The organism is Sphingomonas carotinifaciens, from assembly GCF_009789535.1.
GTDB classification, from domain to species: Bacteria; Pseudomonadota; Alphaproteobacteria; order Sphingomonadales; family Sphingomonadaceae; genus Sphingomonas; species Sphingomonas carotinifaciens.
In genome coordinates this window covers 230,438-288,108 of the sequence record NZ_WSUT01000001.1, presented here as the reverse complement: position 1 = coordinate 288,108, position 57,671 = coordinate 230,438, and the positions used below count along the sequence as shown (strand labels likewise).

Annotated in this window: 44 protein-coding genes and 1 riboswitch (2 of these 45 running past the window's edge); of the genes, 18 read left to right on the top strand and 26 right to left on the bottom strand. The window is 68.1% G+C overall.

Going from position 1 to position 57,671, the window contains the following annotated elements; all coding sequences use genetic code 11:
* The 4 genes from GQR91_RS01190 to GQR91_RS01175 all read right to left on the bottom strand — a co-directional run.
* Positions 1–1,189: the 5' portion of an L-serine ammonia-lyase gene (locus tag GQR91_RS01190; RefSeq protein WP_149682544.1), read on the bottom strand. Its footprint begins 206 nt before the window's first position; the window shows 1,189 of its 1,395 coding nt (coding positions 1–1,189); the start codon lies at positions 1,187–1,189; its stop codon lies beyond the left edge, outside the window.
* A 113-nt stretch (positions 1,190–1,302) separates the two neighbouring features.
* Positions 1,303–1,391, bottom strand: a riboswitch (glycine riboswitch).
* A gap of 29 nt (positions 1,392–1,420) precedes the next feature.
* Positions 1,421–3,877, bottom strand: coding sequence for a glycosyl hydrolase 115 family protein (locus GQR91_RS01185; protein WP_149682545.1), 2,457 nt, complete (start codon positions 3,875–3,877; stop codon positions 1,421–1,423).
* Positions 3,864–5,111, bottom strand: a complete 1,248-nt coding sequence (locus GQR91_RS01180) for a glycosyl hydrolase 53 family protein (RefSeq protein ID WP_235904042.1) — start codon at positions 5,109–5,111, stop codon at positions 3,864–3,866. Before GQR91_RS01180 ends, GQR91_RS01185 begins: the two co-directional genes overlap by 14 nt.
* Positions 5,108–8,077, bottom strand: coding sequence for a TonB-dependent receptor (locus GQR91_RS01175; RefSeq protein WP_235904043.1), 2,970 nt, complete (start codon positions 8,075–8,077; stop codon positions 5,108–5,110). Before GQR91_RS01175 ends, GQR91_RS01180 begins: the two co-directional genes overlap by 4 nt.
* Positions 8,078–8,290: 213 nt before the next feature.
* Here GQR91_RS01175 and GQR91_RS01170 point away from each other — a divergent pair, with 213 nt between their 5' ends.
* The 6 genes from GQR91_RS01170 (at position 8,291) to GQR91_RS01145 (ending at position 13,328) form a co-directional block, all read left to right on the top strand.
* Positions 8,291–9,979 carry a GH39 family glycosyl hydrolase gene (locus GQR91_RS01170; protein ID WP_149682546.1) on the top strand — a complete coding sequence of 563 codons (1,689 nt, stop codon included), beginning with the start codon at positions 8,291–8,293 and terminating at the stop codon, positions 9,977–9,979.
* A 61-nt stretch (positions 9,980–10,040) separates the two neighbouring features.
* Entirely contained in the window at positions 10,041–10,874 is an 834-nt protein-coding gene (locus GQR91_RS01165) for an ATP-grasp domain-containing protein (protein WP_149682547.1), read from the top strand.
* Positions 10,871–11,122, top strand: a complete 252-nt coding sequence (locus GQR91_RS01160) for an ATP-grasp fold amidoligase family protein (RefSeq protein ID WP_149682548.1) — start codon at positions 10,871–10,873, stop codon at positions 11,120–11,122. The genes GQR91_RS01165 and GQR91_RS01160 overlap by 4 nt, the downstream gene beginning before the upstream one ends.
* Before the next feature lie 12 nt (positions 11,123–11,134).
* Positions 11,135–11,905, top strand: coding sequence for a histidine phosphatase family protein (locus GQR91_RS01155; RefSeq protein WP_149682549.1), 771 nt, complete (start codon positions 11,135–11,137; stop codon positions 11,903–11,905).
* On the top strand, positions 11,902–12,786 hold the full coding sequence (locus GQR91_RS01150; RefSeq protein ID WP_235904044.1) for an NAD(P)H-hydrate dehydratase: 885 nt from the start codon (positions 11,902–11,904) through the stop codon (positions 12,784–12,786). The genes GQR91_RS01155 and GQR91_RS01150 overlap by 4 nt, the downstream gene beginning before the upstream one ends.
* Before the next feature lie 119 nt (positions 12,787–12,905).
* Positions 12,906–13,328 carry an NUDIX domain-containing protein gene (locus GQR91_RS01145; RefSeq protein ID WP_235904045.1) on the top strand — a complete coding sequence of 141 codons (423 nt, stop codon included), beginning with the start codon at positions 12,906–12,908 and terminating at the stop codon, positions 13,326–13,328.
* A 32-nt stretch (positions 13,329–13,360) separates the two neighbouring features.
* On the opposite strand, the gene GQR91_RS01140 is transcribed toward GQR91_RS01145, so the two are convergent.
* The 6 genes from GQR91_RS01140 to GQR91_RS01115 all read right to left on the bottom strand — a co-directional run bounded on the left by GQR91_RS01140 (position 13,361) and on the right by GQR91_RS01115 (position 19,071).
* Positions 13,361–14,077, bottom strand: a complete 717-nt coding sequence (locus GQR91_RS01140; RefSeq protein ID WP_235904046.1) for a hypothetical protein — start codon at positions 14,075–14,077, stop codon at positions 13,361–13,363.
* Between the two features lie 18 nt (positions 14,078–14,095).
* Complete coding sequence (locus GQR91_RS01135) at positions 14,096–14,803, bottom strand: hypothetical protein (protein ID WP_235904047.1); 708 nt, start codon at positions 14,801–14,803, stop codon at positions 14,096–14,098.
* Complete coding sequence (locus GQR91_RS01130) at positions 14,800–16,056, bottom strand: glycosyltransferase family 4 protein (RefSeq protein WP_235904048.1); 1,257 nt, start codon at positions 16,054–16,056, stop codon at positions 14,800–14,802. The genes GQR91_RS01135 and GQR91_RS01130 overlap by 4 nt, the downstream gene beginning before the upstream one ends.
* Before the next feature lie 53 nt (positions 16,057–16,109).
* On the bottom strand, positions 16,110–17,261 hold the full coding sequence (locus GQR91_RS01125) for a sensor histidine kinase (RefSeq protein ID WP_149682551.1): 1,152 nt from the start codon (positions 17,259–17,261) through the stop codon (positions 16,110–16,112).
* A 2-nt stretch (positions 17,262–17,263) separates the two neighbouring features.
* Positions 17,264–17,950: a response regulator transcription factor gene (locus GQR91_RS01120; RefSeq protein ID WP_149682552.1), complete on the bottom strand. Its 687-nt coding sequence runs from the start codon at positions 17,948–17,950 to the stop codon at positions 17,264–17,266.
* A gap of 110 nt (positions 17,951–18,060) precedes the next feature.
* Positions 18,061–19,071: an SDR family oxidoreductase gene (locus GQR91_RS01115; protein WP_160146780.1), complete on the bottom strand. Its 1,011-nt coding sequence runs from the start codon at positions 19,069–19,071 to the stop codon at positions 18,061–18,063.
* Positions 19,072–19,343: 272 nt separating this feature from the next.
* On the opposite strand from GQR91_RS01115, the gene GQR91_RS01110 reads away from it, so the two are divergent.
* The 6 genes from GQR91_RS01110 (at position 19,344) to GQR91_RS01085 (ending at position 25,049) form a co-directional block, all read left to right on the top strand.
* Positions 19,344–19,898: a Csu type fimbrial protein gene (locus tag GQR91_RS01110; RefSeq protein ID WP_160146781.1), complete on the top strand. Its 555-nt coding sequence runs from the start codon at positions 19,344–19,346 to the stop codon at positions 19,896–19,898.
* Complete coding sequence (locus GQR91_RS01105) at positions 19,895–20,401, top strand: spore coat protein U domain-containing protein (protein WP_160146782.1); 507 nt, start codon at positions 19,895–19,897, stop codon at positions 20,399–20,401. The genes GQR91_RS01110 and GQR91_RS01105 overlap by 4 nt, the downstream gene beginning before the upstream one ends.
* Positions 20,402–20,429: 28 nt before the next feature.
* The gene (locus GQR91_RS01100) at positions 20,430–21,143 is read left to right on the top strand and encodes a fimbrial biogenesis chaperone (RefSeq protein WP_160146783.1); all 714 of its coding nucleotides are present in this window, start codon (positions 20,430–20,432) and stop codon (positions 21,141–21,143) included.
* 27 nt (positions 21,144–21,170) lie between these two features.
* Positions 21,171–23,411, top strand: a complete 2,241-nt coding sequence (locus GQR91_RS01095; RefSeq protein ID WP_164727718.1) for a fimbria/pilus outer membrane usher protein — start codon at positions 21,171–21,173, stop codon at positions 23,409–23,411.
* A complete protein-coding gene (locus GQR91_RS01090) occupies positions 23,402–24,361 on the top strand; it encodes a Csu type fimbrial protein (RefSeq protein ID WP_149682558.1) in 960 nt (319 codons plus the stop codon). The genes GQR91_RS01095 and GQR91_RS01090 overlap by 10 nt, the downstream gene beginning before the upstream one ends.
* 172 nt (positions 24,362–24,533) lie before the next feature.
* Complete coding sequence (locus GQR91_RS01085) at positions 24,534–25,049, top strand: GAF domain-containing protein (protein WP_149682559.1); 516 nt, start codon at positions 24,534–24,536, stop codon at positions 25,047–25,049.
* Here the strand turns inward: GQR91_RS01085 and GQR91_RS01080 are convergent.
* The 7 genes from GQR91_RS01080 to GQR91_RS01050 all read right to left on the bottom strand — a co-directional run bounded on the left by GQR91_RS01080 (position 24,997) and on the right by GQR91_RS01050 (position 32,759).
* Positions 24,997–25,887 (bottom strand): glycoside hydrolase family 16 protein, encoded by an 891-nt coding sequence (locus GQR91_RS01080; RefSeq protein WP_211368531.1) that lies wholly within the window; start codon positions 25,885–25,887, stop codon positions 24,997–24,999. The genes GQR91_RS01085 and GQR91_RS01080 overlap by 53 nt on opposite strands.
* 59 nt (positions 25,888–25,946) lie before the next feature.
* Positions 25,947–27,737 carry a thiamine pyrophosphate-requiring protein gene (locus GQR91_RS01075; protein WP_149682560.1) on the bottom strand — a complete coding sequence of 597 codons (1,791 nt, stop codon included), beginning with the start codon at positions 27,735–27,737 and terminating at the stop codon, positions 25,947–25,949.
* A 103-nt stretch (positions 27,738–27,840) separates the two neighbouring features.
* Positions 27,841–28,470 (bottom strand): TadE/TadG family type IV pilus assembly protein, encoded by a 630-nt coding sequence (locus GQR91_RS01070; RefSeq protein ID WP_149682561.1) that lies wholly within the window; start codon positions 28,468–28,470, stop codon positions 27,841–27,843.
* Positions 28,461–29,036: a TadE/TadG family type IV pilus assembly protein gene (locus tag GQR91_RS01065; protein ID WP_149682562.1), complete on the bottom strand. Its 576-nt coding sequence runs from the start codon at positions 29,034–29,036 to the stop codon at positions 28,461–28,463. The genes GQR91_RS01070 and GQR91_RS01065 overlap by 10 nt, the downstream gene beginning before the upstream one ends.
* Complete coding sequence (locus tag GQR91_RS01060; protein WP_149682563.1) at positions 29,033–30,547, bottom strand: TadE/TadG family type IV pilus assembly protein; 1,515 nt, start codon at positions 30,545–30,547, stop codon at positions 29,033–29,035. Before GQR91_RS01060 ends, GQR91_RS01065 begins: the two co-directional genes overlap by 4 nt.
* A 124-nt stretch (positions 30,548–30,671) precedes the next feature.
* Positions 30,672–31,352: a PAS domain-containing protein gene (locus GQR91_RS01055; RefSeq protein WP_149682564.1), complete on the bottom strand. Its 681-nt coding sequence runs from the start codon at positions 31,350–31,352 to the stop codon at positions 30,672–30,674.
* A gap of 111 nt (positions 31,353–31,463) precedes the next feature.
* Positions 31,464–32,759, bottom strand: coding sequence for an Hsp70 family protein (locus GQR91_RS01050; protein ID WP_149682565.1), 1,296 nt, complete (start codon positions 32,757–32,759; stop codon positions 31,464–31,466).
* Positions 32,760–32,922: 163 nt separating this feature from the next.
* On the opposite strand from GQR91_RS01050, the gene GQR91_RS01045 reads away from it, so the two are divergent.
* Both GQR91_RS01045 and GQR91_RS01040 read left to right on the top strand, forming a co-directional pair.
* On the top strand, positions 32,923–34,716 hold the full coding sequence (locus GQR91_RS01045) for a DUF885 domain-containing protein (RefSeq protein WP_149682566.1): 1,794 nt from the start codon (positions 32,923–32,925) through the stop codon (positions 34,714–34,716).
* A 96-nt stretch (positions 34,717–34,812) separates the two neighbouring features.
* Entirely contained in the window at positions 34,813–37,170 is a 2,358-nt protein-coding gene (locus tag GQR91_RS01040) for an FdhF/YdeP family oxidoreductase (RefSeq protein WP_149682567.1), read from the top strand.
* A 2-nt stretch (positions 37,171–37,172) separates the two neighbouring features.
* Here GQR91_RS01040 and GQR91_RS01035 read toward each other — a convergent pair whose 3' ends face one another.
* Positions 37,173–38,297, bottom strand: a complete 1,125-nt coding sequence (locus GQR91_RS01035; protein WP_311732270.1) for a potassium channel family protein — start codon at positions 38,295–38,297, stop codon at positions 37,173–37,175.
* A 96-nt stretch (positions 38,298–38,393) separates the two neighbouring features.
* On the opposite strand from GQR91_RS01035, the gene GQR91_RS01030 reads away from it, so the two are divergent.
* Complete coding sequence (locus tag GQR91_RS01030) at positions 38,394–41,285, top strand: PAS domain-containing protein (protein WP_149682568.1); 2,892 nt, start codon at positions 38,394–38,396, stop codon at positions 41,283–41,285.
* 13 nt (positions 41,286–41,298) lie between these two features.
* On the opposite strand, the gene GQR91_RS01025 is transcribed toward GQR91_RS01030, so the two are convergent.
* On the bottom strand, positions 41,299–42,042 hold the full coding sequence (locus tag GQR91_RS01025; protein ID WP_149682569.1) for a glycosyltransferase family 2 protein: 744 nt from the start codon (positions 42,040–42,042) through the stop codon (positions 41,299–41,301).
* Positions 42,043–42,090: 48 nt separating this feature from the next.
* On the bottom strand, positions 42,091–44,988 hold the full coding sequence (locus GQR91_RS01020; RefSeq protein ID WP_249042474.1) for a TonB-dependent receptor plug domain-containing protein: 2,898 nt from the start codon (positions 44,986–44,988) through the stop codon (positions 42,091–42,093).
* 121 nt (positions 44,989–45,109) lie between these two features.
* Between GQR91_RS01020 and GQR91_RS01015 the strand changes: the two genes are divergently transcribed.
* From GQR91_RS01015 to GQR91_RS01005, 3 genes are read left to right on the top strand one after another with little or no spacing between them, the layout of a single operon-like run.
* The gene (locus GQR91_RS01015; RefSeq protein WP_149682570.1) at positions 45,110–46,387 is read left to right on the top strand and encodes an extracellular solute-binding protein; all 1,278 of its coding nucleotides are present in this window, start codon (positions 45,110–45,112) and stop codon (positions 46,385–46,387) included.
* The gene (locus GQR91_RS01010) at positions 46,384–47,265 is read left to right on the top strand and encodes a carbohydrate ABC transporter permease (RefSeq protein ID WP_149682571.1); all 882 of its coding nucleotides are present in this window, start codon (positions 46,384–46,386) and stop codon (positions 47,263–47,265) included. The genes GQR91_RS01015 and GQR91_RS01010 overlap by 4 nt, the downstream gene beginning before the upstream one ends.
* Entirely contained in the window at positions 47,265–48,116 is an 852-nt protein-coding gene (locus GQR91_RS01005) for a carbohydrate ABC transporter permease (protein ID WP_149682572.1), read from the top strand. Before GQR91_RS01010 ends, GQR91_RS01005 begins: the two co-directional genes overlap by 1 nt.
* 40 nt (positions 48,117–48,156) lie before the next feature.
* Here GQR91_RS01005 and GQR91_RS01000 read toward each other — a convergent pair whose 3' ends face one another.
* The 6 genes from GQR91_RS01000 to GQR91_RS00975 form a co-directional block, all read right to left on the bottom strand.
* Positions 48,157–49,002 (bottom strand): outer membrane protein, encoded by an 846-nt coding sequence (locus GQR91_RS01000; protein WP_235904050.1) that lies wholly within the window; start codon positions 49,000–49,002, stop codon positions 48,157–48,159.
* Between the two features lie 70 nt (positions 49,003–49,072).
* Positions 49,073–50,083: a ferritin-like domain-containing protein gene (locus tag GQR91_RS00995; protein WP_112383084.1), complete on the bottom strand. Its 1,011-nt coding sequence runs from the start codon at positions 50,081–50,083 to the stop codon at positions 49,073–49,075.
* A gap of 54 nt (positions 50,084–50,137) precedes the next feature.
* On the bottom strand, positions 50,138–51,121 hold the full coding sequence (locus tag GQR91_RS00990; RefSeq protein ID WP_149682573.1) for a ferritin-like domain-containing protein: 984 nt from the start codon (positions 51,119–51,121) through the stop codon (positions 50,138–50,140).
* A 627-nt stretch (positions 51,122–51,748) separates the two neighbouring features.
* Positions 51,749–54,301 carry a PAS domain S-box protein gene (locus tag GQR91_RS00985; RefSeq protein ID WP_211368530.1) on the bottom strand — a complete coding sequence of 851 codons (2,553 nt, stop codon included), beginning with the start codon at positions 54,299–54,301 and terminating at the stop codon, positions 51,749–51,751.
* Positions 54,302–54,352: 51 nt separating this feature from the next.
* Entirely contained in the window at positions 54,353–55,441 is a 1,089-nt protein-coding gene (locus tag GQR91_RS00980) for a PepSY-associated TM helix domain-containing protein (protein WP_149682574.1), read from the bottom strand.
* Positions 55,441–57,671 carry the 3' portion of a TonB-dependent receptor gene (locus tag GQR91_RS00975; RefSeq protein ID WP_235904051.1) on the bottom strand. It continues 1 nt past the right edge of the window, so only the last 2,231 of its 2,232 coding nucleotides appear in the window; its start codon straddles the right edge of the window (only 2 of its three bases are visible, at positions 57,670–57,671); it ends in the stop codon at positions 55,441–55,443. Before GQR91_RS00975 ends, GQR91_RS00980 begins: the two co-directional genes overlap by 1 nt.

The following is a 57,671-nucleotide window of genomic DNA, read 5'->3' as shown; positions in this document are numbered from 1 at the left end:
GTCCGCCGATCGGATCGCAGGTCAGGCCCAGATTATGCTCCATGCCGATCTCGGCGGCATTCTCGATCTGGCGGTTGCTGCCGCCCAGCACCGCGGCCAGCGCGCCCGCCGCCATCGAACAGGCGACGCCGACCTCGCCCTGGCACCCCATTTCGGCCGCGGAGATCGAGGCGCGCTTCTTGTACAACATGCCGATCGCGGCCGCCGTGAGCAGAAAGGTACGCGCGCCCTGCGGCGTCGCGCCCGGGATCAGCGTTTCATAGAAGCGCAATACCGCGGGCAGCACCCCGGCGGCGCCATTGGTCGGCGCGGTCACCACCCGGCCGCCCGCCGCATTCTCCTCGTTGACTGCCAGCGCCCACAGGCTCACCCACTCGAACACCTCTGCCGGATTGCTGCCCGGCCGCTCGCCCGTCAGGCTCTCCGCCAGCCTGTGCGCCCGCCGCCTGACCTTCAGCCCGCCCGGCAACACGCCCTCCTGCGCGATCCCGCGATCGATACACGCGCTCATCGCGCCGCGCACCGCATCCAGAAACGCATCCGTCTCGGCAGGCGACCGCCACGCCTCCTCGTTGGCGCGGACGATATCGGCGATGCCGAGCCCGGTGGCGTCGCCGATCGCCAGCAGGTCCAGCCCGGAGGCGAAGGGGTGGCGCACCGCGACGTTGGTGGCGGCGACCGGTGCACCCTTGCGCAGGATGGCGCCGCCCCCGATCGAGAAATAGGTTTCGGCATGAACGCGGCCATCGGCGCAGGTGGCGGTGAAGGTCATGCCGTTCGGGTGTTCGGGCAGGAAGGCGCGCGGGTGAAAGACGATGGCGTCGGCCGGAAAGGCGATGGCGTGCGTACCGCCCAGCATCACCTGCCCGCCCTCCGCTATGTCGCGCAGGATCGCGGGTGCGGCATCGGGATCGAGCCGTTCCGGCTCCCATCCGGCCAGTCCCAGGATGGTTGCGGTGTCGGTGGCGTGGCCGCGCCCGGTAAGCGCCAACGACCCGTACAGGTCGCAGGTGACGCGCACCGGCGCGCTTTCGAGGCCCAGCGCCCGCTGTGCGAAGTCGAACGCCGCGCGCATCGGCCCCACCGTGTGCGAGCTGGAGGGCCCGATGCCGATGGTGAACAATTCGGCGACGCTGATCGGTCGGTGGACGTCGCGGTCGAGCGGGGTGGTGACGGGATCGGTGTGCATGCGGTCCTTTTCGCCGGCAGGTGCCGGCCATTGCATGCCCCTTCTGTCCCTTGTGCCTGAGATCGCTATCCCGTCGGCGGACGCGGGGAAAACCGCATCACTCTCCAGATGTTATGCGCCGCGTGGTCCTTCTGCCTGAGAGTTTCCGGGGCGGTTGCTCCTTCGGCGCCGGGATCGCCCCGATCTCTCCCACATCGACCCCGCCGTGGTATCCGCCCGACCGTCGGTCGGTCAATCCACCGCGGCGATCCGCTGGAAGCGCATCCGGTCGACGATCAACCCCGCGGCCGGAAAGCGCAGGCTGATGCGGTGCGCACCCCCCGCCATGGGCGTGGGGAGCGCCAGGTCGATGCGGTTCGCAAGCACCGCCTGCGCCCAGGCGGGGTCGCCGGTGTTGCGCGGCGCGGCCAGCATGACGGGCGCGGCGCCGTCCAGCGCGACCGACAGCGCCAGGGGCGCACCATCCGTATCGGGATAGGTCGGCAGCAGATCGGCCGTCATCCGCCAGCGGCCGGGCGGCAGGGTGATGCGGTAGTCAAGGGTGACGCCGGCCTGGGCCGTGACGGCGGCGCCGTTTTGGCCCAGCCCGTCGATGCGGCGCCAGCCGATCGCCGGGCCGGTGGCATCCGCCGCTTCCAGGACGGGATCGGGTGGTGTGGCGGGGGCGACGGGGCCGGTGCGCCACGGTGTGGGCGCGGGCGGTACGGCGGGAAGGATGGGCGGGGTGAGCCGATAGCGTCGCCACTGGCCGTCGGCCGGCTCCGCCGCGATGATGTGGCGCCATTTGCCGCCGGCGACATCGTGATTGTAGCGCCGGGTGAGCGCGGCGATGGCGGTATCGGCCGCAACCGCGCGCGCCGCGGCGGCCAGGGCGGCGGCGGGGGCCGTATCGCGCAACCGGTCATGCGCCTCCGCCTCGAACACGCGGACATTGGCTAGCGCCGCGGCGGTGACCGGATAGTCGATCAGTTCGAAGAAGGCATCGCGGCGATCGGGCGCGACACGGGCGGCCAGCGCGAGGACGCGGGCGGCAAGCCGGGCGAAATCGGCGAGGCGCACCTCGACCTCGGCGGGCGCAAGCGGACTGGGGCGGGACAGTTCGCCGGGAAGCCACCATTGCAGATGTTCGGGACGGCGGATGAAGTTCAGCCGGTGATGCTCGGCCAGGATCGCGGCCGCCTCCGCACCCAGGCCGGTGCCGATGCTGCGCCCGGCCCAGTCCGCGACGACCGCGTCGATCGGGTGCGCGCGGGTGCCGGCCACGTCCCAGGCGAGGCGCAGGAAATAGTCGGTGGCCAGCTCGGCAGGCTTCAGATCGCCGACATTGGCGACCCACATGGTGCGCGCCCCCCGGTCCCAGGCGCGGCCCATCTCCTCCCGGATCAGCGCGGGCGGCGTGGTGGACAGCCAGAGATAGGAGAGGGGCGCACCCAGATAGGACAGGTGGTAATATACGCCGGAGCCACCCGGACGGCGCCGCTCCGCGGCATCGGGGAAGTGGCGGATATAGCCGAAATTGTCGTCCGGCCACATCAGCGTCACATCCTCGGGCACGGCCAGCCCGCCGCGATACAGGTCCAGTACCTCCTTGTACGGGGTGAAGACCTGTGGCGTGCGTAACGGATCGAGACCGCCATCGCGGCGCAGCAAGGCGCGCTGATCGGTGATGATGCGCTCCAGCAGGCGGCGACGCTCGCCATCGGTGCCGGGGCCGATCATGCCGCTGTCGTGGATGCCGCGCATCCCCAGCGTCCAGATGCTTTCGTAATCGCGGTGGCTGCGCACGCGCGCCCGCCAGTAATCGGCGACGGCGGCCGGGTGGCGCGCATAATCATAGCCATCGGCCGGGCCGGTCCATTCGCCGACATTGTTGCGCAGCATCGGCTCCGCATGGCTGGACCCTATGACGATCCCATAACGGTCGGCCAGCGCCGCGTTGCGGGGATCGGCGTTGAAGGGTCGCGTCACCTTGTGCATCGCCGGCCAGACCAGATTGGCCTTCAGCCGCAGCATCAGTTCGAACAGCCGCGCATAGGTTCGCGGGCCGATCGTGCCGTTCTCCGGCTCGTGCGTGCGCGCGGCCCAGGGCTCCAGCCCCCAATCCTCGTCGTTCAGGAAGATGCCGCGATAGCGGACGGACGGCGGGCCGAAGCGGACGGTGCCGGGCACCACCCGGATGTCGGCATGGTGTTCGGGCGGCACGTCGGCCCACCAGTGCCAGGGCGAGACGCCGATCGCCTGCGCCAGTTCATAGGCGCCGTAAGCGGTGCCGCGCCGGTCGCTGCCGGCGATGACCAGCGCCTGCGCCACGCCGGGGGCCGGATCGGCGACGGTGGCGATCACGAAGCTTTCCCACGCGCCGCGCAGGCGGGTGACGTCCAGGCGCCCGCGCCGGACGAGCCGGTCGATCCCGCGGTGACGCCCGAGCGTTCCCAGCCACAGCTGCACGCCGCTGTCGCCGGTGCGGCCGGACACCCGGGCCAGATCGCGGCGAAGGTCAGCCGCGGCGATGGCGACCACGGCATGGTCGCGCGGATCGGTGACGATACACGCCAGACCGCGCGCATCGGCAAGCGCCAGCCCGTCGCCGCCTGCCGCGAACCGAACCAGCGTCTGCGCGGATGTGGGGCCGGCGATCAGCAGCACCGCCAGCGCCGCGATCGCCAGGACCCGCCTAGCGAAGGCCATAATCGTGCGCGATCCGCCGATAGGTGTCGAGCAGTGCGTTGGCATGATAATCGCCGCCCACGCCCATCATGGGGTGCGGCGGGACGGGGGCTGGCGGTGCGGTGGCGATCAGGCCGCCCGGCGCCTCCGCACCGTTCAGCCCCTGTGCCAGCAGATCGGGCTTCGGCCCGCCGCCTGCGTTGCGCCCGTTGCGGTCGAACACCGCCTCCTGATGGCGGATCGGCTCCCAGATGAAGGTGCCCCAGCCCCGATTGCCGGGCAGCGCATGGACGAGATCGTTCAGGTAGCGTTTGCGGCTGGAATATTCCGCGACGAGCAGCCCCTTGTCGGGATAGCGGTCCAGAAACGCGTCAAAGGTGCGCTGCCAGTCGCCCTGCGCCAGTTGCTGGTAGCAGGAGAAGCCGATGACGTCGAAGTCCACCCCGCGTGCGACCAGCGCATCGGTCCATTCGCGCACCACCGGCCAGCGGCGACCGAGGTGGTTGTGCAGCTGGATGAACGCCCCCGGCTCGGCCGCGCGTGCGCCGGCGATCCCGGCGCGCAGGAACTGGGCCAGCCCGTCGAAACCGCCGATCGCGCCGACGTCGCGGTGATTGGCATCGGTGACGGGATTGCCCGTGGTCGCCGCCAGCCGGACGCGGCCTTGCGGCCAGAGCATGCCAAAGGTGATCTCGTTCCCGATCACGACCATGTCGACGGGCGCGCCACCTGCACGCATCGCCCGCAGCGTGTCGCGCGTATGCGCCTCCACCGCACGGGCCAGCGCGGCGGGACCGAACTGCGCCCAGGCAGCGGGTGGACGCTGATGCTCCGGGTCCGCCCAGCTGTCCGAATAATGGAAGCTGAGCGCCAGCCCCATGCCCGCGGCCTTGACGCGCGCGCCGAGCGTCACCGTCTGGCGGAGGCCACCCCAGGCCCGGTCCGGCGCCGCCGCGGAATAGCCTCGCGCCGGATCGACGAAGATGCGCAGCCGGATATAGTTGAACCCGGCATCGCGCAGGATCGCGATCGGGTCGCGCGACGCGGGGCCGTCAAAATAGCGTGCGCCCGCCGCCTCGTCCTCCGGCACCCAGGATATGTCGGCGCCCAGCATATAGGCGCCGGGCCGGGCGCCACCGGCGGGTGCGGTGGCGGGCGCGGCGGCGGGCAATCGCGCCGGCAGCGCCATGCCCGCCGCGAGCAGGCCCAGCGTCGCGCGTCGCGTCGGCCGGGCAGCAGGCGCCTGCCGCGTCACAGGCGGAAGGTGACGCCGACCGTCACGGTGCGGCCGATCCGCGTCTCGAACAACGTGTCCTGGCGCACGCTGTCGGTATAAAGGCGGTTCTGTTCGTCGGTGAGGTTCTGGGCCTCGACGATCAGCTTGATGCGGTCGGTGAGGTTGTAGGAGGCGGAGGCGTCGACGTAGAGGGTCGGGGCGTTGCCCTGAAGATCGCTGCCCGGCGAGGCGGGGATGCCGCGGATGAAGCGGTCGCGGTAGTTGGCGGTGCTGCGGATGCTGAAGCGGTCGTCCTCATAATAGAGGGTGCCGGAGGCGGTGTTCTTGGACAGGCCGACCAGGTCCGCGGTGGTGGTGACGGTAGGTACGCCGTTCACGCTGGCGAGGATGTAGCGGATCGTGGAGGTGACCCGGGTATAGTTGGCCAGGAAGCCGAAATTGCGCAGGAAGCCGGGCAGGAAGGTAAGCGGCACCTGCGCGTTCAGCTCCACGCCCTCCAGCGGGCCGCCGGGCGTGTTGAACGGCTGCGACACGGTGAAGAGCTCGTCGGGCGCGGTGTTCGAATTTTCCAGCAGGGCGTTGGGCAGCCCAAGCTGGTTGAACGGGATCTGGCTGTTGACGTTCTGGATGAAGCTTTTGATGTTCTTGCGGAAATAAGCGACGGACAGCAGCGATCCGGGACGGAAATACCATTCCACCGCCGCATCGAACGTGTCGGCGCGAATGGGGTCCAGGAACGGGTTGTTGATGTTGCCGACGCGGGTGATCGGGTTGACGCCGCTGGTCGGGGTCAGCAGCCCCAGTTCGGGCCGTGCCAGCACCTTGGCGGCGGACAGGCGGACCAGCAGGTTCTGCACCGGCTCCACCACGAAGTTCACCGAGGGCAGCCAGTCGTCATAGGCGTTGTAGGCGACCGCATATTGGCCGACCAGATTGGTCGGCGAGGTCACACCCGCGGGCGGGGCCACCGCGATGATGCCCGAGGCGCGCATGTCGGTCTTGACGTAGCGCACGCCGACATCGCCGCGAAGGCCGACGCCGTAGCGGTCGCCCAGGTCGAAGGTGCCCATGATATAGGCGCTCTTGATCTCCTCGCGCACGCGTGAGCGCCCGCCGCCGCATTCGACCCCGCAATAGCGCACCGCGTCGAAGCCGAAGGTCTGCGCCCATTTGTCGGGATCGATCGCCGCCCAACTGTCCGGCGCGCCATTGCCCCACAGGCCGCCGACGCCGGTGACCTGGCGGGTGATGCTGGCAAGGGTGGTGCCCGCGGGCAGCGCGCGCACCACCGTGTCGGCGTTGAACGGACGCAGGAAGGTGGAAAGGAAATCGCTTTCGCGGTACTGGCCGCCCGCCTTGATCGTCAGGTCGTCGCCCGCCTTCCAGGCGACGTTCACTTCGCCGGTCAGGTTCTTGGTGTCGTTCTTCGACGGCTTGCCCTGATAGCTGAAGCCGCCCAGCACGGTGCCGTCGGCCAGCGACGGCGCATAGGAATAGTTGTTGGGATCGGCGACGTCGAAGCCGAAGCCGATCGCCGGCGTCGACCCGTTGCGCGCATTCAGCGTGAAATTGTCGCTGTCGATCACGTCCATGAAGGTCTGGAGCCGCTTGCGCCCGTCCCAGATCGACTGGTTGAGGCCGACCAGTCCGCTGACCTCCAGCGTATCGGTCAGGCTGCGCTTGAAGTTGAGGTTCGCCTGCTTGAAGGTCGACACGAAATTGTCGACCAGCCCTTCGGAGCGGACGTCGACGCCGTCGAACGTGGCGTTGACCAGCGAGCCGTTGCCGTCGAACGCGATGTCGCGGACCGAGACCATCGGCTGGCCGTTATTGGCGATCGAGCGGCCGAACGAGATGCCGGCGATATAGTTGTCGCGCCGCGTGACCTCGAACCGCGAATAGAGCAGGTCGAGCGAGATGTCGGTGGCATCGTCGGGCTTGAACTGGAAGGTGACGGTGCCGCCGATGCGTTCCTGATCCTGTTCCGAGTTCAGATAGCGGGGCAGACGCGGCAGGAAGGCGCCGCTGCCCGGTGTATTGGGCAGGTCGGCGCGGCGCAGGTTCTGGATCGTCTGATAGGCGGCAACCGTGCTGGTGCGGGGATTGCCGGTGCTGCACAGGGTGGCGGTCGCCCCCTTGTTGCCGACCGCCGGGTTGACGGGGGCGAAGCCGACCGGCGAACAGAAGCCGCCATTGGTATTGGCCGACAGGATGTCGACGGCGGAATAGCCGACCTCGCGCAGATGCCGCTTCTGATAAGCGCCCGAGGCCAGGACGCCGAAGGTGCCATCGGCAAAGCTCTTGGACACGAGCAGCGAGGCGCGCGGATCGACCTTTTTCGACAATTCGTTGTAGATGCCGCGCGCCGTGGCGGTCAGCACGAAATCCTCGTTGTTGTCGAGCGGCTTGGGCGCGTTCAGATCAACGGTGGCACCCAGCGAGCCGTCTTCCACATCGGCGGACGGCGTTTTGCGCACCGACAGGGCCGAGAAGATTTCGGTCGGAAACACGTTGAAGTCGAAGCTGCGGCCGTTGTTGCCGGCGCCGTAGATGTCGGACGATCCGGTCTGTGCGGTACCCTCCATGCCGTTGATGCGCACGCGGGTGAAGGCGGCGCCGAGGCCACGGACCGAGATGTTGCGCCCTTCGCCGCCATCGCCGCGGGCAAGGGCGACACCCGGAATACGCTGCATCGATTCGGCGAGGTTTGAATCGGGGAACTTGCCGATGTCGTCGGCGACGATGCTGTCGACCGCGGCGGTTTCGCGCCGCTTCTGGTTCAGCGCGCTGTTCAGGGCGGCGCGGAAACCGGTGACGACGATGTCGGGTTCGGACACTTCCTCCGGCCGTTCGGTATCGTTGCCGGCCGGGGTCGGCACGGGGTTGGCGACCTGCGCGACGGCCGCAGCGGCGGTCAGTGCCCAGGTCGAAACTCCCAGCGACATGGTGACGCGAACCCAGTCGCGCGTCTGGAACTGCTTCATCGCATTCCTCTCCCTGATCGGAACCGCTTTGCGCTGTCCCATTATGTGATATGTTAAACCACAATATCATACAAATTAAGCCTTTGCTATATCGAAATTACTTCTCTCCTTTTGCATCGTTTTCCGCCGCCCCCGCGATTGTACCGCCCGGTCGCTTGGGTCATAGATGGCAGAAATCGGCATCAAAGGTGCCGGGCAGAGGGAGGGGCGTCCATGTCGATGATCCGTTGCGCGGCGGCTTTTGCGGCCGCCTGCCTGTCGCTGGCGCCACCGGCACCGGCATCGGCACAGAGCGCTGCCCGGCCTCGCCCGGTGGCGATTACGGTGGACGCCGACCGGGTGGAGGGCACCTTGCCCCCGGTGTGGCGCTTCTTCGGAGCGGACGAGCCGAATTACGCGACCATGAAGGATGGCCGCAAGCTGCTGGTGGAGCTGGGCAAGCTGCGCACCGGCGACGTGTTCTTCCGCGCGCACAACCTGCTCAACACCGGCGACGGCACCGCATCGTTCAAATGGGGCAGCACCAACGTCTATACCGAGACCAGGGATGGCAAGCCGGTATATGACTGGACCCATGTCGACCGGATCATCGACACCTATCTGGCGCGTGGGGTGCGCCCCTATCTCCAGATCGGCTTCATGCCGGAGGCGATGTCATCGGCACCGCCGGGCACCCCCTATCAGCATGGCTGGCGCCCCGGCTTCGATTACAAAAACATCATCTCGGGCTGGGCCTATCCGCCCAAGAGTTACGACAAGTGGCGCACGCTGGTCTATGAATGGACCCGCCACAATGTCGCGCGCTACGGCCGGGCCGAGGTGGAGCGCTGGTATTTCGAGGTATGGAACGAGGCGAACGGCTATTACTGGCAGGCGCCGCGCGAGGATTTCTACAAGCTGCACGATTATGCGGTGGACGGGGTGCGGCGCGCCTTGCCGACGGCGCGGGTCGGTGGGCCTGACTCGGCGGGGGCGGGCGGCCAGTTCATGGACGATTTCCTGCGCCATATGACGTCGGGCACCAATTACGCCACCGGCCGGATCGGCACGCCGACCGATTTCCTGGCCTTTCACGCCAAGGGGCAGCCCAGCTTCGTCAACGGCCATGTCCGCATGGGCATTTCCACCCATCTGAAGGAGGTCGACCGCGGGTTCGTGAAAGTCACCGCGATCCCGGCGCTCGCCGCGAAACCAGTGGTGATCGGCGAAAGCGATCCCGAGGGGTGCGCCGCCTGTCCGGGGCCAGAAAACGCCTATCGCAACGGTACCATGTATTCCAGCTACACCGCGGCCAGCTTCGCGCGCATCTGGGAACTGGCGGTACGGCGGCAGGTGAACCTGGACGGCGTATTGTCCTGGTCGTTCGAGTTCGAGGATCAGCCCTGGTTCGCCGGCTATCGCCAGCTCGCCTCCAACGGCGTCGCGCTGCCGGTGCTGAACGTCTTCCGCCTGTTCGCGCAGCTCGGGCCGGAGCGGCTGCATGCGGTGAGCGATGCACAGGTGCCGCTCGACCGGATCGTCGCAGAGGGCGTGCGCGGGGCGGCCGATATCGGGACCATCGCGACGCGGCTGGCGGACGGGCGCACCGCGGTGCTGGTATGGCATTATCATGACGACGATGTCGCCGGACCGCCGGCCGCGATCCGACTGACGGTGCGCGGGCGGCAGGGCGGGACGGCGACGATCCTGCGGGTGGACGACGCCCATGGCAACGCCTTTGCCGCGTGGAAGAGGATGGGCGCACCGCTGAATCCCGATGCGACGCAATATGCCGCGCTGGAGGCGGCATCGGTGATGCAGCCGCAACCAGTCGTGCTGAAAGCCGGGGCGAACGGCGCGGCGGTCGCCACCTTCGATTTGCCGCGCCAGGGCGTCGCCCTCGTCATGCTCGCGGAGCGCTGAGGCATCGGGAGACGACCGGGGGCACAAGGCGTTGTGGCATCCCCCGCCGAAGGACCCCGCATTGCGCCAGCTTCCGTTTCCCGCCACCGACGACGATCTTTCGGGGCCGGCATGGGAACGATTCCGACGGGACGCGCCGATGACGCGCGCGTTCAACCATCTGATCGCCGGCCCGCATTTCGCCCGCCGGTTCGGTCGGTGGCCGCTGTCTCCCGGCGATGCCGCCGCGACGATCAACGACGTGATCTTCGCACGGATGATCGAACCCGACTGGTCGGCGCTGCACCGCCGCTTCGTTGCCAAGGATCGCGCCAAGATCGAGGCGCAGCGGCTGGCCCCGGCCTTGCGCACGGCCGAAACGCTGGCGGTGATCCCCGTCGCCGAACTGCCGTCGCCCGAACATCTATGGGCGCGGTTGCAGCCCTTTGTCGGCCGCGACGCGATCGCCAAGCCCGGACATGCCAGCGGTGCGGCGACATTCTTGCGCCATGCTCCCTCCGAACGCGAGGTGCGCGCGCTTCACGACCTTGCCCGGCGCGACTACGCGACGATCCTGCGCGAGATGCAATATTGGCGCCTGCCCAAGACGATCATCGTCGAGGCGATGGTGCCGGCGAGGGCGAGCGGCCCGCCCGACGACTACAAGTTCCACTGCGTCCACGGCGAGCCGCTGCTCGCCCAGGTCGATCATGGCCGCTTCGGCGCGGCGTGGAGCCGGTTGTTGCGCCTGCCCGACTTTGCCCCCCTGGATGACGCGGACGGGCTGGTCGCACCTTCGGCGCGGCGTGGAGCCGGTTGTTGCGCCTGCCCGACTTTGCCCCCCTGGATGACGCGGACGGGCTGGTCGCACCCGCCGGTTTCCGGCTGGCCGCGCCGGAGCGGATCGCCGCGATGATCGATGCCGCGCGGGCCTTGTCCGCGCCCTTCGATTTCGTGCGGGTCGACCTGTATGACGGCGCCGACGGCATCTATTTCGGCGAGCTGACCTTTACCCCGGCCGCAGCGCTCGGCATCGCGCCCGCCGCCGCGGGTGTCGACCGGGTGAACCCCACGCATCGCTGGTACAGCGACACGCTGATGCAGGCGCTGGGCGCGAACCGCGAAGGAACGCCGGCGTCCGTCGCGCGCTTGTCCCATCCTTAGGGAGACGCGTGGATGTTGAAGGACTTGGAACCACGGAATGCACTGCATTGGCCCCGCCGGCTGTGGATCGTCCGGCACGGTGAGAGCGCCGGCAATGTCGCGCGCGATGCCGCGCAGGCCAGCGGTGCCGACCGCATCGAGTTGGCGGCGCGGGACGTGGATATCATGCTGTCGCCGCGCGGGGAGGAACAGGCGGCGGCGCTCGGCACAAGGTTCGCGCAGGCCGATCCCGACGACCGGCCGGACATCATCCTTGCCTCGCCCTATGTCCGCGCCTGCCATACCGCGCAATTGTTCCGCGATCATGGCGGCACCGACGAGGGTGCGCCGATCTGCGTCGACGAGCGGTTGCGCGAAAAGGAGTTCGGCATCCTCGACGGGCTGACCACCAGCGGCGTCGCCGCCGTTTATCCCGATCAGGCGGAGTTTCGCCGGTTGCTCGGCAAATTCTACCACCGGCCGCCCGGCGGGGAGAGCTGGTGCGACGTGGTGCTGCGCCTCCGCTCGCTGATGGATACGATCGCGCTGCACCATGCCGGGCGGCGGGTGATGATCGTCGCGCATCAGGTGGTCGTGCTGTGCCTGCGCTATGTGATCGAGAATATGTCCGAGGAGGAGATCCTGGCAATCGACCGGCAGGGTGACGTCGCCAACTGCTCCGTCACCGAATATCGCGCCGATCCGGGCGGCGGGCTGACGCTCGTCCGCTACAACGATGTGGTGAGCGACGATGCGGTGCCGGTGACGGCCGAGCCCGAGCGGACGGCGGGGGTGCGCGGATGAGCGACCGGATGACCCCGCTGGACAGCGCCTGGATTTCCGCCAATCCCGCCCCGGTCCACGGGCGGGGCACGACCAAGAACAGCCGCGGCAAGGTGCTGGCGATCGGGGGTTCGGCACGCGTGCCGGGCGCGCTGCGCCTGACCGGGGAGGCGGCACTGCGCGTCGGTGCGGGCAAGTTGCAGATGGCGACGATCGCCTCCGCCGCGACGATGCTGGGCCTGCTGGTGCCGGAGGCGGCCGCGATCGCTTTGCCTGAGGACGCGGACGGCGAAATCCATATCGATGCGGTCGACACGCTGGAGGCGGCGATCAACGGGTGCGACACGCTGGTCATCGGGCCCGGCATCGGCAGCCCGGAGGCGTCGTCGCGCATCCTGCGCATGGTGGCCGGCCAGCGGCGCGACGACATGATGCTGGTGGTCGATGCGATGGCGATCGGCTGCATCAAGGCCTTGCGCGCGGAGCTTGCCGGCTTTGCCGGGCAATGGGTGCTGACCCCGCATCACGGCGAGATGGCGGTGCTGACCGGGCGTGACGAAGATGCGGTGGCCGACGACCCGGCCGGCATCGCCGTCGAGGTCGCGGCGCATTATGGCGCGGTCGTCGCCCTGAAGGGCAGCGACACCGTGATCGCCGGGCCGGACGGAACGCTGCTCCATTATGGCGGGGGCGGCACCGGGTTGGCGACGGGCGGATCGGGCGACGTGCTGGCCGGGGCCATCGCCGGCCTGTTGTCGCGCGGCGCCCCGCCGCTGGAGGCGACGGGATGGGGCGTATGGCTGCACGGCCAGAGCGGCCGGCGGGTCGCCACCACCAGCGGCCCGATCGGATTCCTCGCGCGCGAGGTGCCGGCTGAGTTTCCCCGCCTGCTGCCACAATAGCGGGATGTGCCGCCCGCGATTGCCGCCATGCCTGATCGAGCCTGGTCTCGTTCCGACAGGAGAGCGCGATGGCATGGCACCACCGGGTCAGAGGCAGGGTTGCGCGGGCGGCGTGGCGAATGACAAAGCCGCGCACCATCGGCGTGCGGGTCCTGTTGCTGGACGAGCAGGATCGCGTGGCGCTGGTACGCCATAGCTACACCGATCTGTGGTATCTGCCGGGCGGTGGCGTGAAGAAGGGCGAAAGCACCAAGGCCGCCCTGCTCCGCGAGTTGCGCGAGGAGATCGCGGTGGAGAATGCCGTCATCGAGCGTGTTCTGGGCGTGTATCACAGCCGGCGGGAGCACAAGGACGACCACATCGTCATCTTCGTCGCGCGGATCGCTTCGAGCGCGGGCGGCACCCTGAAGCGCGCCGATCCGATGGAGATCGAGCAGGCGGAATGGTTCCCACTGGACGCCTTGCCCGCCACCCTCTCACCGGCGACCGGGCGCCGCATCGAGGAATATCGCGCCGGACGGTCAGGGGCGGGCGATTGGTAGCCGCCGCTGACGATCGATGCTCCGGCCTGCTCTCAACCCTCGCCTGACCGCGTCCCGGACCGGGCATCGGCGAGGCGGGGCCACATCTCCGCCCCGCAAGCACGCGCACGCCACCGCGCCTTCTTGTCCCAGCAGGTGACGTCCAGCCGCGGCAGGGTCGCCGCATCGCGGCCGATATAGCGGGGGAAATGCTGCTCGCCATAAGGGACGAGACTGTTGCGCAGCTCCTGCATGCGGTCCGCCGCGATGGTCGCCAGTCCCCCGCGGGCGGCGAACAGGGTGTCGCGTCCTACCGCGGCGGCGGTGCGGCAGAAGCCATATTGCGAGGATACCGTGGCGAAGCTGGAATAGGTCCGCGTGCCGAATTGGTCGAGCGCGGTCTGTCCGGCCTTTACCGTCTTGCTGGTGCGGGTGAAATAGCCGTTCAGCGTGCCCCATGCCGCTTTCAGTTCCTCGGCATGGTCCGCCAGAATGGCGTTGTAGGTGCCTTGCGTCAGCAGCGTCGGCTCGAACTGGCATTGCAGCGCCGCGACGTTCAGGGCGGCGCGCATCGTCCAGACCATGGCCGCCTTGCCCTCCGCGTCGGTGGCACCGGGCAGCGGTTGGGCGAGGCCGGCATTCGCGCCCGTCACGGCCGCGCCGCTGTAATCATAGCTTTTCAGAAAGAATTGCGCGGCGGCGGGCAGGGGTGCCGCCAGCATCGCCGTGCCCGCCAGTGCCGCCATCCAGATCGTCCGACCCGTCATCATCGTCCCCCGAACCATTCCCTACAATTGCCGCACCACGCGGGCGCCGACGCGCGGGTGCCAGGCGGTGCCGGTTTCGCGCACCGCGCCCATGCCGAACTGGATCTGGAACCGGTCGGTCACATCCTGTTGCAGTTGCGGCATGATGAGCGTCGAGCGGTCATGCCCGGCGCGGATATTCACCTCGACGCCCGCGGTCGTCGCATCGCTGATGTCGTAGAAGCTGGTATGGTTCACGATCAGGCCGCGCGCCTCCGCACCGGCCGCGCTGACCTCGCCCACGCCGATCATGCTGAGCGTGCTGAAGCGTGGCCCGAACCGGTTGCCGATCACATAGAGCAGCGAGCTTTCCCATTGCCCGCGCTCCCGGTTCCACAGCCCGAGATACTGGACGCCGTGGATGCCACGCCCGCCATTGATGGTGCCGAACGTGCCCTGCAGCCCCAGCTTGAAATCGGTGACGCGGCGATTGGTGAGCGGCAGTTCCAGTTCCACCGCAAAGCCGTCGGCCACCGCCAGCTCGATCTCCGGCGCCCATTCGACGCTGCGGTCCGGGCCGGACAGGCTGTGCTGCGCCAGCGTGTTGACCTCCAGCTCGCCGCGCCTGGCGCCGAGCGGCCGGACGAGATCGAACACCATCGGCTCGGCGATCTCGGGCGCCTCCTGCGCCTGTGCCGGTGCGATCGTCAGCACCGCTACGGCCGCGGCCGACCAGTATGCCCACCTCATGCGCGGTTCGCCGACAGGGCGGCACTGCGGTAGCCCGCGATCACCGCATCCAGCGTCGCCGGCCAGTCGAAGCTGCGCGTCGCGGCCAGCGCGGCGCCCGCCAGTGCGGCTGCGCGCCCGCGATCGGCGATCAGCGTGGCGGCCGCCTCGACATAGGCGACCGTATCGCGGGGCGACACCAGCAGCCCGGATTGCCCGTCGTCGATCAGCGCGCGGGTAGCCGCGACATCGGCGGCGACCACCGGCACGCCGGATGCCATCGCCTCCAGCGTGACGTTGCCGAACGCCTCGGTCAGGCTGGGGTTGACGAACAGGTCGGCACTCGCGACCGCGCGGCCCAGCGCCTCGCCGCCCAGATGGCCGGTCATCACCGCACCCTCCAGCCGGCGGGCGAAGCGGTCGCGCTCCGGCCCGTCGCCGATCACCAGCGGCCGAACGCGCAGGCCGCGAGCCCGCAGCCCGGCGATCACCGCCTCGTACATGGCAAGCCCCTTTTCGGCGACCAGCCGCCCGAAGAACAGCACCGCCACCTCATGCGGCGCAATCCCCATGCGCCGGCGCCAGCCATCGTCGCGCCATGCCGGGCTGAACTGGCGCGGATCGACCCCGCGGCTCCAGATGCGCATCGGGCTGGTAACGCCGCCCGCGCGCATCTCGTCGGCGATGCCGGCATTGGGCACCAGCACCATGTCGCAGCGATTGTAGAACCGGCGCAGCCACGCCTCCGCCGGGCGGCGCAGCAGGCCCAGCCCGTAATATTCGAAATAGGTCTCGAACCGGGTGTGCATGCTTGCCACCACCGGCACGCCCATCCGCCGGGCCAGCCGGATCGCGCCGGCATTGAGGCCGTCGGGCGCCGACACATGCACGATATCGGGCGCAAAGCCGCGCACGTCGGCGGCGGCTGCACCGGGCAGGCGCGGCGCGAGGCGATATTCCGGCCGCCCCGGAATGGCCAGCGAGGCGACCGGGACCAGGTCGCCCGCCGGCGCAAAGGCCGGCTCGGCGATGGCCGGCGAATAGACGCGTGCGCCGTGGCCACGCGACAGGACATGCCCGATCAGGCGGTTGAGCGCCCGGTTCGCGCCGTCACGCACGCAATTGTAGTTGCCGGAGAACAACGCGACGCGCAGCGCCGCATCGCCAACGGGCCGGGAAGAGGGACAGATCGCGCGCGCGGCGGGCCGGACGGGGGAGGGCGCCAGCCGCGCCAGCGCCGCTGCCCCTGGCAGAATAAGCGGAACACTCGACACGGGCAGCGCCCTAGACGCCCGACATGGAGGTTTGATGGAGGAACGGTGCGGGTTTAGATGACCGGCGGCGCGAGGTGCGGCAGGCGCAGCGTAAAGCGCGCGCCGGCGCCATCCGACCGGTTCTCCGCTGCGATGCTGCCGCCATGTGCCTGCGCGATCTTCTGCGCCAGGCTCAGGCCCAGCCCGCTGCCCGGCTTGCGCGCGTTCACCGCGGTATCGGCGCGCCAGAAGGGGACGAACAGTTGCGCGGCGTCATCGGCCGCGAAGCCGGGTCCTTCGTCCGCGACCGCGATCGCCACGCCATCGCGCATGTCGCCGATCGTGACATACACAGTCGTGCCGGCGGGCGCATGGCGTACCGCGTTGACGATCAGGTTGGTCAGCGCCTGGTTGATGCGCAGCGGATCGACCGCGACGGGTGGCGCCGCGCCCGTCACCCTGATCCGCACATCCCCTCCCGCCGCCATCGCCTCCAGGTCGGACGCGACCAGCCGCGCCGCCTCGGCAAGATCCACCGTCCGCCGCTCCAGCGCCAGCGGCTGTACCTCGGCATGGGCCAGGGTGCGCAACTCCTCGACGATGCGCGACAGCTTGTCGACATGGCGCAGCAGGCGCGGCGCCTCGTCCGCATCCACCGCGATGACCCCGTCGATCACACCGTGCAACCGACCGCGCAGCACGGTCAGCGGTGTGCGCATCTCGTGCGCGATCCCGGCGGTCAGGATGGTGCGCTCGCGCGCATAGGCGTCGAGCGATGCGGCCATCGCGTTGAAGCTGTCGACCAGATCGGCCACCTCGCCGGCCGCCGCGGCCGGGGTGATCCGCACATCCGGCCGGCCCGCCGCGACCTTTGCCGCCGCATCGGCGACCGCGGTGATTGGACGGCTGAGCCGCCGTGCGAAGACGAACGCGACCGCGCCGCCCGCCAGCGTCGAGATCGCCGCGGTGAGGGCAATGAAATACCAGTCGCGTGCGCCGATCTCGGTACGGCTGTAGCGGACGAACAACTGTCGAAACCGCGCCTGTGCGGCCGGGTCGTCGCGCAGCATCGCACCCAGTTCCAGCCAGCCCGATCGCGGCATTTCCGCACTCAGGTCGTAAAAGTCGAAATAGGTCAGCAGGAACGAGGCGCCGATGCCGATCGCCAGCGTCAGCACGGTCATGAACGCCGCGAGCAGCAGCATCCGGGTGGACAGCCGGTTCATCCCTATGACGACAGGCGATAGCCCAGCCCACGGACCGGTTCGATCAGCGCGGGCAGGCCCGCAGCCGCCAGCTTCGTGCGCAGCTTCGAGATGTGGGAGTCGATCACCCGGTCCAGCGCATCGCTGTCGGGCGACACCGCGTCGAGCAACTCGGTGCGGGTAAAGGCCCGGCGCGGCTGGCGGGCCATATGCGCCAGCAGCGCGAATTCCGTCGGGGTCAACGGCAGGGGGGCCGCCACACCGTCCGCCGGGCGGCGCTCCGCCAGCCGCGCCTCCAGGTCGATCGCCAGATCCCCGACGATCAGCGCGCGCGCGGCGCTGCTCCCGCGCGCCCGGCGCAGCACGGCGCGCACCCGCTCGATCACCTCGGAGGGATTGAACGGCTTCACCACATAGTCGTCGGCGCCGATGCGAAAGCTCATCAGCTTGGTCACGTCGTCATCGACCGCGGTCAGCATGATGATCGGGGTATCGTCGCGCCGCCTGACCGCGGTCAGCACATCGATGCCGTCGCCGCCAGGCAAACCGATGTCCAGCATGATCAGGTCGGGCCGCCACCGCGCATGCATCTGCACCGCATCGGTGACGCTGGCCGCCCATTGCACCTGAAAGCCCGCACGCTCGGCATAGGCGGTCAACAGGTCCGCAATGTCCCGGTCGTCCTCAACGATCATCACGCGTTCGGGCATGGTCCCTTTGTGCTAAGTCGACGCCGCGAAGTCCAACGCTAAGCGTATGCGAAGACGGCCCGGAAGCGTCCTACATAAGATCGATAATACAGGTTATGTTAAAGATGCGTTCACCGTCGTGACAGGCGCCGGCCGATCGCGATGGTGGTACCCAGCCCCGCAACGCCCAGGACCAGCAACGCCTTGGGCAGCTTCTGTACCTGCAGTGTCAGGCTGGAATGACGGGCTAACAGATGCTGGCTGCCACGCCGCGCACCCTTGCGGGGCTGGTACAGATTGTCGCGGCGCTCGGGGTCGCCGGGATCGGCCGGCTTTTGCTGCGCGGGCGTGCCGACCACTTCCATGATCGCATCGGCGATGCGCGGGGCAAGCTGGGGCAGCAAAGACGACAGCAGCCCGCCGCCGCCGGCATAGAGGGTGCGCTGCGGATGCGCGCAGGCGTGCAGCACCGCGTCGGCGACCACCTCGGGCGTGTAGAGCGGCGGGGGCAGCCGCGGCGGCTTGTCCATGAAGTTGCGGGCATGTTCGGGAAAGGGCGTGTCGATCGCGCCCGGCTTGACCAGCGTGACCGAGATGTTCGCGCCTGCCGCTTCCAGTTCCATGCGCAGTGTATCGGTCAGTGCCTGTACCGCATGCTTGGTCGCGCAATATGGCCCCTGTTGCAGGATCGCCCGGTCGCCCAGGATCGAGCCGACATTGACGATCGCGCCGCCCTGCCCGCGCAGATAGCGTGCCGCAACCAGTGATCCGTGCAGCACGCCGAAATAATTGACGTCGAACACACGCCGGTGATCGTCCAGCGGCACCTGTTCCAGCGTGCCATAGGTTCCGGTGCCGGCATTGTTCACCCAGGAATCGATCCGCCCGAACGTGGCGACCGCCACCGCCGCGACCCGCTCGACCGCGTCGGCATCGGCGACATCGGCGACGCAGGTCGCGATCTTCGCGCCCTCGGCCGCCAGCCGCGTGCGCAGCGCGTCCAGCGCCGGCTCGCCGCGTGCGACGGCGACCACCGCCGCACCCTGCCGTGCCGCCTGCTCGACGATGGCCAGCCCATTCCCGCTGCTGGCACCCGTCACCACGATCACCTGCTCGGCAAGCGGCTTCAACCTGATCGACATCGCGCGGTCCCTTTGCTGGAAGCGGGGATGACGCATGGCCCACCGCGATCGTTCCCATGGCGACGGGAACCATCGGTCAAGTTGTCGATTAGGATATGCGTGTAAAAGCTGGCGTGGTCATCGAACCATTATAGTTGTTCATGGTCGTCGAAGCTGTTCCGTTATAGATGCAGATTGCACGGTATCAGCAGATGATCGCGACGATAAAGGTTATTAAACCTGTCGTTAACGGCCTGAACATCAATATACCCCGGTCTAAACGGGGTTTGGTCATGTTCACGCATTCATCCATCACGCGCAGGGCGGCGGCGGCATCCTTCGCCTTCGTCGCATTGCTTGCCGCGCAGCCCGCCATGGCGGGCGATTCCAATGGCACGATCGGCATATCCCTCGATGTTTCCGGCGCCTGTGCGGTCAACGGCGGCACCGTGACCGCCGGTACGCTGGGCGAACTGGGCACGATCACCTTCGCGCCGCAACCGGGCATCTTCGGCGATATCGATGCCACCGTCGTCTCGACCCGGACCGGCGGGGGCGCCATCACCATCCTGTGCTCGCCCGGACTGACGCCTGCCATGGCGATCGGCGCGGGCGCCCATGCCGACAGCAGCGTGCGGCGCATGGCGTTCGGGCAGAACATGGTGCCCTATCGTCTTTACAGCGACGCCAACCACAGCAACGAGATCATGATCGGCCAGCCGGTCGCACTGGGCACCGCCACGACCGACGCCATCTCGCTGCCGATCTTCGCGCGGGTGAACAGCGGCGGCAAGGTGCTGGCGGCGGGCGCCTATACCGATACCGTGCAGGTGACGCTGACTTGGTGACCCGCCGCGCCGGGATCGCGGTGCTGGTCGTCGGCGTGTTGCTGCTCCCCGGCGCCGCCCCGGCGGAGACCGCCCGGACGTTCAAGGTCTCCGCCTCCATCGCCAGCGGCTGCGCGGTCACGGTCGACGGCACCGGCGCCTGGGGGCGCATCGATCTCGGCACCGCGAACGGCGCGACCGGCGCCACGCTGGAGGCGGGGGTGACGGACGGCGTGCAACTGGCCTGCACCCCCGGCACCGTCGCCACGGTCAGCGCGGATGCCGGCGAACATGCCCGCGCCGGCGTGCCGCAACTGGCCCATGCCGGGGACGGCGCCAGCCTGATCCCCTATCACCTGTTCGTGAACGGCGGCACGACGCCGTGGGAGGGGCAGTCGATCGCCCTGACCTTCCCGCCGGGCACCTCCCGCCTCAGCCTGCCGGTACGCGCCCGCGCCACCGTGCCCCGCCCTGCCCGTGCCGGCCGCTACGCCGATGTCGTGCGGATCACCGTCCGCTGGTAACCCCTCACCCCTTGCCGAGTCGCCTGCCATGACCCTGCGGCTGTTCCGCCTGTGCGCCTTCCTCCTGCTCGCCCTCGCCGCCCCCTGCTCCGCCGCGACGGTCGTCATCTGGCCGATCGATCCCGTGATCGCCGCAGGCGAACGCGCCACCGCCCTGTGGATCGAGAACAAGGGCAACGCCCCCGTTACCCTGCAGGTCCGCACCCTCCACTGGACGCAGGACAACGGCGAGGACCGGCACGTCGATCAGGACAGGATCGTCGCCAGCCCGCCCATCGCCACGGTGGCCCCGGGCCAGCGTCAGCTCGTCCGCATCCTGCGCCGCGACGTGGCCGATACGGGCAGCGGCGAGCAAAGCTACCGTCTGCTGATCGACGAGCTGCCGCCCGCGATCGATACCAAGGGCGCCGAGGCCGGCCCGCGTGCGCAACTGGCGGTACAGATGCGGTATTCGATTCCGCTGTTCGTCCGTGCCGGGGCGAGCGCCAACGCGCAGCCGGTCCTTGCCGCACGAATCCTGCTGAGCGAGGGGCGACGCTATCTGGTCGTCACCAACAGCGGCGCGCGCCATGCCCGGCTGGTCGATCTGCGCGGGGGGCGCACGCCCCTGCTGCCGGGGCTGGTCGGCTATGTCCTGCCGGGTCAGACGATGCGCTGGCCCCTGCCCGATGCCGCGGCCGATCTCGGCAAGCTGACCGTCAACGTGAACGGCACCGACGCGGTGCTGCCGATCACTGCCTGACGGCGATGCCGGGCCGGACCTGCGATCATGCGCCGGGCGCTTCTTCTGCTCCTTTTCGGGGCCATGATGCTGGCGATGCCCGCGCACGCCGCTGATCCGCGCCAGCAGCTGTTCGTGGAACTGGTGGTCAACGGCCGCTCGACCGGCGATGTCGTCGAGCTGGCACTGGCGGGCGAGGCGATGATCGTCCCGGCCGAGGCGCTGCGCCGCAACGGCGTGCCGCTGGCGCCGGGGGACGAGGGCGAGATCGATGTCGCCCGCCGCCCCGATCTCGGCGCGCGCTATGACGCGGCCCTTCAGCAACTGCACCTCACCATCGCGCCCGATCGCCTGCCCGTCGCGCGCATCGCCGCTACCGGCGCGCCGCGCATGGCCAGCGTCGCGGACTGGGGCGCGATGCTCAACTACGAACTCTACGGCCAGACCGCGGCCGGACGGAGCAGCGCGGCGCTGTGGACCGAACAGCGGCTGTTCGGCCCGGCCGGCACCTTGTCCAACACCGGCACGTGGCGCAGCGGCGCGGGCTATCTGCGCTATGATACCAGCATCCGCCGCATCGACGAGGACCGCGCGCTCGGGTGGGCGGCGGGCGACCTCATCACCCGCGCGCTGCCCTGGACCACCGCGATCCGCATGGGCGGGATACAGGTGGCGCGCGACTTCGGCATCCGGCCCGATCTCGTCACCATGCCGTTGCCGCGGTTTGCCGGTCAGGCGGCGGTGCCATCGGCGGTTGACCTGTTCGTCGACGGCTATCGCCGCCAAAGCGCCACCGTGGAGCCCGGCCGCTTCCTGCTCGACAACATTCCGGTCGTGAACGGCGCGGGCGAGGCGACGATCGTCACCACCGACGCGGTCGGCCGCCAGATCGCGACCACCATCCCCTTCTACGTCTCGGCCAGCCTGTTGCGTCCCGGCCTGAGCGATGGCGGCGCGGAGATCGGCTTCGTCCGCCGCGGTTATGGCCTGCGCTCCTTCGGCTATGGCCCGCTCGTCGCCAGCGGCACGTGGCGTCGCGGCACGACCGAGCGCCTGACGCTGGAGGCGCATGGCGAGATGGGGGGCGGGGTCGCGCTCGCCGGGATCGGCGCCGTCGTCGCCCCCTGGCGGATCGGCACGCTGTCGCTGTCGGCCGCCCGCTCGAACGGCGCCATGCGCTATTCCCTCGGCTACAGCTATGCCGCGCGGGGATTCAGCATCGCCGCGCTGCACGAGGAGCGGGATCGGCGCTTTCGTGACCTGGGCGATTTCGACCTGCGCAGCACCCTGCGCAACCGCCGCGCCGATCGCGTCATCGCCAGCGTCACGCTCGGCCGCCACGGCAGCCTGGGTGCCGCCTATCTCGACGGCCGCGCGCTGGATGGCGCGCGAGCGCGCATCGCCAGCCTGTCCTACAGCCGGCCGCTGTTCGGCCACGCCAGCCTGTTCGTCAGCGCCGATCGGGATGTCTCGACCGGGCGCACCAGCGCGCAACTGCGCCTGTTCGTGCCGTTCGGTCGCAATGCCGCCAATGCCGGGATCAGCCGTACCGGTGGCCGCAACCTTTACCAGATCGGCTATGCCCGCGCGATGCCGGCAAGCGGCGGCCTGGGCGTCGACGCCAATATCGCGACCGACGCATCGGGCACCGCCTATGGCCAGGCCACCGCGACCTGGCGTGCCCGGCCGGTCACCGTGCAGGCGGGCGGCGCGGTGGTGGGCGGCGCGCGGTCGGCATGGGGCAGCGTGTCGGGCGCCCTTGTCGCGATGGATCACGGCGTCTTTGCCGCCAATCAGGTCAGCGACGCCTTTGCCGTCGTCGCGACCGGCACGCGCGGGGTGAAGGTCGCGTATGAGAACCAGACGATCGGCGTCACCGATGCGCGCGGCTATCTGTTCGTCCCCAACATCGTGTCGTGGCTACCCAGCCGCTTCTCGATCGATCCGCTGGCACTGTCGGTCGATCATGTGGCGCCGCAGGTGGAGACGCGCCTCGCGGTCCGCCGCGCCAGCGGGGCGGTGGTCCGCCTGCCCGTCCGGCGATCGCGCAACGTCACGCTGAAGCTGGTCGACCCCGCCGGCCGCGCGCTTGCCCCCGGCGGCCGCGTCACCCGCGCGGGCATGCCCGATGCGGTGACCGGGTGGGACGGCGTGGTCTATCTGGAGGATGTCGGCGCCCACATCGCGCTCGATGTGCTGCGCCGTGACGGCATCGCCTGCCGCGCGAACGCCGATCTTCCCGCCACGGCCACGGCGATGCCCGATCTCGGGGCGGTGCCATGTCGGTAAGGCCGCTCGCATGGCTCATCGCCGCGCTCGCCGCCCTGCTTTTCGCCACGCCTGCGCGGGCCGGGTGCACGCCCTCTTCGGGCCTGCTGACCTTCACCCCCGCCTCGTCCTATGATGTGCGCGCCACCGCGGTGGCGACCGTATCGGGTTCGGCGGGGCTGGCCTGTACCGGTGCGGCGCTGGGCCTGCTCAGCCGCACGCGGGCGCAGGCCACCGTCACCAGCCTGAACGGCTTCACGCTGGTCAGGCCGACGGGCGACGCGATCCAGTACCGCCTGTCCCCCGATGCCGCCCAGACGCTCAGCTTCAACCAGACGCCGACGATCGACTATGCCAGCGACACCTTGTTGTCGCTGCTCGGGCTCGTTGGCGCGACCAGCTTCACCGCACCGCTCTACGCCCGGCCCGTCGCCGCCGCCAATGTCGCGGCCGGCGATTATGCCGACACGCTGACGATCAATTGGGATTACGAGGTCTGCAACGGCGTGCAACTGCTCAGCCTTCTTTGCCTGGGCTGGGAAACGCGCAAGGTGACGGTTACCGTCGCGGTTAAACTAGTCGTCGGCCGTGATTGCCGCATCACCGCGCCCGACATCCAGTTCGGCACCGCCGCCCTGGTCGAGCAGTTCGCACCGCAAACCGCCGCGGTGATGACCGATTGTACCAAGGACACTGCCTACAAGCTCGCTTTCACCGCTGGAAACGCGCAAAGCGCGCGTCCGTGGCGGGCGATGAGCGGCCCGGGCGGTGCCGCCTTGCAATATAATCTCTACCGCCCTGACGGCGTCACCATCTGGGACGAAAGCAATCCCCAGCCCGCCGAGCGCCTGGGCACCGGCAGCCAGACCCCGGTTCAGGCCCATGCCTTCGTCGCCCGGATCAATCCCGACCAGCCACCACGCCCGCCCGGCAGCTATAGCGACGATGTCAGCGTGGTGATCTCCTTCTGACGCGCCTGCATTAACGATGATTTCACGGCAGAATGCGGGCGAACACCATTGGAAACGGTTCTTATTCATCGCGCCGAACATATTGTTTTGACGCGATGATCCGCGTAAAAAACTTTGGCTGCTCCCTTTCTCCCGTGGCGGCGGTGGATGATAGAACAGGGTAGGAGTGGACGTGTCGGACCCGTACGTCAGTTCATGGTTGAACGCCTTCTCGGCCGAGAAAAGGCGTCAGCTGGCCGTGGATCATAGTGGTGTTCTGGCGATGCGCGGCAGCAAGGAGCTTGACCGCATCGTCGACATCGTGCGCGATCATTACCAGACCGCCTATGCGGCGATCTCGATCATCGACCGGCGCTCGCAGATCCTTTTGGCCGAGCGCGGCCTCGGCGTCGAAGAAACGCCGCGCAGCACCGCCTTTTGCGCGACGACGATCCAGCAGGATGGCGAGCCGCTGATCGTGCCGGATGCGCGCGCCGATGCCCGTTTCGCCGATTTCGGCAGCGTGCAGGGCGACCCCTTTATCCGCTTCTATGCCGGCGTGCCGATCGCGGACGATGCCGGGCTGGCGCTCGGCGCGGTTTGTGTCGCCGACACGAAGCCGCTGACCATGGCGTTCGACCGGGCATTGCTGGTCATCATGGCGCATGAGGTGGAGCGGACGGTGTCGTCGCTGCTTCCGGTCCGGTAGCGGCGCCCTTCTGGTACACCCGCACATAATCGATCTCGAACCGCGCCGGAAAGATCGCGTCATCGACCCGGCCGCCCATGTCCCCGCCGATCGCCAGGTTCAGCAACAGATATTGGGGCGCGTCATAGGGCCAGCCGGCCGTGCCCTTGCCCGCCCTGGCGTAACGGTGCACCGGGCGGCCATCGACGGCGAAGTCGAGTGCATCCCTGGTCCAGTGCAACTGGTAGCGGTGAAACGCATCGCATGCGTTCGGCAGGGTGATGCTCGCCCCGTCGCCGCTGGTACCCGCCGTCGCGCGGTTGTGCACCGTGCTGTGCACGACATGGCGGTCGTTGCCGACATGCTCCATGATGTCGATCTCGCCACCATCCGGCCATTCGCCCTGCTCGCCCAGCATCCAGATTGCCGGCCAGCTTCCCGCGCCGCACGGCAATTTCGCCCGGATCTCGAAGAAGCCGTAGCGCCACGCCGCCCGCCCCTGCGTGATCAACCGGGCCGAGGTGTAGCGTTGCCCGCCATGATCGGGCGCCGCCAGTGTTTCGGCACGCGCGGTGATGACCAGCCGGCCATTCGTCACCCGCGCATTCTCCAGTCGGTCGGCCACATAATATTGCAGCTCGTTATTGTACCAGCCCGTCCGGTTGGCATGGGTGTCGAACCGCCATCGGGCCGGGTCGGGCAGCCCTTCGCCCGTGAACTCGTCAGCCCAGCGCAGCGTGTAGCCAGGTGGCACGTCGGCGGACGGCGTCTGTCCCCAACCGGCGCCGGCAATCGTCATCGCCCCCGCCATGATCGCCGCCCGGATCATCGATCCCGTCACAAACCACTCTCCAGCCACGGATTTTTCCGTCCGATGCTAGGCCAGCCTTTCCGCCGTGGCGAGCCGTAAAGCCCGGCTCAAAGCCGTTCGCGCACCCCGCCAATGATCTGTCGCGCGGTATCGGCCAGCACGCTGGCGGTGCCGCGGTCGCCCTTCACCATCGACGACAGGAAGCCCTTGGCCTGTTCCAGCGTGACGTGCGGGGGCAGCGGTGCGACGCTGGGATCGGTCTTCACCTCCAGCACGACGGGCCGATCCGCGGCAAGCGCCCGGTCCCATGCCGGGCCGACCTGTTCGGGATCATCGACGAAGATACCGGTCAGCCCCAGCATCTCGGCAAAGCGGGCATAGGGTACGTCCGGCAGGCTCTGCGTCGTCGGAAAGCGCGGATTGCCCTCCATGATCCGCTGTTCCCACGTCACCTCGTTCAGGTCCTCGTTGTTGAACACGCACACGATCAGCCGCGGATCGGCCCAGCGTTGCCAGTATTTCTGGATGGTGATCAGTTCGGCCATGTTGTTCATCTGCATCGCCCCGTCGCCGACCAGCGCCACCACGGGCTTGGTCGGATGCGCGAACTTGGCCGCGATCGCATAGGGCACCGCCGCCCCCATCGAGGCGAGCCCGCCGGACAGCGATCCGCGCTGCCCGCGCTTCACCTGCCAGTCGCGGGCATACCAGTTGGCGCACGATCCCGAATCCGACGTCACGATCGCATTCGCCGGCAGGCGCGGCGACATTTCGTACACCACGCGCTGCGGATTGACCGGGCTGGCATCGGCCATCGCCCGGCCCTTCAGCGTCCGGTGCCAATTCTCCATCGCGGCGACGATGCCGTTTTGCCACGCCCGATCCGTCTTGCGCTCCAGCAGCGGCATCAGCGCTCGCAACGTCTCCCCCGCATCGCCGTGCAGGTTGACCTCGACGGGATAGCGCAGGCCGAGCATCTCGGGCGCGATGTCAATCTGCACCGCACGCGCCTGCCCGTCGGGCGGCAGGAACTCCGCCCAGGGAAAGCCCGTGCCGATCATCAGCAGCGTGTCGCACCCCTCGATCATGTCCGATGACGGCTGCGTCCCGAGCAGCCCGATCGCGCCGGTGACGAAGGGGATGTCGTCGGGCACCACGTCCTTGCCCAGCAACGCCTTGGCGATGCCCGCGCCCAGCGTCTCGGCCACCGCGACCACCTCGTTTGCGGCATCGCGCGCGCCCGCGCCGATCAGCACCGCGACCTTCTTTCCCTCGTTCAGCACCGCGGCGGCGCGCGCCAGATCGGCGTGATGCGGCACGACGCGCGGCCGGGTATAACCGGGGCCGGACCGGGTGAAGCCGTGCGCGCGCGCCGGTTCCTCCCACGCCATGTCCTGCACGTCCTTGGGCAGGATCAGCACGGTCACGCCGTTGCGTGCGGTCGCCACGCGCAGGCCGCGGTCGACCAGATGGCGCAGTTGCGCAGGCGCCACCGCCTCCTGCACGAAATCGGCGACGTCGGCGAACATCCGGTCCAGGTTCAATTCCTGCTGGTAACTGGCGCCCCGCACCGTCGTCTCGGCCTGTCCTGCGATCGCCAGAACGGGCACATGGTCGGCCTTTGCATCGTACAGCCCGGTGATCAGATGCGTCGCCCCCGGCCCGCCGGTCGACAGGCAGACGCCCAGTTCGCCGGTGAATTTGGCATGGGCCGTCGCCATGAACGCGGCCATTTCCTCGTGGCGAACCTGGATGAACTCGATGCCCTTATCGGTCCCCTCCACCCGCTGGAGCGCGCCTAGCACGCCGTTGATACCATCGCCGGGATAGCCATAGATGCGCGTCACGCCCCAGGCCTTCAGCCGCTGAACGAAGAAATCGCTGGTCGCCTGGCTCATGTCGGAGGTCCTGCAATGGATGGGCGGAAAGGCCCCCAACGCGCAATGCCCCGAAGTGGTTCGGTTTATGCCGCCTTCTTCACCGACGCGGAAAAACGCGTCATCACCCGTAAACCGAACAGAGCGCCTTCTGGCTGTCGCTCAACCCTCCGCTACCCAGCACATAGCTGGTTCGCTGGCGGACGTTATAGGCCGCGACCGACCGGATCATCCGGCTGCCCGCCGGGATCAGGTCGCCTGCGATGATCGGTTGATAGTCGTACATCACCTCGACGAACATCACCGCGGTGTTGCGCTGCGCCGCGATCTGGTTGCCCGCCGGCCCCATCGCCGTCATCGTGCTGTTCGTCATCGCGGCCGGCGTGCCATAGCTGGAATCGACCCGCTTGGCGCCCGAACAGCGCTGCCAGCGTATCCATTGGCGCTGCGTGTTGCTGGTGCTCTGCTCCAGGTCGGACAGGATGATGCGCCCGTTCGCGCCCAGTCCGATGCGCTGGCCGATCATCCGCGCGCCGGTCATGATCTCGTTCACCTGCGCATCGTCGATCGCGTTGGCGCCGCGCCCTGCCGTATCCGCCACGACGGAGGCGACCTGCGACACGCGCTGTACCGCCAGCACGTAATTGGCCGTCTCCACCCCCGTCAGCGCCAGGGCCAGCAGCACGGGCAGCGACAGCGCGAATTCGATCAGCGCCAGGCCGCGCGTGTCGCGGGAAAGCGTATTCAACCGCATATCGTCGCCACCGGGTCCTGCGTGGAATAGGGCTGGTTGCGCATCATTGTCTGCGCGGTGATCCGCTTGGTCGGCGATATGCCGAACGATCCGGTCAGCGGGGCCAGCCGCGGCACGCTGGCCACCACCGTATAGACCAGTATGTCGTCTCCGCGACCCAGCCCGATCCGGCCGGCGTCCTGGTCGTAGATGCCGTTGGGCCGCGCATCCAGCCAGCAATCGCCGGGATCGTAACGGCCATTACCGTTATTGTCGGTCACCAGCACTTCCGGCCGGCCGACCGAGGAGAAACGGTCATAGGCCTTCTGCTCGAAATCCAGGTCGGTCGCGCGCACCAGCGACTGCACGCGCCGCGTGACGATCGCATCCACAGCCGTCCCGCTCGCCTCCCCCAGGCTCGCCGATCGCACCGCCTCCTGCACCGCGCCCTGCAACACCCCTTGCACATACAGCGTGTGCCCGAACTCCAGCACCGCCATCAGGATCATCATGAGCGGCATGACGATCAGCGCGAACTCCACGATCGTCGCCCCCCGCGCATCGCCAACCAGCCTGCGCGACGTCACTGCGTAAGCCTCAGCGCGCCGATCTTCTTCCCGATATCCTTGAATACGTCGATCAGCGCCTGATTGTCGGTCGCGTTCTGCGCCATGCCGTCGCTGGCGCAGTTCTGGCGGCGGGTGTCGAGGGACGTGGCGAAGCCGACGACGATGATCCTGGCGCCTGTCTCCTTCACCCGGTCGCAGGCGATGGAGAAGCGCGTGTCGTGCAGGTTGCCCAACCGGGTCTCGCTGGTGCCCGTGCTGCCCGATACGCGCGCATCGTACCGCTCGATGCCGTAAGCGCTGTAGGCGGTCATCGACGGGTCCATCTGGCCATCGGTCATGAAGATGACATAGCGATTGACCGGCAGGTTCTTGTAGGTGGTCGGGCTATCGCCGAAGATGCCCGCGGACGAGATCAACCGTCCGCCCCAGATCATGCCGATATCGTGATAGGTCGCACCGACCGGAGTCAGGTCATCGACATAGTCGCTCAGGTCCTTGCGCGTCCAGTCGGCGAGGCGGCGGGCCGGATACGGGCATGCGGTGCTGCGTGAAACCCGCTGCTCATCCGGATCATAGGGTGGCCAGCGGGTTCCCTCCGAAAACGGTTCCCGGTTGATGTCGAGATCATAGGCGTTATCCGGCGCATAGGTCGCGGATGGCGCAATATAGGCGGTATCGCGCTCCTCGATGCACCCCAGTTGCGTGTTCGCATCGCTTGCCCATGCGCGAAACCACGCGTCCGAATGGTTCTCGGTGTGCGTGGGATAGCTGCAATTCTGCCCGCGGCTGTCGCATCGCTCGTAGCGGTACTTGGCCGGATCACGAATGAATTTGGGGTCGCGCGCATAGACCAGCTTGCCGACGTTCACCGTGCTGGAAAACGGCACCACGCCGTAGCGCAGCCGCATGCCCGCCGATTCAAGCTGATCCTGCATCGGCTTCAGTTCGTCATACAGCGCCAGCACCGCCTTGCGCAGCCCGGCGATGCGCGATCCGCCCGACGAGGCGCACGATCCCGTGCAGTCGCCGCCGTTCGGCCGCCATGCCATCGATCCGGTCACGTCCAGCACCAGCACGATGTCCGTGTTCACGAAATTCTGGGACGCGGTACAGCTGACCGAGATGGGCAGCCGCTCATAGCCGAACAGCTTCATGATCGTGGTCGGCACCGCGGTCTTCGCCTCCATGCCGATCACGCCGACATCGGGATGGGTGACGGTCGGGGTGAAGCTTGCGACCTGGAAGCTGGCCGCGGGAAAGTTGAAGTTGAAGAACTTGCGCGCTTCCGCCTCAACGCCGGCGTTGAACACGTCCCCTTCCATGATCCGCCGCCCGGCCAGCGCGCCTGCGTCGCAGGCCTGTTGCAGGCGGACCTTGGCGGTATAGCTGCGTCCCATGTCGACCGCGGACCCCATCATCCCGGTCAGCGGGATCATCGCGAATGCGACGATCGCCAGCGTATTGCCCGCAACGTTGCGCAGCGGCGCGGCGCAGAAGGACCGGATCCACCGGGTCGGCAGCATCGACATGACAGGCTTGGCTTCATCCTCGGTCGGAAACCGTTTCGAGATCAAGCCAACTCGATATGGGTCGAATCTTAAATCATTGCTACTCGGGGATAAATTCCGCCAATTTGGGGATTGTCGTCGCGGCTCACATTTCGCGCGGCAGCGTGATCATGCCCTGCGCCGGCTCGCCGTCAAAGGCGCGCAGGGTGCGCTCGATCTTCATCAGACCGGCATGGCTCAGGTGGATCACGTCCGTCAGGTCGCGATCGGCCTGCAACAGGCCATATTGGCACAGCACCTTGATCCAACGCCCCACCATCGGTGCGCTCACGCTCGCCGCGTTCGAAATGGTGGCCTGCGTCGCGATGCGCCCCTCCGCTTCGGCCAGATAGACTTCCAGCAGGATGACGCCGAGATGGTCGCCGAACAGTTCCTCACCGAATTCCTGTCGGCGCGTTTCGTACAACCGCTGCAACCGCAAGGCCGCACGCCACAATCCGAACGGCGACGCGTCCTCGGCCGGGCAACGCTCCCACGTCACCGTTGCCAGCAAACGGTCGCGTTCCCGCGCCATGGTCACCAGCAGGCTGGCATGGGCGACGGTGCCGTCCGGGCGCCGATAGCGCTTCTGCAACGTGCTGGGCGCCCCCCGCGCGGTCATGGATCGCAGCATCTTGCTGCTTTTCGCGATATCGTCGGGGAGCGTGATCGTCTTGTATGATGCGCCGATGAGGCTGCGTTCGTTCCGTTGCACCAGCGTGCAAAAAGCGCGATCGACATCCAGAATCACGCCGCTCGTGGTCGATACACAATGCGCGGAGAGCATCGCCCGCTCCTGTTAAGCCCCCGCATCCTCCCTGATCCGGGGTTCCCCTATCATGCGTAAGTAAAACGGGACAATTTGCATAGATATTTTAGCGTTCGCAAACGGTTGCGGTCATGCCGTCCAGGCGGCGACGTCATCCTGCCGGGCGATCAGCGCCAGGCCGTCGGCGATCGAGGTCAATTCCCCGCCGGCGCCGATCCGCTCCGCCCCGAATCGCTCCATAAAGATTGCGCGTACCGCAGGCACCAGCGACGTGCCGCCGGTCAGGAACACCCGGTCGATCTCGCCTTCCGCGACCCCCGCCTCGGCCAGCGCCCGATCTACCGCCCCGGCCATCCGCGCGACATCCGCCGCGATCCACCCCTCGAACTCCGCCCGCAAAACCTCCGCCTCAATCACAACCTCTTCACTGGAAAAGGAAAAATGGGCCGAATGACCTTGCGTCAGCGCACGTTTCAGACGCCCGACCGCGTCATATAGCGGGAAGGCCAGTTCGTGTTCGATCAGGGCGATCATCCGGCTGATCGGCTGCGGATCGATTGCGGTGCGGCGCAGGGTTTCCAGTTCGGCCAGCGTACGGCGGTTCCGCATAAGGGCGAGCTTCGACCAGTCGGCAAGATCGGCGAAATAGCCGCCCGGAATGTCCAGGATCTTGTCGAACGAGCGATATTTTCCGCCTTTTCCCATAAAGGGCAGGACCAGCTTGTCGACGATGCGCGCGTCGAAGCGGTCGCCTGCGATGCCGACACCGGCATGGCCCAGCGGTACGCAACGTTGTGCCGCCCCGGGCTCCGCGATCCGCACGACGGAAAAGTCGCTCGTCCCGCCCCCGAAATCGGCTACGAGCAGCGTCGTCGGCTCGGTCAGGTGCGCGGCATAGCCGAACGCGGCGGCCAGAGGTTCATAGACATAGTGCACCTCACGCGCGAAGCCGGCGAACATCGCGTCATAACGCTGTCGTGCCAGGGCCTCGTCGGGCCGCGAGCCGGCATAGGTCACCGGCCGCCCGACCACGACACGATCGAGCCGGTCGAGCGCGCCGCCCGCATGGCGCGTCAGCTTGTCCAGGAACAGGCGGCCCAGTTCCTCGAACCGGAACCGCTTCTCGAACACCGGTGCCGTGTCGAAGGATCGGCTGGCGGCGGTCGACTTGAACGATTGCAGGAAGCGGCTGTCCGAGGGGTATTCGAGATATTCGCGGATCGCCCCCGGCCCCGCCTCCACCGCCAGCCCGCCGCGAACATCCTCGTCATGCCAGAAGCAGAGCGCGCTGCGGAACACCTCCCCTTCCACCGTGTCCAGGCGGACCAGCGAGGGTGCTTCCCCGTCCGGTCCGGCAAGTGCAGCAACGGTATTGGTCGTGCCGAAGTCGAGGCCGATGGCGCGGGCGGCGGCGGGAGCGGTCATGGGGATATAGTCCGGCAGGAAAGAGGGGCGCGCGCCTTTAGCCCGGATCGCCGCGTGCACAAAGCTGTCGCGGATCACTGCCGCCGGCGTATAGAGGAGTCACCTTCTTCCAACGACTTGCCGCTTGGCGGCCGGTCCACCCTTGCCAGCGCCGGGAGTGTCCATGCAGCGTCGCCAGTTTCTTGTATCCGTAGGTGTGGCGGGGGCGTGGCCGGGTTTGGCGCGGGGGGCGGGGGGCAGTCCGGATGGCCGGTTGCGGGAGATGCTGGACCGGTTCTTCTACGAGCGGTTGGAGGACAGTCCGGAGCAGGCGACGTCGCTGGGGCTGGATACCGGGGCGCGGGCGGGGCTGAAGGCGCGGTTGTCCGATGCCTCGCGGGCCGGGGAGGCGCGGGCGTTCGCGCGGGCGCGCAGCGAGCAGGCGGCGCTGCGCACGATCCCGCGTGCAGCCCTGGGCGAGGCGGCGAAGCTGGATTACGACGTGGTCGCCTATAGCCTGGACCGGGTGATCGCGGGCGAGCGATACCCGTTCGGATCGAATGCGGGCCGCTATGCGCCCTATGTGCTGAGCCAGTTGACCGGCGCTTACCGTGACGTGCCGGACTTTCTGGCGAACCAGCACCGGGTGCAGAACGCCGCGGACGCCGATGCCTATGTCGCGCGCGTCGAGGCCTTTGCCGGCGCCATCGATGCCGAGACGCAGCGCCAGCGCGAGGACGCGGCCAAAGGCGTCTTTGCCCCCGATTACATATTGGACACGACGCTGAAGCAACTGGCCGCGGTCCGCGACAAGGCGCCCGAGGCAACCGGGCCGGTGACCGACCTGGCGGCCAAGCTGAAGGCCGCCAACCTGCCGCCCGAGCGCGCCGACGCCGTGGCGGCGCTGATGCGCGAGCGGGTCTTCCCCGCCCTCGACCGGCAGCGTGCGCTGGTGACCGGATTGCGCGAGCGGGCGGTGCATGACGCGGGTGTATGGCGCCTGCCGGATGGTGCGGCCTATTACGCCGCGGCGGCGAGTGCCGCGACGACGACGGAGTTGACCGGCGACGAGATCCACCGGCTGGGGCTGGCCCAGGTCGCGGAGATCGGCGGGCGGATCGACGCCATCCTGCGCGCGCAGGGAATGTCCCAGGGCAGCGTGAGCGAGCGGCTGGTCGCGCTGAACAAGCGGCCGGATCAACTCTATCCGAACACCGATCCGGGGCGCGAGGCGCTGCTGGAACAGTTGCGCGGCCAGATCGCGGCGATGACCCGGCGGCTGTCCGAACAGTTCGCCGTGCTGCCCCGCGCGCCTGTCGAGGTGCGCCGCGTGCCGGAGGCGATCCAGGCCGGCGCGCCGGGCGGCTATTACCAGTCCGCCTCGCTGGACGGGACGCGGCCGGCGATCTACTTCATCAACCTGCGCGACACGTTCGACCGGCCGAAATTCGGCCTCGCCACGCTCAGCTATCACGAGGCGGTGCCGGGCCATCATCTGCAGGTGATGTCCGCACTGGAGAGCGAGGACATTCCGTTGATCCGCCGGCGCGGCTTTTATTCGGGCTATTCGGAGGGCTGGGCGCTTTATGCGGAGCAACTGGCCGACGAGATGGGGATGTATGACGGCGACCCGCTGGGCCAGGTCGGTTATCTGCAATCGCTGTTGTTCCGCGCGACGCGGCTGGTGGTCGATTCGGGCATGCACGCCAAGCGGTGGAGCCGCGAAAAGGCGACCGATTACCTGATCGCGACCACCGGCATCGCGCGCGGGCGCAGCCAGGCGGAGATTGATCGCTACACCGTCTGGCCCGGTCAGGCGTGCAGCTACAAGATCGGGCATACCGTCTGGACCCGCCTGCGCGACGAGGCGAAGCGCAAGGCGGGTGCGCGCTGGGATCCCAAGACGTTTCACCGCATCCTGACCATGGGGGCCATGCCGTTGACCGTGCTGGAGAAGATCGCGCGCGAGCGGATGTAGCCACCGGTTCGTCGCGTCATACTGCGCGCCTGATCTGGGTAATGGCGTGGGCGGATCGGCGCGCCCACCGCCCATCGTCCATGAAGGAGTGACGCGATGGTCGATGCCCGCAAGAACGCCCCCGAACAGCCGCCCGCCGGCGGATGGGGCGCGCTGAACGCCACCGAACGGCAACTGGCGCGGCAAAAGGTGCTGGTGAAGGGCAATCGCGCGCTGCTGAACATGAACAAGCCGGGCGGGTTCGACTGTCCGAGCTGTGCCTGGCCCGATCCCAAAAAGCCGCATACCGCCGAATATTGCGAGAATGGCGCCAAGGCCGTGGCGTGGGAGGCGACCGCCAAGCGCACCGGCCCGGACGTGTTCGCCGCCCACAGCGTGACCGAGCTGCGCGGATGGAGCGACCATGAGCTGGAGGATCACGGCCGCCTGACCCACCCGCTGCGCTACAATGCGGATACCGACCGGTACGAGGCGGTCGACTGGCGCACCGCGATCAGCGAGATCGGCGAGCATGTCCGCGGGCTCGACCCCACCCGCGTCGAACTCTATACCTCCGGCCGCACCTCGAACGAGGCGGCGTTCCTGTGGCAGACCTATGGCCGGCTGCTCGGCACCAACAACTTCCCCGACTGTTCGGACATGTGCCACGCGACGACGACGATGGCGCTCCCTGAGAGCATCGGCGTCCGCAAGGGCACGGTGACGCTGGACGATTGGGACGCCTGCGATGCATTGTTCATCATCGGCCAGAATCCGGGTACCAATTCGCCGCGGATGCTGGGCTATCTGCACGACATGGCCAAGCGCGGCGTGCCGATCCTGACCTTCAACCCGTTCAAGGAACGCGCGCTCGTCAAGTTCACCGACCCGCAAAGCCCGGTCGAGATGCTGACGGGGCGCGGCCAGACGATCAGTTCCAACTATTTCCAGCTTCGCACCGGCGGCGACATCGTCGCGATGCAAGCGATCGCCAAGCTGGTGATCGAGGCGGAAGACGCCGCCCGGGCCGCGGGCGAGGCCCGGATCCTGGACGTGGACTTCATTGCCGAGCATACCCACGGCTTCGACGCTTTCGCCGATTATGTCCGCGGGCTGGACTGGCCGACGATCGAGCGGTTCACCGCCCTGACCCGCGACCATCTGCAACAGGCGGCCGACGTATATATGAAGGCGGAGCGGGTGATCGCCTGCTGGGGCATGGGCATCACCCAGCACCGGCGCGGCGGCGATGCCATGCAGCAGATCATCAACCTGTTGCTGCTTCGCGGGAATATGGGCCGGCTGGGCGCCGGCGCCTGCCCCATTCGCGGCCATTCCAACGTGCAGGGCGACCGCACCGTCGGGATCAACAAGACGCCCGCCGAGCCGTTCCTGAAGCGGATGGACGAGGCGTTCCACTTCACCGCGCCGCGCGCCTGGGGGCACGACACCGCCGAATGCTGCGAGGCGATCCTGCGCGGCGACGTCGATGCGTTTCTGGCGATGGGCGGCAATTTCTTTCGCGCGATCCCCGATACCGACCGGATCGGCGCGGCGGTGCCGTCGATCGGCCTGACCGTCTATGTCGCGACCAAGCTGAACCGCAGCCACCTGACCCACGGCCGGCAATCCTACATCCTGCCGGCGCTCGGCCGGACGGAAACCGATATGCAGGCAGGCGGGCAGCAGACGGTGACGGTGGAGGACAGCTTCGCCATGGTGCACGGATCGACCGGGCAGTTGACGCCCGCCAGCCCGCTATGCCGGTCCGAACCCTGGATCATCGCCGAGCTGGCCAAGGCAAGCGTGGCAGGGCGCGGCGCGGTGGACTGGGACGCGATGATCGCCGATTACGGCCTGATCCGCGACAAGATCGCACAGGTGATCCCCGGCTTCGAGGATTACAACGCGCGCATCCAGGAGCCGGGCGGCTTCCACCTGCCGATCCCGGCGCGCGAGCGGGTGTGGGAAACGGACACGGGCAAGGCCAATTTCCTGTTCGTTCCCGGCATGATGGACGAGGATGACGACGTGCCCGAAGCGCCGCATCTGCAATTGATGACGATCCGCAGCCACGACCAGTTCAACACCACCATCTATTCCTACAACGATCGCTATCGCGGGGTGTCGGGCCAGCGGATGGTGGCGTTCCTGAACCAGGACGACATGGTCGATCTGGGCGTGACGGAGGGCGACTGGGTTCAGTTCGAAACGGTTGCGGTCGACGGGATCGAGCGGCGCGTGGCCGGGTTCAAGGCGGTCGCCTATGACCTGCCCCGCGGATGCTGCGCCGCTTATTATCCGGAAACCAACGCGTTGCTGCCGCTCGACCACCGCGACAAGCGGAGCAACACGCCCGCGGCGAAATCGGTGCCGGTGCGCATCACGCGGGTCGATCCGGGGGCACCCGCATCCAGCGAGCCGGAGGTCGCCGAACAGCGGCCGAGCGCCGTGGGCCCGGTGCCGGTGGCGTAAGGCTATGTGTCTCTCTCCCCTCCCCCTGCCCGGCGGGGAGAGGGATCGGGTTGTTCGACCAGTTCGATCACCATGTCACCGGCCGCCAGCCGGGCGGCGTCGGGTTCCAGCACCCCGATCGCCCGGTCGCCGCGATAGATGCGGACGATCTGGCCGCCCGCCATATCGCGCGGCGAGTGGCCGATTTCCTCTGCCCGTACCGCACGTTCGCGCAGTTCGATCTTGCCGCCGCGGGTGACGAGATCGGCGACATAATCGGCGATGTGCGGGCCGGCGGTACACTGGGCGAGCAACTGTCCGCCGAAGCTGACGGGGTTGACGATGATGCTGGCACCCGCATCGCGCGCCAGCAACTCGTTCTCGATCGCCGCGATCGACACCGCGACCCCGGCATCGGGGGCCAGGCGCCGGCAGGTCAGGATGATCAGCACCGCGGTGTCGTCGCGCCCCGGACAGACGATCACGTTGCGCGCCGCCTCCACCTTGGCGATTTCCAGCACCTTGTTGTGCGTGGCATCGCCCTCCACCGTGGCGACGCCCCATTCCTGCGCGATGCGCAGCCGTTCGGTATCGGTATCGACCACCACGATGCGCTCGGGCGCATGACCACGTTCCAGCAACTCGCCGACCGCGGCCGATCCCGACCGGCCATAGCCGCACACGATGACGTGATCGCGCAATTCCCGCCTGACGAGGCCCATTCGCCACCGCTCCCATCCTTGCCTGAGCATGAAGCTGTACGCGCTGCCGAGGAAAATGAGGAACACGAAGATGCGGATCGGCGTGACGACGAAGGTATCGAACATCCGCGCCGAATTGCTGACCGGCACGATGTCGCCATAGCCGACGGTCGTGACCGTGATGACGGTGAAATAGACGATGTCGAGGAAGCTGACGCTGCCGTCGATATTGTCGCGAAGCCCGGCACGGTCGAGCCAGTGCCCGCCCAGCGCGATGCCGACGAGCAGCAGGACCGCCGCACCGCGGATCGCCAGCGTGGTCAGCGGGCTCAGGCGACCGGCGCGGTAGAAGCGCGGGCGGACCGCCATCACCGCGGCGGGCGCCGCCATCCGGCCGGGGGTCAGGGCGCGCGGTCTGGGGGGTCGGGCACGGTGATGATGATGCACGAACCTGCCCTCTTGCCTCCGGATATGACGATACCTCTGATAGCATAGCCTGCGAATAACGCATCAAAGCACGGTGACCTGCGTTAAGCTGTTGTGATGACACGTGAACCGCCCTCCCTGTGCGTCGATGACGTCATCATCACGGATGATCTGGCGCACCGGGGCACGCGTGCGCCGGACCACGCCATGGAGGCGGCAGCCCTTGCCACCCTGGTCGAGGAGCTGACCGAGCGGCCCGGCAATCTGTTGCAGAAGCTGTGCGAAACGCTGGTCGATCTGGGCGTGGCGGATTCGGCGGGCATCAGCCTGATCGAGGATGGCGATGCCGGGCGCTTCCGCTGGGTGGCGCTGGCCGGCAGGTGGGAACAGTTTCGCGGCGGCACCATGCCCTTCGATGCCAGCCCGTGCGGGGTGGTGATCGAGCGCGACACGATGCTGTTGTTCGAGCATCCCGAGCGCGTCTTTCCCACCGCGGGGGCGGAGCCGCTGATCCATGAGGTGCTGCTCGTTCCCTTTCATGCGGGCGAGCGGCCGATCGGCACGCTGTGGATCATCACGCACGACCCGGCGCGCATGTTCGACGGCGAGGATGTGCGCATCCTCAAGCGACTGGGCCGGTTCGCCTCCGCCGCACACCGGATGAACCATGCGCTGGCCTCCGCCACGTTCGGCCGGGCGGAACTGGAACGCGCGGTGGAGGAACGCTCGCAGGCGCTGCGCGAGCGCGAACAGCGGCAAAGCTTCCTGCTGAACCTGTCCGACGCGTTGCGCCCGCTGACCGACGCTGCCGAGATCGCGCAACTGGCCGCGGCCCGGCTGGGCGAACGGCTGGGTGTGGCGCGGGTCTTTTACGGCGATGTCTGCGACGACCGCCTGACGGTGACGTGCGACCATGCCAGCGGCGTGCCCTCGATCGTCGGCGAACACAGCATGGCGGCGTTCGACTACGCCTTCATGGGCGAATATCGGCCGGGCGCGCTGGTGAGCGTCAGCGATGTCGCGGCCGACCCACGGCTGAACGCGGCCGCCCGCGACCAGCTGCGCGCGCGACAGGTCGCGGCGTTCGTCGACCTCACGCTGTTCCGCGACGACCGCCGCGTCGGCATCCTGGCGGTGCAGCACGACCATCCGCGCGCGTGGACACCCGCCGAGGAGGGCATGATCCGCGAGGTCGGCGAGCGCGTCCACTGGGCGATCGAGCGCGCCCGGATCGATGCGGCCCGGCGCAAGAGCGAGGAGCGCTACCGCACGCTGTTCGAGTCGATGGACGAGGCCTATGCCGTGGTCGAGGTGCTGAAGGACGCCGAGGGCGCCTGGGCGGACTTCCGCTTCATCGAGGTCAATCCGGCGTTCATGAGCCACACCGCGATGCCCTATCCGGTCGGCCGGACCGCCACCGAGCTGCTCGGCAACCCCAATCCGCGCTGGACGCAGCTTTACGGACAGGTGCTGGACACCGGCACGCCGCTGCGTGTCGAGGAGGCCGAGGTGACGTTGGGCCTGACCTTCGACCTCAACATCTTTGCGCTCAAGGGGCAGGAAAACCGGGTCGCGGTGCTGTTCAGCAACATCACGGAGCGCAAGCGCGCCGAAGAGGCGCGGCGCGCCAGCGAGGAACAGTTCCGCCAGTTCGGCCACGCCTCGCGCGACATATTGTGGATCCGCGAGGCGCAGGGGCTGCAATGGCGCTACCTGACGCCGGCGTTCGAGACGATCTACGGCCTGCCGCGCGAGGCGGCGATGGCGGGGGACAATTATCGCGGCTGGCTGGACCTGATCCTCCCTGCGGACCGGGTCCGCGCCATCGATGCGATCGAGCGGGTTCGGCGCGGCGTGCCGGTGACGTTCGAATATCGCATCTGCCGGCCGGGCGACGGCGCGATCCGCTGGCTGCGCGATACCGTTTTCCCGATCCTGGACGACAGCGGCGCGGTGATGCTGATCGGCGGGGTCGGCCACGACTTCACCGAGGCGCGGGAGGCGGAGTTGCGCCTGAAGACGCTGGTCGAGGGTATCCCCCAGCTGGTGTGGCGCGCGGTGGACGGGGGCGAATGGACCTGGGCCAGCCCGCAATGGACCGAATATAGCGGACAGCGCCCGGATGCCTATCGCGACTGGGGCTGGCTGGACGCCGTCCATCCGGAGGACCGGGCCGCGGCACGCGCGGCATGGAGCCAGGCGCTGCTGCAGGGCGGGTTCGAGGTGGAATATCGCATCAGGCGGCAACGCGACGGCGAGTATCGCTGGTTCCAGACGCGCGCCGCCCCGGTGCGGGACGAGGCGGGCACGATCATCGAATGGCTCGGCACCTCCACCGACATCGACGATCTGCGCACGATGCATGCGCGCCAGCAGGTGCTGGTCGCTGAGTTGCAGCACCGCACCCGCAACCTGATCGCGGTGGTCCGCTCAACCGCGGAAAAGACGATGCGCCGCGCGGCGAACCTCGCCGATTTCCGCGAGCGTTTCGGCGACCGGCTGGGTGCGCTGGCGCGGGTGCAGGGCCTGCTCTCCCGGCTGGACGAGCATGACCGGGTGACGTTCGACGCGCTGATCCGCGCCGATCTGCGCGCGATGGGCGTGCTGGGCGAGGGATGCACGCAGCGGGTGACGCTGGACGGGCCGGCCGGCGTGCGCCTGCGATCCAGCACGGTGCAGATGCTGGCGATGGCGCTGCACGAACTGGCGACCAACGCCGCCAAATATGGCGCGCTGCATCAGGCGGGCGGCCATCTGGCGATCCGCTGGTGGCTGGACGTGGAGGGCGATGCGGGCGAGCCGTGGCTGCATATCGACTGGCGCGAAAGCGGGGTCGCCATGCCCGATCCCGCCTCCGCCCCGACCGGCACGGGTCAGGGCCGCGAACTGATCGAACGCGCCCTGCCCTATCAGCTACGCGCGCGAACGACCTATGTGCTGGGCCGGGACGGCGTGCATTGCACCATCGCCATCCCGGTGTCGGTCGCGCCCTTCGCAGAAGGGGCGTGACCCCGCCCCCGCCTCAGGCGTCTTCCAGCGTCGAGAGATAGGGGTGGGCCAGGACGCGGCGGGCATTGGCGGCGGCGATCGCGGTGTCGTTGACCAGACGGCTGCCCGCGACGGTGCGATACCGGGCCACCACCGCATCGATCCGGGCGAAGCGGGCCCCCGCGGCCGCGGCACGGGTATAGAAATCCCAGTCGTTGCAATTGTGGAAGGACGGATCGAAGCCGCCCACCGCTTCCACCGTCGCCCGGCGCACGATCGCCCAGGACGGCCCGATCACCCCGCCATGGCGCAGCGCCACCCGGATGTCGTCGCCCCACCAGCCGCATTCGGCGGGACCGGGTTCGCCGTCCTCTTCGACCCGCGAGAAATGTCCGCACACCACGTCGGCCTCCGCACCCCCGGCGATCAGCGCCTCGGCCGCACCGGGCAGCCACACATCGTCGCTGTCGAGAAAGGCGATCCAGGGCGACCGGCACACCGCGGCGCCGACGTTGCGGGCGTTGGAGGCGCCCCCGTTGCGCGGCAGGATGGCGGCGACGACGCGCGGCCCGTGCGCCACCTCCAGCGCCCGGATCACCGCCGCGCTGGTGTCGCTCGATCCGTCATCGACCACGATCACGCGCGCCGGGGCATGATCCTGCGCCAATACGCTGGCGACCGCATCGGCGACGACATGGGCGCGGTTGAAACAGGGAATGACGACGTCATAGGCGGGCAGTGGCAGATCCACTGCGAACAGGTCGGCGATGCTGTGCATGATCCATGTATGTGCGGCACGGCATCACCGATCAAGACCCGCGCCCTCTCAGCGCCCGAAATTCACCCGCGCGCCCGCATACAGGAACCGCCCGACGGGCGAGATCGGCACATTGGTCTCGAACCCGATATCCGGCTTTTGGTCGGCGAGGTTGTTGATCCCCGCATAAAAGGCCAGTCCCTCATTGGCCCGGACCTGCACCTGCACGTCATGCTGCCACAATTCCCTGAAGCGGAAATAGCGCGGATCGACGAAGGAGGGATTATCGTCGGTGACGACCCGCGCGAAGCGGCGCACCCCGTTCTGCCAGCGCAGATTATAGCTGAGCGTCAGCGCGTCGATTGTCCAGGTGGGCGAGAAGGTGAGGTTGTATTTCGGACGGAACGGCCGGTCGCGATTGTTCTCGATCGCCGCACCCGGCGTCGCGATCTGTTCCAGCCGGTGGAGATAGCCCCCGACCAGCCGCAGGTCGAACGCACCATAGCGACCGGCCGGCACCTGATAGGCGACGTTCAGCTCCAGCCCGGCGGTGCGGAAGGCGGCGACATTCTCGGGCTGCACGACATAGCCGTCGATATAGCCGCTGCCGCTCGCCCGGCTGATCGTTTCGCAGAACGGGTTGTCGGTCGTCGGCTGGTCGACGCAAAGTTGTGCGACGGTGGTCGCGCTGGCCGTGTTGATCGCGTCGCGCAGGCGGATATCGTACCAGTCCAGCCCGACCTGCAGGCGCGGCACGAAGCGCGGGCGGAGCACCACGCCCGCCGTCCAGGTGCGGGCCACCTCCGCGCGCAGGTCCGCATTGCCCTGCCGGACGCCCGGAATGTTGACGTTGGCATTGGGATTGTTGGCGGCGATGAAGGTCGCCGGGTCGCCTCCCGCCGCGGCGACCAGCGCGCGGCAATTCGCATCGCGGAACTGCGTACCCTGGTCGCGATTACCGAGATAACAGGGATCGCTGACGAAATCGCTGGCGCCGGTGCGCGGGCGGAAGATCTCGGCGATGTTGGGGGCGCGTACCGACCGGCCATAGGATCCGCGGATGCTGATATCCTCGACCGGTGCCCAGATGCCGTTGAATTGATAGGCGCGCGTGCTGCCCACCGTCGAATAGTCCGAATAACGCCCGGCCGCACCCACCGACAACAGATGGGCAAAGGGCATGTCCTTCAACAGCGGCACGTTCAGCTCGCCAAACGCCTCCCACACGTCGAACCGGCCGCTGGACGGCGTCGGGATGACATATTCGTCATATTGGTAGAAGATGTTGTCGACCAGTTCCTGCGCAGGGCGGAAGCGGCTGGATTCACGGCGGTATTCGCCGCCCACCGCAAACTGCACCGGCCCGCCGGGCAAGGTGAAGAACTGCCCGAAATCACCGGTTAGGGCCGCGTTCACCACATGCTGTTCGATCCGCGCATCGCTGACGGGATCGAACAGGTAGTAATCGAACGACGCCGGGTTCACCGTGTTCGCGCCAAAGGTGTTGACGGGCACGCAGCCGGCTGCTCGCGCCGCGGCGGAGCGGCAGACGATCGCCCCTGTGGCGGGATCGCGAACGGCGTCCAGCGCCTGGGTGAACTGCGTTGCCAGCCGGTCGTTCAGCTTCGTCGCGCGCAGGTCGGTGCGGCCATAGGTATAGGATATGTCGTAGGCGGCATGCTCGCTGATCGCGCCGGCCGCATCCACCACCCCGCGCCAGGTGCGGCGCCGGTCCCGCTCGCCGCGGCGGGGAATGTCGAAATTGTTGCGGCTGATGTCGATCGAGCCCAGCCCGGCGGCATTGGCGGCCGCGAGGATCGTGGCCGGAACGAACGGGTTGTCGAGCGCGATGGTGGCGGGATAGTTGCCGCCATAGCCGGCAAAGGTCGTCACCTCGGTCTGGACGAACTTGCCCTCCACGCTCAGCTTGAACGCGTCCGACGCATCGAACCGGCCGAGCAGGTTGAAGGCGTGGCGCTCCGTCCGGGGAAAGATGTCGCCGATATAGCCCGCGACCGGCGTGTCGTCCCCACCCGTCGAATAGCCGTCATTGTCCAGCCGCACGCCCGGCGTATAGATCGCGCCGTCGCCGCGGTAGCGGACGCCGCCGATATCGACGATGCCATAGGTGGAACTGTCCGGGTAGCGCAGGTCGCGCACCGGCCCCGACTGGTAGCTGCCCGGCCGGGCCGGATCATAGCCGTTCAGGTTGACGAAGTTCGCGCGGTTCGCCCCCCTCAGGAAATCGCGATCGTCATTGGCGAGCGGGTCCTCGCCATAATATTCATAGGCCGCGGTCAGGTTCGCCCGATTGTCTGCGAAGTTGCGCCCAACGATCACCGACGCAAACCGGTTGCCCGCGTCGCCGCGTTCCGAAATCCCCACCTGCCCGCGCGCGGCGACCCCGTCGAAATCGCGGCGCAGGATGAAGTTGACCACCCCCGACACCCCGTCCGCGCCGTAGATGGCCGAGGCCGCACCGGTCAGCACGTCGACCCGCTCGATCAGGTCGGTCGGGATCGCGTTGATGTCCACCGCGGCGGTGTCGGGCTGGCCCGCGACATGGCGGCGGCCGTTGACCAGCACCAGCGTCCGCTCCGGCCCCAGCCCGCGCAGGTCGAGCAGGTTGAGCCCGACCTGACCCAGCGCGCCGTCCGCCTGCGCGTTGCCCGCGGTGCGCGTGCTGTCCAGCGAATTGGTGAGCGCGGGCACGCGTTGCAGGAAGCTGGTGACGTTGGTGTTGCCCGATTGTTGGATACGCGCGGCATCGAACGACACGATCGGGTTGGGCGCCTCGTAATCGGGTCGCTGGATGCGCGATCCGGTGACGACGATATCGGCGGCAGGCGCCTCGGCCGCGCTGTCCGGCGTAGCCGGATCGGCCTGCTGCTGCGCGGCGGCGGGCACCGCCACGAAAACAGCCACACCCGCAAGAAGGGCGTGGCGCGAGAATGTCGGCATCGGCATCGGTATATGTCCCCCTGAAACGCGCCCTGAACGATTTGTTCTGTTTTGTTCCATGATAAATAGCGACCGGCCAATTGGTTGCACGCTGGCCCCGGCGCTTTGGACGTGCCACTAAAATAACATGGGTAACCCCTTCATCGTGCACCCGGCCGGGCAGGCCGCGGGCATCACCCGGCGCACGATGCTCGCCGGTGCCACCGCGCTGGCCGCCTGCGCGCCCGGTCGGGACCCGCGGGCGCTGCGCTTCTGGGCGATGAGCTATGAGGGCGATTATGCACCGCACCTGATGCCCGCCTTCACCCGCGCGACCGGCATCCCCGTAGAGGTGCAGTCGCTGCCCTGGACCGCCGCGCACGAAAAGCTGCTCACCGCGCAGGCGGGCATGGCGATGCCCGACGTGCTGATGCTGCCCGCCGGCTGGGTGGGTGAGTTCGCGATGGTCGGCGCGCTTGCGGCCGTGCGGGATCCGGCGCTGTTGGCCGGCGTCTTCCCCTCGACGCGCGCGGCGGGTCGCTACCGGGGGGATGACTATGCGGTGCCATGGTCGGTCGCGCCGCAAGCGCAATTCTTTGCCCGCGATCTGCTGGCGGGTGCGGGCTATGCCGCGCCGCCGCCCGACTGGGCGGGATGGCGCGCGATGGGAATGGCGCTGAAACGGCGCCGGCCGGACGAGTGGGTGTTCCTGATGCCGCTCAACTGGTGGGACGCGCTGTTCACCTTTGCCGGGCAGACCGGTGCCAGGGCCTTGCGCGACCATGACACCCGCGGCGATTTCGCCGCACCCGCGTTCGTCGAGGCCTTGTCCTTCTACAAATCGCTGTACGACGACCGGCTGGCCCCCACCATGCTTTCCACCGAGTTGCAGGACCCCTTTGCCGCGTTCGCGCAAGGGCGCTTCGCCGTTTATCCGCGCTCGCCCGCGATGCTGCTCGACCTGCGGCGTCGGCGCAGCGAAATGGCGGAGGATCGCTGGGGCGTCGCGCGCATGCCCGGCCCCCACGGGGCGGGTGCGGCGAGCGGGATCAGCGCCAGCCTGGCGGTCTCCGCCCAGACGACACGCGCGGCCGATGCCTGGGCACTGGTCCGTCACATGACCGGCATTCCCGCCGAGCTGGAGTTCCAGCGCCTGATCGGCAGCCTGCCCGCGCGGATGGCGGCCTGGGCCGCGCCGCAGATGCAGGCGCCGGTCCTCGCCCCCTTTCGCGACCAGATGCAGCATCCCGCCCCTGCCCCCGACATCGTCGAATGGGAACGTATCCGCATCGAGGTGCAACTGGTCGCCGAGCGACTGATACGCGGCCAGCTGACCATGAGCGAGGCGACCGCGACGATGAACGCGCGCGCCGACGCGATCCTTGCCAAGCGCCGGCAACTGGTCGCGGCGGGGCGGATCGCATGACGCGCCAGTCGCGCACCGCCTGGGCGTTCGTCGCGCCGGTGCTGGCGATCATCCTGCTGGTACTGGTGGTGCCGACCGCGCTCGCCCTGGCGCTCAGCGTCACCGACTACAGCGTCTATGCGCTTGCCGATTGGGCCAATCTGCGGTTCATCGGATGGGGCAACTTCTCGACGCTTCTGTCCACGCCGCTTTTCTGGCGCGCGCTGGGCAATACCGCGCTGTTCGCCGCGATCGGCGTGCCGATGGCGATCGGCACCTCGCTGCTTGCCGCGCTGCTGCTGAACGATGCCACGGTGCGGTGGAAGCCGTTGTGGCGCGTCGCACTGTTCGCCCCCTATGTGACCAGCGTGGTCGCGACCGCCACGGTGTGGCAGTTCCTGCTGAACACCCGCTTCGGCCTGCTCAACCGGGGTCTTGCCCTGATCGGGATCGCGCCGGTCGACTGGCTGGGGAACCCAAGCCTGTCGATCCCGGCGATCCTGTTGTTCGTGACGTGGAAGATCTTCGGCTACAACATGATCGTGTTCACCGCCGCCTTGTCCGCGGTGCCCCACGAACTGATGGAGGCGGCACGCCTCGACGGCGCCTCCCGCTGGGCGCGTTTCCGCCACGTCACGCTGCCCGCGATCGGCCCGACGCTGCTGCTCGCCGCGGTGATGAGCGTGGCGGGGTTCCTGCAACTTTTCGCCGAACCCTATGTGATGACGCAAGGCGGGCCATCGCAAAGCACGGTCACGGTACTCTACTTCATGTTCGACGAAGGCTTCAAATGGTGGAATCTGGGGCAGGCAAGCGCGGTGGCGCTGATCCTGTTCGTGCTGATACTGGCCCTCACCGCGGTGCAGGCGCGCATCGGCCGGCGCTACGAGTGGCTGTGATGCGCCCCCGGATGCTGCGCGGCCTCGTCGCCAATGCGCTGGTCGCGGTGCTGGCCGCGCTCACCCTGCTCCCGCTCGGCTGGATGGTCACCGTGTCCTTCATGCCGCGTGGGGAGGCGAGCCGGTCGCCCCCGCCCTTCTGGCCCAGCCGCTGGTCGTGGGAGAATTATCACGAGCTGCTCGTCCGCCGGCTGATCGACGGCGCCTGGTTCGACTACCGGGTGCTGCCGGCCTTGTGGAACAGTCTGGCCATCGCCGCGCTCGCCACGCTGCTGGCGCTGCTGCTGACCGTGCCGGCGGGCTATGCCTTTGCGAAGTTGCGCTTTGCCGGTCGCGCCCGGTTGCTCCGCCTGCTGGTGATCAGCCTGATCGTGCCGGGGCAGGTGGCGATGTTGCCGCTGTTCCTGATCCTGAAGGAGGTCGGGCTGGTCAACAGCTATGCCGGGGTGATCCTGCCCAGCCTCGCCGGCGTCTTCGCCATCCTGTTCGTCCGGCAGGCAGCGCTCGGCATTCCCGACGAGATGATCGACGCCGCGCGGCTGGACGGCGCGAGCGAGGCGCGCATCTTCGCCTCGATCGTACTGCCGCTCCTGTCGCCGATCGTGGTCACGCTGGCGATGTTCCTGTTCCTGGCAAGCTGGAACGACTTCCTATGGCCGCTGATCGTCCTGTCGGACCAGCATAAATATACGCTGCCCGTCGCGATTGCCGCGATCGGGCGCGAACATGCCGCAGAGGGGGAGCTGATGATGGCCGCTGCGGTGGTGACGACGCTGCCCGTGCTGGCAATCTTCCTGGCGCTGCAACGCCACTACATGACCGGGCTGCTCGGCGGCAGCGTGAAGGGATAGGCGCGATCTGGGCCCACTCCGGGTGGGCCCAGATCGTCCGTCAGAAGCGGAAGCCCACCGTGGCCCGCATCGAGTGCCACCGGAACTTGTCGTCGGTGCGGATGAAGTCGGTTCCCGACGTGCTCCCGCCATTGGCCGCATTGGTGAACGTCGTCCCGGCCGCGCCGGTCGCGCGGACGACATAATCGTTGTCCTGATACTGGTGATAGACATATTCAAGCCCGATCGACAGGTGCTCGCCGATCCGCTGCTCGATGCCGCCGCCACCCTGGATGCCGAACTGATTGCGCTTGCCGCTGCCGGTAAAGGTGTTGGTCGTGTTGGTCGATCCGAAGGCGCGGTCGATCCGGGCGTAGCCGGGGCCGAAGGCGCCATAGAACAGCGTGGTGTCGTTGGGCGTGAAGCCGACGCGCCCGCGGATGCCGGCCTCCCAGTCGATGCCGCGGTTGAACACATAGCTCGCCGGGGTGCTGGAAAAGGCCGAGACGCCGTCGGTGATGTTGGTCGTGCCGAACTCGCCGACGATGCCGACCACGATGCGCCCGCGCTGCGCATCGGCACCGATCCGCCCGTAATAGGCCCAGTCGTCCTTGTCGTTGGCGCAGCTGCCGCCCGCGGCCGGGCTGAGCTGGTTGCGCGCCTGGCCATTGCAGAAGCCCGGCGAGAAGGCATTGGCGCCCGATCCGGTGCGGACCACGTCGCCATATTGCCCGTCCAGGTTCCGGTCGAACAACACGCCGGAGCCGACATCGTTCGGCTGCACGTCATAGCCACCGGCGGCGCCGACATAGATGCCGTTGAACCCCCGGTCCGCATCCTGCGCCATCGCCGGCGCGGCGATCACGAGCGCCGTCGCGGCGCCAAGAAAACCCGTCAGTTTCATCATCTACTCCCTTCAATCGCTGCATGGGAGGGGGCACATGGGCCCCCTCCCGATCATCGCTTGGCCGTGAGGATCAGGGCAGTCCCACGCGAAGCGTCGGATTGGGGTTGTTGGTCCCGTTGGGGAAGAAGCCGCCCCCGTTCAGGTTCGCGCCGTTGGTGTTCAGATAGACGATGTTGTGCACCTGACGGCTGTTGCGGCTATAGGCGATCGCGTTCTCGTCGGCCGGAACGATGTTGGCGGCTCCGGCCGCGGTGGTAAGCCCCTGATCGGTATCGCCACCCTGGTCGAGCGCGTCGCGCGCGTCCGAGATGCGGCTGCTCGCCGTCAGCAGCGCCGCGGTACCGACGCCGCGCGCGTACAGCACGGTCCGCACCAGACCGGCATGATAGGCCTCTGCCGCCAGGATGCCGGCTGCCGCCTCCAGGAAGACCTTGCTCGTCAACAGCGGCGCCGCGCCCTTGTAGGCGGTGACCCCGACATCTTCGAACAGATAGGCACCCAGCAGGAAGTTGTTGGGGTTGGCATAAGGGTTGAACGTCTCGGTGGCCCCGACCACGCCCGCCGCCCGCGCGGCCGCGGTGAAGGCGCCGCTGGCATCGCCCGAAATGTTGATGTTGGGCATGGCGATCGCCGCCGATCCCAGCGCGGTGCGCAGAAAGGCGACGTGCGCCGCCTCGTCCGCCGCAATTTCGCGGGCATAGGCGCCGATCAGCGGGTCGCCGGTGAAATTCACCTGCGCGCCGCCGGTGACGGTGCCACCCGCCGCGCCCGTGCCGCTGGCGGTCTGGCTGGCGGGAAGGCCGGTGCCGTTGACCGCGAACAGGTAATATTGCGCTTCCAGATATTCGAGGTTCAGCGCCAGGTTCAGGATGTCGCTGTCGGTGACCGCGGGCGGCGCCGGGGTGGGGGTGGGCGTCGGCATCGGGGCATCGTCGCCCTCGGAATCGAAGCAGCCGGACAAGAGGGTCGCGCCGCCAAGGGCAAGGGTGCTGCCGCCGGCGACCTTGAGGAACTGTCGCCGGGCGGCGCGACGCGCGTCGGCTGCGGCGAGGATATCGAGCGCTTTGCGATGATCAATCATGAGAGTCATCCCGGATGAAAGGATAGGTCAGGGCATCTGGACGTGGCGGGACGCTCACGTGGTCGATCGGATGCTGCCGGTCACGCCATTGGGGAAGAACCCGCCCATGGTGGTGGTGGCCGCGTTCAGATAGACGATGTTCAGGACCTGACCGGGCGTCCGGCTATAGGCCAGCCCGTTGACGTTCAGCGGCGCGATGTTGGAGGTCAGCGTGTTGTCGCTGCCCGACGGCGCGATGCCCTGATCGCTGTCCGGACCGATGCCACGGATCCGGTCTTCGGCCGGGCTGCCGTCCAGCGCGTCGCGGGCGTTTGAGATCCGCTCGGTCGCATCGATCAACGCCGGAATGCCCTTGGCATAGAGCGTCGTGCGCACGATCGCCGCATGATACGCCTCGACCGCAAGGATACCGGCCGCCGCTTCCAGAAACGTCTTGTTGGTGATGAGCGGTGCCGCGCCCTTGTAGGCGGTCACCCCGACATCCTCGAAGATGAAGGCGCCCAGCAGGAAGTTGTTCGGATTGGCATAGGGGTCGAAGGTTTCGGTGGCGCCCACGACGCCTGCGGCCCGGGCCGCTGCGGTGAACGGACCATTGGCGGCACCGGAGATGTTGATGTTGGGCATCGCCACGGCCGCACTTCCCAATGCGGTGCGCAGGAACTGGACATGGGCCTGCTCGTCCGCGGCGATCTCGCGCGCATAGGCACCGACATTCGGGTCGCTGGTGAAATCGACGCGGGCACCGCCCGTGACCGTTCCCCCCGCCGTGCCCGACCCGGCCGCGGTCAACGCGGCCGGAAGACCTGTGCCATTTACCGCATAGAGGTAGAATTGCGCTTCCAGATATTCGAGGTTCAGCGCGAAGTTCAATATGTCGGCATCGGTAACCGCTGCCTGCGCTTTTGCCGGATCGGAATAGGCGAAGGCCGTGCCCACCGCCGCCGCGCCCAATGCAGCCGTGAAGAAAGCGCGACGGTCATTGCGCCTTTCAGCACGCGATTCGAGCGCATCAATTATCGGATCGATCTGATTGCCCATTACGCATCTCCTAGTCACTTATTCTTGTAACGATGTGCGTAACATGACGAATTTCAACTTTGCAATAGCAACTAACTCAGATTTACAAAAACTTATAAATCACAGATTTGCCAAACAACGATAGCTCCGCGGCTTTACCGCAGAGCATGAGCTGTTTCAGTCAACGATATATTCAACATGTACGGTAAAGATGATCTTTGATGCTTACGACAAGCGGAGCCGAACTTCGTTATCAACTATGGCAGACCGGATCGTCGAAGTACCGCCTTCCCTGTGGACTCCCGACACAGCAGATACGCGGATGGGGGGTAAATCGACGCATCTGCGGACAAGTTTTCTCGCAATGTACGATTACGTACCTGCAAAGCGCCGGAAAGAAATGTCGGTCACCGGCCCCATGGCTCTGCCCGCGGCAATGCCTTGGCGGCCTGACGATCGGATCACGACAACCCTGTCACCCCCCTCGATCACGCAGGCCGATCGGTGAAAAGAGACAGCCGCGCCCGCACACCGGCGCGCCCATGCATGCCACGCGCTGCGCTCCCCTGCCCGGCCTTGTTCTACGGCAACCGGGATCGGCGAAAAGACACCGTCGTCATCGATCGGCGCATCGCGGCGCCGGTCGCCTCACCCGATCCGGGCAGGCACCGACAGCGCCGCCAGGCTGGCGGCCAGATCCGCATTGCGGAACGGCTTGGTCAGCCGTGGCATATCGGCATCGATGCCGTCTTCCTCGGCATAGCCCGATACGATCAGCACCGGCAGCTCCGGATGCGTCGTCTTCAACAGGCGCGCCAGCTCGGCCCCGCTCATCCCCTGCATCAGATGGTCGGTGACCAGGATATCGGGCTCCAGCCCGGCGGACAGCAGCCGCAGCGCTTCTTCCGCCGACGTCGCCTCCACCACCGCATAGCTGAAATCGGCGAGCATCTCGGCGGTGCTCATCCGCACCAGATCCTCGTCGTCGACCAGCAGTGCTGTGCCCACCGCCTGCAAGGCCGGCGCGGCCTCGAGGAGCGGCTCGTCGTCGCTGACCGCGGTGGCGCTGATCGGCAGCCACAGGCTGATCGTCGTACCCGCGCCGACCGCACTGTCGATCGTCAGCCCGCCGCCCAGCTGCGCGGTCAGGCCATGCACCATCGACAGGCCGAGGCCGGTGCCCTTGCCGATCCCCTTGGTGGAAAAGAACGGCTCGATCGCGCGCTTCACCGTTTCGGCATCCATGCCGGAACCGGTATCGGCGACGCCCAACCGGACATAATGGCCTGGCGGAACGTCGCGCCCGTCGCCCTTGCGCACGCTTTCGCGGGCGGCGGCGATGGTCAGCCGTCCGCCATCGGGCATCGCATCGCGGGCGTTCACCGCCAGGTTCAGGAGCGCCATCTCAAGCTGGTTCAGGTCGGCGCGCGCCGGCGGCAGGTCGGGTGCCAGCGCGGTCTCGACGGCGATGGTCGGCCCCAGCGTCGATCCGATCAGCCCGGCCATGCTGTCCACGATCCGGGCCACGTCGACCGCCACCGGCTGCAGCGGCTGGCGCCGGGCAAACGCCAGCAGGCGCTGGACCAGGGTCTTGGCACGCTCGGCCGATTGCAGCGCGCCCTCGATCAGGCGGCGCTCGCGCTCGCTGCCCACCCCTTTGCGCACCAGCATGTCGAGCGAGCCGATGATCGGGGTCAGCAGATTGTTGAAATCATGCGCGACGCCCCCGGTCAGGCTGCCCATCGCCTCCATCTTCTGACTCTGTCGCAGGGCTTCCTGCGCCGCCGCCAGTGCCACCTCCCGCGCCTTGGCATCGCTCAGGTCGCGGCCGACCGCGACGAAGTTCACGCCGTCCGTCTCGGGCGAAACCGTCCATTCGATATGTTTCCAGCCGCCACCACGCGTCGCGATCCGGTTTTCGAACCGGGTCGGCTGCCGCGTCTCGGCCATGTGCGCGATCGCCGCCAGTGTCGGGGGCGCATCCTCGGGATGCATGAAGCTGGCATAGCCGCGATCCAGCAGCTCCGCCTCGCTCCAGCCGAGCATCCGCGACCAGGCCGGGCTGACCGCGGACATCATGCCGGCATAATCGGCGCGCGCCAGCATGTCCTGCGACAGGTACCACAGCCGGTCGCGCTCCGCCGACCGTGCCGTCACCTGTTCTTCCAGCGTTTCGTTGAGCGTGCGCAAGTCTTCGGCGGCACGCGCCCGCTCGACTGCGGACTTCACCCGCTCGCCGACCTCCTGGACCAGGCTTTCCTCCGCCGCGGTCCAGTTGCGCGGGGTGGCGGACTGCACCGCCAGGATGCCCACCCACCGGCTTTCGTTGAACAGGATGACGTCGATGAACGCGCCCACCCGCCGATCGGCGAGCCCGCCGCGCGCCTCGTCGTTCAGCCGCGGATCGCCCGGCACGTCATAGGAGACGACCGGCACCCCTGCCCGGTATGCGCCGAGCAGGTCCGGCCCGAACGCCTCCAGCGAATGATGGCCGACAATAGTGGGCACACCGCGCGCATAATCGCATTCCACCGTCATGTGCCCGTCGGCGATCTCGGCATAGAAAACCCGGCTGGCGCCCAGCCATTCCCCCAGCCGTTCCGAGGCCATGCTGGTGATCGCGGCGCGTGTGTCGAGCGGGCGAAGCGCATCGGACAGCGCCAGCAGGAAGGCGGTGCGCCGCTCCCCCTCCACCCGCGCCGTCGTCTCCGCCAGGAAGCAGATCACCCCGGCCGGCACCCCCTCGCTGTCGAGGACGGGGGAATAGTCCAGGTCCATCCACACCTGCTCGGGCCGCCCATGGCGGTACAGTGTCAATTCCTGGTCGTGATAATGCAGCGTGCCCCCGGCCAGCCCGACCTTCATCACATGGTCGTTGAAGTCGGCGACCTCGGCCCATCCCTCGCGCACGTTGGAGCCGAGCAGCTCAGGGTGGCGTGCCCCGGCGAAGACCGAATAGGCATCGTTGTAGAGCATCACCCCGTCGGCGCCCCACAGCATCACGATCGGCACCGGCGAGCGCAGCAGGATCGCGGTCGCGGTGCGCAGCGCCTGGTCCCAGTTCTCGATCGGCCCGAGCGGGGTGCGCGACCAGTCCCGGTGCTCGATCAGCCGCGCGCACGCGCCTCCGCCTGTCAGGAAACCCGGCCGGTTACGCTCGGCGACGCTCGATTCCGGTACTATGGTGCGATGGTCCGACAAAGCGACGCCGATCTAGCGCAAAGCCGGGGCGCTGAAAACAGTTGATCGACATCAAGGCTTCGTATGCGCCCGGCGCCGGCGCAGCCAGTGAAGGACCCCGGTGGCGAACAGCATGGCCGGCACCAGCCCCAGCACCACCGCCAGGATCCGTGTCGCCACCCCACCGACCGTGCCGTCATGCAGGGTCCGGATCCAGGCCGCCAGCCTCGTGCCCCGCCCGCCCCGCCGCACGTCATGGACCGCCAGCACCGCACCGGTTCCCTGATCGACGAACACATAGCTGCCGGGAAAGCGCGGATGCGGGTCGCCCGGCACCTGGAAACGCATGCGCAGCGGTGCCTCGGGCGTCATCGGCACGTCGAAGAAGGTCAGCCGTCCGTCGGGCAGCGCCCGCTGCGCCACCGCCAGCGCGCGGACGATCGGGATCCGCCGTGCCCCGGTGGCGGCGCCATGGGGCTCCGGGATGTCGGCGGGCGCGAACACCGCCTGGGCAACGCTGGGCAGGGCGAGCAGCACCCCGGTCGCGACCAGCACGAACAGCAACGCCATGCTCCACAGGCCGGACAGCTTGTGCAGGTCGCGCAACCGGCGGATCGGCGCGGCGTGGCGCTTGAACGCCAATGCCTTGCGCCATTCCCCCCGCGGCCACCACACCCAGATGCCGGTGACCAGCAGCACCAGCATCGCCACGCCGGACCAGCCGACCAGTTGATGTCCGATCTCGCCGGCCAGCAACTGCATGTGAAGCTGGTACAGCCAGCTCATCAGGTAACCGCCCCAAGGCTCGGCGCGCACGATCCGTTTGCCGTCGGCGGAGAACCAGATCATCTCGCGGTCGCCGTGATGGCCGGGGGCGGGATAATAGCGCGCCGCGATCGGCCCGCCCTCCCCCGTCACCTCGAACGTCCATTTGCCGCCGGGATGATGCCGGCTCTGCATCCCCGTCGCCAATGCGACGTCCCATACCGGCGACCCCGCATCGGGCGCAGGCGCGCCGTGCTCCACTCGCACCGCCGGGTGCAGCGCGGCGTCGATCCCCGTGTAGAAGACCAGCGCCGACCCCGTCAGGCCGAGCAGCGCGAACAGCCCACCCAGCCCCAGGCCCAGCCACAGATGCAGGCGCCGTGCGAACAGGCGCATCAGAACCGCGCCGCCAGCGCGACCTCGAACGATCGCGGTGCGCCGATATAGACGTTGGTGCTGGGATAGCCGGAATATTCGCCGTAGAACGCATCGGTCAGGTTGCGTCCGCGCACCGAAACCGTCGCCTGCGCCGTGACGGGCAGGGACAGGCTGGCATCGACCACCGCATGCCCCGCCACCCTGATCGTATTCGCGGTATCGGTGAAGAAGGCCCCGGCATGGCGCACGAACCCGCCCAGCGACACCCCGCCCCGGGTGGTATAGAGCGCGGAGGCGTTGAGGGTGGTGGCAGGCACGTTGACCGGCCGGTTGCCGCTCCGGTCGACCCGCACCCCGCCCACCAGTTCGGACAGCGCATCGTACCGCGCCTCGACATAGGACGCCCCCCCCGCCAGCCGCATCCCCCTGGCCGGCATCACCACCGCGCTCAACTCCACGCCTTGCGACGACTGGCGACCGCCTTGCACCGACCGCGCCGGGTCGCTTGGATCGCGCGTCAATATGTCCCGCTGCTCGATACGGTACGCCGCCCCGGTCACGCTCCCCCGGCCGCTCCACCCGCTCGCCTTGAACCCCGCCTCATACGCGCGCCCCCTGGTCAACCGAAACCGGCTATTCCCCACCGACGCCAGCAGGATCGAGGATACGGGCGACACCGCGGTGGTATATTGCCCGTAGAGCGTGACCCCCGGCACCACGTCCCAGGTGGTGCCCGCGCGCCAGGATACCGGGTCGAAGGTCGGGCTGTTGCGGTCCACCGCCCCGCCGACATTCTGGATCGTCGCGCGGTCGAGCGCCATGTGATCCCAGCGCACGCCGCCCACCAGCAACCATGTGTTCGTCAGGTTCAGCGCATCCTCCGCAAAGACGGAGGTCTGTTTCAGCCGCGAGTCGAACGTGACGTCGCCGCTGGTGAAGATCGCGGGCGAGGTCGGGGGCGGCACCACCGCCGGGCGGCGGACATCGACGGCGGGTAGCGCGCTCGTCGGCGCCTGCCGGCGCAGGCTGCTGAAATCGGTGTCGTTATGCTCCACCCCCAGGCTGAAGCGATTGCGCAGGCCCGCAACGGGGCCGTCATGACCGATCACCCCGCGCGCATTCCAGAAGCGGTGATCGTGTCGGAAATCCTGATAGCTCTGGATGAAGCTGCCGTTCGGAAAGCCGGCGCTCGGCGCCCGGAACACCTGATTGTCCGCCAGCAGGAAGGCGCGGTCGGCGGTATAGCCGGTCAGGTCGATCGCCAGCGTCCAGCCGCCCGCCACCTGCCAGTCCAGCCGGGTGCGCAGCGTCGTCTCGTTGCTGCCCGAATAGGCGCCGAGCGGGTTGTAGTTGCGCCGGCGCAGGGCCCGGTCGGCGACCAGTCCGCTGTTCGAGTGCACGGCATCGGTCGGCTGCAGTGCAAAGGCCGCCGGGATCAGCGGCAATCCCTGATAGGTGGCGTCGTAGCGGTCCTCGAAATGCTCCACCGCGATCAGGAGCGACAGGCGATCACCGGGTCGCCACAGCGCACTGGCGGTCAGCCCGGCCGAAAAACTGTCGTTATTGTCGACATCGTACAGGCTGTCCGACCGCTGATAACTGGCATCCGCCCGCACCGCGAGATCGGGCGACACCGGCAGGTTGACGCCACCGGCGGCGAACACGGTGCCGAAGCTGCCCGCACTTACCAGCATGTCGACATGCCGCTCCCCCGCCACGGGCTTGCGCGTCACCTTGTTGATGACGCCGGCCAGCGCCCCCTCGCCATACAGAACGGAAGCCGGGCCTTTCAGCACCTCCACCCGGTCGTAATGCCAGATATTGGTGTCGCGCTGGACGACGGTGGAGGCCGATACGCGCACCCCGTCCTGCAGGATCGACACCGTGTTGCCGGCAAAGCCGCGCAAGGTCACCACCGCGGGATTGCCCGGCACATTGCCCGCAATCGCCCCCACCACGTCGTTGAACGCCTCGCGCGCGGTGCGCAGGCCGCGCATCTGCAATTCGTCCTGGGTCAGTATCTCGACGCTGGCCGGCGTCTCGCGGATCGACAGGCCCAGACGACTTCCCGCCTGCGCCCAGTCGTCCAGCTTCAGCGGATCGCGCTGCCCGGTCACGACGATGGTCGACGCCGGCGTCGCATCGCCCCGCACAGCCGATGTCGAAGGATCGCGCGCCTGCGCGCCCGCCATGGTCGTCAGCAGGAGGCAAGGCACGGCAAGCGCCGCGCCGAAAACTGGTCTGGTCA

Coding starts and splice junctions, on each gene's coding strand:
- GQR91_RS01185 (WP_149682545.1), bottom strand. CDS start 3,877: ATGGCCTTCGCTAGGCGGGTCCTGGCGATCGCGGCGCTGGCGGTGCTG.
- GQR91_RS01175 (WP_235904043.1), bottom strand. CDS start 8,077: ATGAAGCAGTTCCAGACGCGCGACTGGGTTCGCGTCACCATGTCGCTG.
- GQR91_RS01170 (WP_149682546.1), top strand. CDS start 8,291: ATGTCGATGATCCGTTGCGCGGCGGCTTTTGCGGCCGCCTGCCTGTCG.
- GQR91_RS01160 (WP_149682548.1), top strand. CDS start 10,871: ATGATCGATGCCGCGCGGGCCTTGTCCGCGCCCTTCGATTTCGTGCGG.
- GQR91_RS01155 (WP_149682549.1), top strand. CDS start 11,135: ATGTTGAAGGACTTGGAACCACGGAATGCACTGCATTGGCCCCGCCGG.
- GQR91_RS01150 (WP_235904044.1), top strand. CDS start 11,902: ATGAGCGACCGGATGACCCCGCTGGACAGCGCCTGGATTTCCGCCAAT.
- GQR91_RS01145 (WP_235904045.1), top strand. CDS start 12,906: ATGACAAAGCCGCGCACCATCGGCGTGCGGGTCCTGTTGCTGGACGAG.
- GQR91_RS01140 (WP_235904046.1), bottom strand. CDS start 14,077: ATGATGACGGGTCGGACGATCTGGATGGCGGCACTGGCGGGCACGGCG.
- GQR91_RS01135 (WP_235904047.1), bottom strand. CDS start 14,803: ATGAGGTGGGCATACTGGTCGGCCGCGGCCGTAGCGGTGCTGACGATC.
- GQR91_RS01125 (WP_149682551.1), bottom strand. CDS start 17,261: ATGAACCGGCTGTCCACCCGGATGCTGCTGCTCGCGGCGTTCATGACC.
- GQR91_RS01120 (WP_149682552.1), bottom strand. CDS start 17,950: ATGCCCGAACGCGTGATGATCGTTGAGGACGACCGGGACATTGCGGAC.
- GQR91_RS01115 (WP_160146780.1), bottom strand. CDS start 19,071: ATGTCGATCAGGTTGAAGCCGCTTGCCGAGCAGGTGATCGTGGTGACG.
- GQR91_RS01110 (WP_160146781.1), top strand. CDS start 19,344: ATGTTCACGCATTCATCCATCACGCGCAGGGCGGCGGCGGCATCCTTC.
- GQR91_RS01100 (WP_160146783.1), top strand. CDS start 20,430: ATGACCCTGCGGCTGTTCCGCCTGTGCGCCTTCCTCCTGCTCGCCCTC.
- GQR91_RS01095 (WP_164727718.1), top strand. CDS start 21,171: ATGCGCCGGGCGCTTCTTCTGCTCCTTTTCGGGGCCATGATGCTGGCG.
- GQR91_RS01090 (WP_149682558.1), top strand. CDS start 23,402: ATGTCGGTAAGGCCGCTCGCATGGCTCATCGCCGCGCTCGCCGCCCTG.
- GQR91_RS01075 (WP_149682560.1), bottom strand. CDS start 27,737: ATGAGCCAGGCGACCAGCGATTTCTTCGTTCAGCGGCTGAAGGCCTGG.
- GQR91_RS01070 (WP_149682561.1), bottom strand. CDS start 28,470: ATGCGGTTGAATACGCTTTCCCGCGACACGCGCGGCCTGGCGCTGATC.
- GQR91_RS01060 (WP_149682563.1), bottom strand. CDS start 30,547: ATGTCGATGCTGCCGACCCGGTGGATCCGGTCCTTCTGCGCCGCGCCG.
- GQR91_RS01055 (WP_149682564.1), bottom strand. CDS start 31,352: ATGCTCTCCGCGCATTGTGTATCGACCACGAGCGGCGTGATTCTGGAT.
- GQR91_RS01050 (WP_149682565.1), bottom strand. CDS start 32,759: ATGACCGCTCCCGCCGCCGCCCGCGCCATCGGCCTCGACTTCGGCACG.
- GQR91_RS01045 (WP_149682566.1), top strand. CDS start 32,923: ATGCAGCGTCGCCAGTTTCTTGTATCCGTAGGTGTGGCGGGGGCGTGG.
- GQR91_RS01040 (WP_149682567.1), top strand. CDS start 34,813: ATGGTCGATGCCCGCAAGAACGCCCCCGAACAGCCGCCCGCCGGCGGA.
- GQR91_RS01030 (WP_149682568.1), top strand. CDS start 38,394: ATGACACGTGAACCGCCCTCCCTGTGCGTCGATGACGTCATCATCACG.
- GQR91_RS01025 (WP_149682569.1), bottom strand. CDS start 42,042: ATGCACAGCATCGCCGACCTGTTCGCAGTGGATCTGCCACTGCCCGCC.
- GQR91_RS01020 (WP_249042474.1), bottom strand. CDS start 44,988: ATGCCGATGCCGACATTCTCGCGCCACGCCCTTCTTGCGGGTGTGGCT.
- GQR91_RS01015 (WP_149682570.1), top strand. CDS start 45,110: ATGGGTAACCCCTTCATCGTGCACCCGGCCGGGCAGGCCGCGGGCATC.
- GQR91_RS01010 (WP_149682571.1), top strand. CDS start 46,384: ATGACGCGCCAGTCGCGCACCGCCTGGGCGTTCGTCGCGCCGGTGCTG.
- GQR91_RS01005 (WP_149682572.1), top strand. CDS start 47,265: ATGCGCCCCCGGATGCTGCGCGGCCTCGTCGCCAATGCGCTGGTCGCG.
- GQR91_RS01000 (WP_235904050.1), bottom strand. CDS start 49,002: ATGATGAAACTGACGGGTTTTCTTGGCGCCGCGACGGCGCTCGTGATC.
- GQR91_RS00995 (WP_112383084.1), bottom strand. CDS start 50,083: ATGATTGATCATCGCAAAGCGCTCGATATCCTCGCCGCAGCCGACGCG.
- GQR91_RS00990 (WP_149682573.1), bottom strand. CDS start 51,121: ATGGGCAATCAGATCGATCCGATAATTGATGCGCTCGAATCGCGTGCT.
- GQR91_RS00980 (WP_149682574.1), bottom strand. CDS start 55,441: ATGCGCCTGTTCGCACGGCGCCTGCATCTGTGGCTGGGCCTGGGGCTG.